This window comes from Mucilaginibacter sp. FW306-07-L, assembly GCF_058782065.1.
The window spans coordinates 1,324,513-1,382,183 of the sequence record NZ_JBYSXI010000001.1 but is presented as its reverse complement, the minus strand read 5'-3'; the positions used below and the strand labels follow the sequence as shown (position 1 = coordinate 1,382,183).

The following is a 57,671-nucleotide window of genomic DNA, read 5'->3' as shown; positions in this document are numbered from 1 at the left end:
GTACGGTTGGCCAGTTCTTTAGGTGCTTTAACGGTATTATCTAAAAAGAACAGCGTAAACAATATCACAATACAAACCGCGAACGAGCCTACACCGGCCAGTATAACCAGCAACATTTTTTTGGATGGCTGCGCTACACCCGGCATTGCGGCTAATACTTGTTTAAGGGTTACCGACATGCTGGCTTCCATGCTTACCTGATTGTATTTGGCAAGCAGGGTAAGGTACTCTTCCTGCGCTATATCAATCGCTTTTTCATAGGAGCCGATAACCGCCTCATGTGGTACCAGGTTGTCAAACCGTTTGTTAAGGCGGCCAAGTTCCTTGTCTATAGAATTTCTGCTGTTTTTAGCAACTACATTGGCTGTTTGCAGCTCCTGCTTTGAGGTAACGAGTTCCTGCTTGGCCGATAGCGGGTTAAGAATATATTTATCTGATGATAAGCGTATTTTTGATGCTATAATATTATTAAGTGAATCAACACGTTGCTTGTAAGCGGGATCGAAATTGCTTTCAATATAGGCGTTGTTGGCGGCGTTAAGCTGTTTATCCAGTTCTGTTATCTGGGAGTTAACCCGCGTCATGGAACTTTCAACGTACTGCCTGTCTGCCGGGTCAAAACTCTGGTCTATCCTGCGGATGGCCGCGCCGGTTGATACCACGTCCTTCTCGTTCTCCTGCCTGCGAGTTTCATAATCAGAAAGTTGGCCGTATAAACTCCGTGCCTGCTCGGTGAGGCTGAATACGCGGTTTTTGATCTTGTATTGTTTAAGCGAATCACTCATCGCGCGCAGCGAGTCCTGTTTATTTTGCAGCAGTTTGCCCAAAAAGGTAGCCGCTTTACGCTGATTTTCTTTGACGATGAAGGTATAATAGTTTATAAACTCCTTACATAAGGTGTTCACTACAAAGGCTGTAAGCTCGGGATTTTCGGCATCAAACTGAATGTTTATAAAATCACTGTTTTCCAGGCGGTAAATAGACAAGGTTTTAAGCAGCGATTGGTCATCATACCGCATAGATTCTATTACCTTATTCAGCCCGTTCTGATCCCGGTCAAACAGCGAAAGCTCCTGCCGGTTTTTGTACAAGCGGCTGTAAACCTCAATGGCGTGTTTGCGGGCATCGGGGTTAAGGTCTTCCAACAACTTACTTGATTTTCGGAAAGGCCTGCCGCTGGTGAGGTCATGCAGCATTAACTGGTATGATACCTGGTCGAGTATGCGGGTGGAGCGCAGCATTTGCACCAGGTTGCTGAATTCCTGGCTTATTTTTGATTCCTGCGGCTGCTCTGTACTCAATACCTGCTGGGTTGGGTCAACAATACCGGTGGCCAATTGCGCGGTTGAGGTAAATACATCAGGCTGATTACGCACCAAAAAATAAGTAATAACAACGGCTATTACAGGTACGGCAATAAGGGTGTACTTATGTTTAAGCAGTAATCTAAAAAATTTACCGAATTCCATGTATTATTTTATGTTTTCCAGCTTTTCGCCCAATATTTCTTCCAGGTCAGCCTTTGAGATAAACACATTAGCCTCCGACTCTATTTTTTGCGTGCGGCGCTCCGTAAGCTGCACCAGGGCGGTGTTAAAGGTTTCATACTTAACCTCACCCTTTTTATAACGATACTCGATATCCTTTATACCGTTCTCTACTTCCTGCCATGCGCGGGTTTGCGTTTTTAACTGGCCAAGGCGCTGTATGTATAAATAATACCTGCGCTTTACCTCGGCGGTGAGGGTTAGTGTATACTCATCACGTTCGCTTTCGGCTAACCGGCGTTCAATTTTAGCGCGCTTAATGTTCATGGGGGTACGTAGTATAGTACCCAGGTTTATAAAAACACCCAATTGCAGGCCCTGAAAAAAACGGGTACCCGGGTTTGCCGGATCAACCACCGTTACATTTTCAGGCTGATAAATGTAGGATAGACTCAAAGCATCAAAAACAGAGACGGAAGCTATAGACACATTGGCTTTAGCGATGTCAACCCGGCTTTGGTAGGTTTTAACACGCGGATAGTTTTGCCTGGCCACATTAACCAGCTTATCAACATATACTTCCGATATATCCTGTACTATGCTTTCCTGCGCCATTACCCGGTAATGCTGTAAAATCAAAAACAGAAAAGCAAATACTGAAAGTACCTTTATTTTCATTAAACGCGTTTTATAAATTAATTGACCGCAATATAACCCAAAGCGGTAAATATCACTGAAAATTGCTGCAAAGTTGCGGCAGCAAGCTGTTTTTCCAGATACCTATATACGTATAATTTGAAATTAAGTTTGCTATTTAAACCACCCCTAACGCATAAAGCCCATACCTTATTAAGGCACAGGCTTTATAACACACAGAACTCAGATTAATATTTAGGCCGATACGGTTAAGGTATTGCCGTTAATATCAATTTTATATTGCTTTAAAGCGGTAGTAGCCGGCCCAACCAATACAGCGCCGGCATTACTGAACTGGCTGCCATGGTTAGGGCAAATAAACCTACCTTGGGAGTTATTATAATTTATTGACGTACCCTGATGCGTACAAGCTACCTGCACGGCGGTGAATGAGCTTTCGTTATTGCCGGCTGCGGTTCTTACCAATATTACGCCGTTTGATACCTTTGACTGCCCTACCGAAGTAAGCTCACTGTTCAGGTTAACGCTGAATAAGTTGCCGTCATCATCGCCGTCATCCGGTTTATCCGGTGTCGGATCGGTACTTTTTGAGCTGCCACAGGCGGCTACACCACAACCTACACAAACCGCGGCAAAGCCGATGCCCAGTTTCGATAAAAATTCTTTTCTTTCCATTGCGTTAATAATTTGATTGTTTTTTGTTTTTATTTTTTGGTCCGAGATCGAACATGCGTGATATGGTAAAGCCTATGCGGTATTGCCCCTTGCCCCAGCTCGATTCGGTATCGCTCAGATAGTTCATTTCTGATATGGCCTTGGCATTAGAAAAGTTGAGCGTAAATACGTGGCCGCCGGTTTCAACCTCAAGCCCTACACCCAGCGGGTCATAAAATTTGGGATTGGTGCTGTTATTCCGAAACGAAGAAAATGGATGCGCGTAATCAACTACTATACCTAAGCGCTTGGTAAACTTATACCTTGCCGCGGCGCTGATGGCCAGGTAATCCTTTTCGTTACCGTTGATGAATGGGAACGGCAGGTTGTTACGCACAAATGTGGGCGATACCAATAACGAAAAACTTGATGAAAATTTACGGGCAATGATAGCCTGCGCCATATAATTAAGGCGATTTGTATAATCATCAAAAACATCCGTACTAACACTGTAAGGCTTTAGCCCTGTCTTACCCGCTATAGCAAGCGAAAAAGGCATACTATCATCAGCCTTTTGATGCAAAACGGCATATTTAAAACCGGCCTCAATTAATTGCTCAAACTTGCTGCGGCCAAACTGCAGGTCGAGGTTATCGGTAAGGCCGTACTCAAACCCGATAAATATATCGCTCGAGTTATCTAAGCCATATAGTGTTGAGCCGCCGCCCTCGCTGCCCGCTATATCACCAAAACGGTGGGTAACCAAAAAATTGAGGTTATGCTTTTTTACCGTTTCGGTAGTTTGCGTAAAAATAAGCCGGGTAGCCTTAAAGGTGGCAATAACGTCTTCATGCTTATCATCAGCCGTTAATGATGACATTACCGCATCGGCCGACGAGGTATCCGTTTGCGCCTTGAGTGTGTGGCCTGCCAGGAGCATAGCCAGTACGATACATACTTTTTTCATGATTATTTTGTGGGGGTTTTGTTGTAAGCCGTATAATTGGCCGATACCGTTATTTTCAGGGTTTCGGCTATCTTCTGGAAAACCAGTTTGGGTATGTCTATCTTATGGTCGGCGCATTTTACCATAAACTCCGAGGTAATGGTTACTCTACCGTTATTCACTATTATTTTGCCTTTAATAGCGCGCTGCTGTTTTACGCCATGCACATCCAGTACGCCGGTAGCGGTTACCGGGTAAGTGCCGTTTACGGTTACATCGGGTTTTTCGGCAACGGTTCCTTTAAATGCGGCCTGCGGATATTTATCGCTCTCCATATAATTCTCATTAAAATGCTCCTGCATTAATGATTTCTGAAACTTGAAAGACCGTATGGGCACGTTAAACGCCAGCTCGCCACTGGCGGCATTGTATACTGATTTACCTTCAGTTGACGCGCCTTCAATGTTCTCCATAGGTGCCTCTGAGTACAGGGTTACCGAGGCATTTTTGCTAACATAAAGCGCAGAGGGGGCCTGCTGACCAAGCAATCCGCTTGTCAGGGCAATTAAAATCAATAAATGTTTCATGTTTTTTTAGTTTTTCATGGGCTTAAATTCCATGTTACTCCGGCGGCTATACCTAAACTTTGCAGGCGTACTTCGCTATACCCTATATCTGTAAGGGGCAGCTTCATAAATGGCTGTATCGCTACACCTACCCTTTGGTTAAGTTGCCGCTGATAAGTAGCCTGCAGGTTTAGTACACCTAATATATGTTTGTTTTGATTTGATACATTGTACGAGGCCGGCCCTTGCACATAACCGCTGCTATTATCAGCATAAGTAAAGCTGTACTTCTCATTCAGCATAAACCATGATGACAGGCCTGCACCCAGGCTAAAACTGTTTTGTTTTTTATTATAAAACTTATAATCAACATTCAGCGGAATATCCAAAACCCTGCAATCAGCCATAACATTGGTTGGGTTAACCGCGAACTGGTAAACCGTATGGTATTGGCTAAACCTTACATTATACGGTTTGTATGAATATGCCGCACCCGTACTTATTGTAAGTTTGCTGTTGAGTTTCAAGCTGAGCAATACACCCGCATTAACCCCTGTACTACCCTTGCTGAATGCGCCCACGCCATTAACATCGGGCGCTGCAAACACATTAAGTGCAAACACCGGCCCCCTGCCGAATGCTCTTTCCTTTACCGGGACAATCGTTTTACCTTTATCAACATTTATAGCGGTATCAACATATTGGCTGGCTATTTCTTTGGTCTGTATTAAATTATTGGTATCAAGCGGAGGAACATCTTCTACTTGAACAATAATCACATCCTCAACCGGTTTATTAATATCCCTGGCTATAAGTTTCTTTTTATCAGCATCAAATAATAAAGGAGAAGCTGCCGGTTCAGAACTATGTTTTCGGTATATGGTTCCGGCTGTAGTACCCCCACGTACAGGCAACCCGGCTAAGCTGTCTCCTTTATCTACAACCAATGGCACTTCGTCTCTCGCGCTCATCTCCCGTTTCGGCTGTGTATTTTTAGCCATGGCTGTAGTTTGTTGTTGTTTTTTGTTAACACGCGGCATCAGCCACCACATACCCAACGCTATCAGTAACATGGCCGCAATAGTGCCCGCAATACGCATCCACATCACAATTGGCTTGCGCTCCATATTCAGCATGTCCTCCATTACGTTCCAATCCTGCTCACGAAAATCTACCTCATCATGGTTGTGCATGGCGTTACTGAATAACTCGTCCAATTTTTTATCCTTATCCTGATCCATCACCTTAAAAAATTGTTGAGCACGTAATTGGTATGTAAATATGTTCCGTTCATGGCTACTATAGGCGCGTATTGTACACCAGCTCCGTAATTTCCGTTATCATTTTTATCTGACTCCTGTATCATCAGCTTTAGCTTTTGCCGGGCCTTATGCAGGTTTGATTTTGATGCCCCTGTACTGATCTCCAGCATACCGGCAATTTCCTCATGGCTATAACCTTCAATAGCGAATAAGTTAAAAACCAGGCGGTACGCACGCGGCAAGCGCTGTATCATCCCCAGCAGGTCATCGTAATGCAGCCGCTTATCAGCCATATCCACATCACTTATGTGCTCTGCCTTATCCAATTCCTCGGCAACAACCATACGTGCCGATGCCCTGTAATGGTCAATAGCCGTATTGGTTACTATCTTACCCAGCCATATTTTAAAAGGCCGGCTTTCATCATAATTCTTTAAATATTTAAATACTTTAAAAAAAGCCTGGTTCATGATACCGGCTGCTTCATCTCTGTCCTTTGCGTAACGCAGGCAAATGGCCATAGCATAGCTGTAATATACTTTGTACAACTCCTTTTGGCACTGCCGGTTATCTTTTACACAACCTTCAATCAGTTCCTGTAAGTTTCTTTCTGCCATAAATTGGGGGGTGGGGCCGATCCTATTTATTCTACTACAAATATTGCATAATTAATCACTTACAGTTAAATGTATACCACACATTTTAATCTGTTTATAAGCAATTACGACCGGTTTGAGGCATGGGTTGCCTCGGCAGATAATTATTTTTAAGAATTTTTAATAAGTGCCGTTATCTCACTAATAATCAGAGTATTCAAGCGGGTATAAAAAAACTATTTCATTGCGTGATACATTGTTTTTATACTCCTCTTTAGCTGAAAGCACTTTCCAAACAGGGTCTGTGCCAAAGGCATCCCAGTGTTTGTCCCTATCCTGGCGGTTGTTAAAGGTGGTCATGTACATCAGGTTGGGCATACGTGCACCTGAAAGCACCTGCGAATAAAATACCGCGTTAAAGCCAAGCCTTTTAAACAGGGCTATTTCATCGCCCTTATTAAACATATCCACCTTGTTCTGGTGATATTTTTCGGTAGCGCTTTCGTAGCTGCGCAGCTCATATACACGCTCGCTCTTAGGCGATTTTAATGATGGCACTTCGGGTTTAGGCATGCCTTCAAACGCTTTCAGCAATATATTTTCGATACGGTTATAGGGCGAGCCGTTGTAGGGCGCGTTAAGGTAGGCGGCACCATCAGTCATATATTTTTGATCGGTGGCTAAACGCAAGTCTATTTCTTCCAGCTTGTTCAGTCCTTTTAAGGGGATAAATACATATACCCGCTTGTCGGCCGTATCCTGCGCTTGGGTGGCAAATACGCCTACCTTTTTAATGCCGTAACGGTGCAACGCCGGTACATACGCCTTTTCCAGATACCGGTTAAGCTGCTCAAACTGAGCTGCCGTTTTATAGTGATACACCTTTAACTGGTAGTAGCTAACATCCTTAGCTGATGTATTAAAAGCGGTTAACAAACAAACTATCGCCACAAAAGCGGCCTTATAATATTTAGCGGTATACATCAGTTACTATTTATCAAGCATATTAAACATTTGCCACTTTGAATGGCCTAACCTCAATCTTATCCCAAACCCCACCGGTTACGTAAGGGTCGTTTTGTTTCCATTGCTCCAGTTCTTCGTCGCTCTCAAACTGCACAATCATGGTAGAGCCGATCATGTCGCCATTATCATTCAGCATGGCACCGCCCACCACAAAGTTACCGGTTGCTTTAAGCTGTTTTACCCGTTCCACATGCAAAGGGCGAACATCCAAACGGCGTTGTATGGCACCGGCATCCGTATAATCAAACGCGGTAAGTACGTACTGTTTCATCAGGTATATTTTTTTGCAAGTTATGTATGTTTGGGCTGATGTGCAAGTGCTATACTGCAAGCCTCCAGGTTGTTTATACCCCCCTGTTTTAATACCTTTGGCTATGCGTAAATTAAAGCTTGATGAGCTGAACCGGGCAACGGTTGATGAATTTAAGGAACAGGATAAACTGCCAGTCGCCGTAGTGTTGGATAATGTGCGCAGTATGCATAACATCGGCTCTATATTTCGCACCTCAGATGGCTTCGCGGTAGAAAAAATAGCCCTTTGCGGCATAACCGCCTGCCCGCCCCACCGGGAGATTGAAAAAACCGCCCTGGGTGCCACAACTTCAATGAATTGGGAGTATTATAAAACTCCCTTGGAAGCGGTGGAGCAACTCCGCGGTGAGGGTTACAAAATTGTAGCTATTGAACAGGCCGAAAACAGCCTGATGCTGGATACCTATGAACCACAACAGGGCGAAAAGTACGCGCTTATTTTTGGTAATGAGGTTAATGGCGTAAGCGATGAGGTGATGCAGCAGATTGACGCTTGTATTGAGATACCGCAGTTTGGCACCAAGCATTCATTCAACATCGTGGTATCAGCAGGTATTGTTTTGTGGGATTTTTTCAGCAAGCTCAACAAAGTATGATCAGCGCATTAGCTAAAAAACTACAGATGAAAGCCGGGCAGCACTGGTTAATACTCAACGCGCCCGGGGGTTATTTTTCGCTGCTTGAACCGCATGATGAGATAACCGTAAGCACAGCTATCGAGGGCAAGTTTGATGGTATACAGTTTTTTACGACCAATGCTGCCGAACTTCAAAGCATCCTCCAATCCTTAAAGAGCGTATTACAGCCTGAAACCGTGCTTTGGGTGATCTACCCTAAAAAGAACAGCGGCATTGTTACCGATCTGGAAATGATGGGAAGTTGGGATATCATGACGCAGCATGGCCTGCGACCGGTAACATCGGCAGCCATAGATAAAACGTGGACTGCCCTGCGCTTTAAGCCGGAGCAACTGGTAAAAAAATCAGACTCAAGGATAGAAGCCATCCCGCAAAACGATTACGGCCAATACATTAACACTGAACAAAAAACAGTTTCCCTCCCATCTGATGTACTACAGGCATTAAGCGATCACCCCGCGGCTATAACGTACTTTGAAAAACTGGCTTACAGCCACAAAAAGGAATATGTGGTTTGGATATTAAGTGCCAGGCAAGATAGCACCCGACAAAACCGCATAATAAAAATGGTGCAGATGCTGCTTAGCAACAAAAAGAACCCGGGAGATAAATAACTCAACAGCAAAGGGTTTCATTAGCATGCAATTTTACATTACAAAAATACTAAGTGTATAAAATACACTATTAAATATTGTAATTTTGCATCATAATATTTAATGCTGATGAACGAAATTGCAATTACTGCCCTATCCGGTCAAAAAACCGTATCGCGCCTGGCGCACAGGATAGCCGTAAGCTCGTTATTTTTTACGCAGGGCCTATGCTTTGCAAGCTGGGCATCGCGCATACCCACTTTTCAGCAAAAGTTTAACTTAAGCGAGGCCGAAGTAGGTGGACTTTTATTAGCACTACCGGCGGGCTTAATGGTGGCCCTTCCCTTTTCGGGTTGGTTTACCGCTAAGTTTGGTAGCCGGGTGGTAGTATTGGCTGCTACCGTGGTTTACGCCCTTACGCTGGTTGTTATTGGCCTGTCGCCATCTGTTTATGCCCTGCTTGCCGGGTTGTTTGTGTTTGGGTTTAGCGGTAACATGGTTAACATATCTGTAAATACTCAGGCCGTACAGGTTGAGGTTTTATACAGTAAACCGATCATGGCCTCGTTCCACGGATTGTGGAGTTTGGCAGGTTTTACAGGCGCATCCATCGGTACCCTGATGATCGGTTTTGAGCTGATCCCCTTTTGGCATTACGTGATCATTACCATAGCCGTGCTTATTATTACCACAATCGTTTCCGGCTACGTAATTAAAGACAAAGGTACCATATCGGCCGATCAGCCTGTGTTTGCCAAACCTGATAAGGCGCTGATGCTGTTAGGCGTAATCGCTTTTTCGGGTCTCATGTGCGAAGGCGCGATGGTGGACTGGGGCGGCATCTACTTTAAAGAAATTGTACACGCTAAAAAAGCCTGGATTGGCGCGGGTTATACGGCCTATATGTGTACCATGGCCGGTGGCCGCTTTGTAGCCGACTGGCTAACCGCCCGCTTCGGAATGAAAAAAATGCTGCAAATGAGTGGTGCTTTAATAGCCGCCGGATTATTGCTATCGGTTATATTTCCTTATCTGTATACAGCAATAGCCGGGTTTTTTATCGTAGGGTTCGGGGTTTCATCCATCATTCCATTGGTATATGGCGAGGCAGGTAAATCAACCACCATGTCTGCCGGGGTGGCGTTGGCAGCGGTATCAACTGTGGGATTTCTTGGCTTTTTGTTAGGGCCGCCTATCATTGGCTTCGCTGCGGCGGCAACTAACCTGCGTGTATCTTATACCATTATCGCCGTGATGGGATTAACGGTTACGCTGCTTTCGTCAAAGTTGAAGCAGTAAAAGCGCTTCTTAATAAAACCATGTCATTTCGAACGAGGTACGAGGAGAAATCTGTAGACTGACTATGAACGCGTGCGGATTTCTCGCTATCGCTTCGAAATGACAGGTAGGAAAACAGTCCCTCTCTTCGAGTTAAAAATTATGTCATTTCGAACGAGGTACGAGGAGAAATCTGCCGCCTGACTATGAACGTGTGCGGATTTCTCGCTATCGCTTCGAAATGACAGGTAGGAAAACAACACCTCTCTTCGACTTAAAAATTGTGTCATTTCGAACGAGGTACGAGGAGAAATCTGTCGCCTGACTATGAACGTGTGTAGATTTCTCGCTATCGCTTCGAAATGACAGGGTGGGAAAATTATCATGAATCTACTTCTTTAACTTCTTCTTTTTAACCGGTGCATTTTGCAAAACATAACGTATGCCTGCTATATCCTGTTCGCTTAGGTTTGTTTTGGGTATCAAATTGGCCACGGTTGTACTCTGATACAATAAAAACCAGTTACTAAGTTCCTTGATCTTATAATAATTTTCCCAGGGCATTTCCGAATGACCAACAGCGGTATCAATAATTAACCTATCAGCTAAAAATTCATAGTCAATTGACTTGCTCAGCATCACATGGCTTTTAAATGTTTTATTAGCGGATCTGTAAATGAACAAAGGCATCAAAATCACTAATAATCCAAATCCTAAACCAAAACTAATTGAGCTCCCACTAGCATCTTCTCCATTCAATAGTTGTACAATAGCCGCAACAAACATCACTAATCCACAAATTGTTACCCATACAAAAACAGGTTTGGTATATAGTAGCGTGTATTGAAGTTTTCTGTATTCCGGAAGAGTTATTTGTGTAGATATTTTCATTTTTGTGATAAGTGTTTTTTAGGCTGCGATTATAAAACAAAAAAGCCGGACGTACAAACCGCCCGGCTAATCTTGATATTTTTTAAGAGGCATTCACTGATCACCATCCACTAATGACTAATGACCAAACAACCAATGCCTAATAAGCCTGCTCAAACTCGTTAACACCGTCCTTGCTTTCTAAAATTGAGTGCCCCATCAGGAACTCGTCAACCTTGCGGGCTGCTTCACGGCCTTCGGATATTGCCCATACTACCAGCGATTGGCCACGGCGCATATCGCCCGCGGCAAATACCTTGCTTACGTTGGTACGGTAAACACCTTCGGCGGCCTTAACGTTCTTGCGCTCGTCAAGCTCAACGCCCAAAGTTTCAAGGGCACCTTCAAACTGCGGATGCACAAATCCCATGGCTAAAAACACACGCTGACAAGGCAGCTCACGCTCGGTACCTGCAACTTCGGTAAATTTAACCGGGCGGCCTAAAAAGTCAACTTCCCATTCCAGGTCAACTACTTTAACGGCACGCAGGTTGCCGTTCTCATCACCTAAAAATTCTTTGGTGTTTACGCTCCAATAACGGTCGGCACCTTCCTCGTGCGAGCTGGTTACTTTAAGCACTGCCGGGCCGGGGAAACTTGGCCATGGCGTACTGCTTGGGCGTGAATCAGCAGGTTTAAACATTACCTCAAACTGCTTAACCGAACGCGCACCCTGGCGGTTTGATGTACCCACACAGTCTGACCCGGTATCACCGCCACCAATAACAATTACGTCTTTATCAGTCGCTAAAATATCTTCGGCAGTAAACGGACTATCGCCTACACGTTTGTTTTGCTGTTTCAAAAAGTCCATGGCGAAGTGAATGCCTTTCAGCTCACGACCGGGAATTTTCAAATCGCGCGGAATGGTTGAACCACCGGCTAACACTACCGCGTCAAAACTACGGGTGATCTCGTCAGCAGCGATATCCTTACCTACTTCGGTATTATATTTAAATACCACGCCATCCTCTTCCATCACCTTTACACGGCGGTCAATCACCCATTTCTCTAACTTGAAATCGGGAATGCCGTAGCGTAGCAAGCCACCGGCACGGTCGTCGCGCTCAAAAACGGTTACGCTGTGGCCGGCCTTTGCCAGTTGGGCTGCAGCAGCCAGACCCGCAGGACCAGAACCTACAACCGCCACAGTTTTTCCGGTTTTAATAAGCGGAGCCGTGGGCTTAACCAAATTTTTGGAGTAAGCTATTTCGATGATGTGTTTTTCGATCTCCTCAATAGCTACGGCCGGTTTGTTGATACCCAACACGCAGGCCGACTCGCACGGAGCCGGGCAAATGCGCCCTGTAAACTCCGGGAAGTTATTGGTTGATGATAGTATATTATACGCCTCGTTCCAGTTTTTACGATACACGGCATCATTAAATTCAGGTATGATATTACCCAGCGGGCAGCCTGAATGGCAAAACGGTATACCGCAATTCATGCAGCGTGCCGATTGCTGGTTCAGCTTTTCGTCGCTATACAATCCTACAAACTCGTTATAATTTTTAACACGTTCGGCAACGGGTGTTTTAGCGGGAAGCTCTCTGTTAAATTCCTGAAATCCTGTTGGTTTTCCCATCTTATAATTATGCTGTAGTTTGATATTGTGATTGTTCGATAACTTTTTTGTACTCTTTAGGGTAAACCTTAACAAACTGGGTTGATACCTCGTTCCAGTTGTCCAGTAATCCTTGTGCCAGCTTACTGCCGGTTAGCTGTATGTGCTTGCGCAACAGCGTCAGTATTTCTTCTTCGTCGGTAACTGATAGCGGGTCAAGATCAACCATTTCGGTATTACACTTTTCGGCAAAGTCATTATCCGGATTGTAAACCCAGGCTAAACCGCCGCTCATGCCTGCCGCGAAGTTGCGGCCTGTGCTGCCTAAAATCAGCGCACGGCCACCGGTCATGTACTCGCAACCGTGATCGCCTGTACCCTCAACTACCGTGGTAGCACCTGAGTTACGTACCGCAAAACGTTCACCTGCCATACCGCCTACAAACAACTCGCCCGCGGTTGCGCCATATAAGGCCACGTTGCCTATAATGATATTCTCCGATGGTTTAAAGGTAGCGTTAGCAGCAGGGTAGATAGCTAACTGTGCGCCTGATAGGCCTTTACCTACATAGTCATTCGCCTCGCCTTCCAACTCGAAGGATATACCTTTTGCAGCAAACGCGCCAAAGCTTTGCCCTGCCGAACCTTTGAACTTAAAGTTGATGGTATTGGCAGGTAAACCGGCTGAACCGTATTTCTTGGATATTTCGTTCGACAGCATGGTACCGATGGTACGGTCAACGTTAACCACGTTGAATGATGCGTAAACCGGGGTTTTATCTTCCAGTGCCGGTTTAGCGGCTTCAAGTAATTTCCAGTCGATGATGTTGCTCATGCCGTGATCCTGGCTTTCGCTGTTGTATAAAGTTGCGCCCTTAGCGTTGGTAACCGGGTGCAGGATGCCTGACAGATCAACCGTACGGGCTTTCCAGCTCTTAACGTTATCTTTTACTTTCAGGAATTGTACACGGCCGACCATCTCGTTCACCGTGCGGAAACCTAACTCGGCCATTACCTCGCGGAACTCCTGTACCAGGAATTTGAACAGGTTAACCACATGCTCCGGATCGCCTGAGAACAGCTTGCGCAGTTCAGGGTCTTGCGTGGCTACGCCTACCGGGCAGGTATTCAGGTGGCATTTACGCATCATGATACAGCCGCCGGCAACCAGGGCAGCGGTGGCTACGCCCCACTCCTCGGCACCCAAAAGGGTAGCGATAGCAATATCACGACCGGTTTTTAACTGGCCATCAGCCTGTAACACTACGCGGCTGCGCAGTTTGTTGCGTACCAGTGTTTGGTGTGCTTCGCTCAGGCCAAGCTCCCACGGTAAGCCCGCATGCTTGATTGAGCTTATTGGCGATGCACCGGTACCGCCATCATAACCGGCTATCAATATAACATCGGCATGGGCTTTGGCCACACCAGCGGCAATAGTACCCACACCTGCCTTTGATACCAGCTTAACGTTGATACGTGCGGCACGGTTAGCATTCTTTAGGTCGAAGATGAGCTGCGCCAGATCTTCGATGGAATAAATATCGTGGTGCGGCGGCGGAGAGATCAAACCTACACCCGGTGTTGAGTGGCGGGTTTTAGCTATCCAGTCGTCAACCTTGTGGCCGGGCAATTGTCCGCCCTCACCTGGTTTAGCGCCCTGCGCCATTTTTATCTGTAACTCATCAGCATTGGTAAGGTAGTTTGATGTTACCCCAAAACGTGCCGATGCAATTTGTTTGATCGCGGAACGCATAGAATCGCCATTCGGCAATTTCTCAAAACGCATTTCGTCCTCACCGCCCTCGCCGGTATTACTTTTACCGCCAATGCGGTTCATGGCGATAGCCAGCGTGCTGTGTGCCTCGTGCGAGATGGAACCGAACGACATAGCTCCGGTAGCAAAACGCTTCATGATGCTTTCAGCCGATTCAACCTCATCAATGCTGATCGGTTCGCGGTGATGGGCAAAATCAAACAAACCACGGATAGTGTAATGCTTTTCGCCCTGCTCGTTGATCAGCCTGGAGTAGTTCTTATATACGTCATAGTTGTTAGTACGGGTAGCATGCTGCAACAAGTGAACGGTTTGCGGGTTAAACAAGTGCGCCTCGCCCCTGCGTTTCCATTGGTAAATACCGCCTTCTGGCAATAAATGCGCTTCGTCCTCTTTGTTAATATTAAAACCGGCGCGATGCTTGGTAAGCGATTCGCGGGCAATTTCATCCAACCCTAAACCACCAATGCGGCTTACTGCACCTACAAAATAGCGGTCAACCACATCCTGGTTTATACCCAGTATTTCAAACACTTGTGAACCATGGTATGATTGCAGTGTGGAGATACCCATCTTAGAGAATATTTTCAGCAAGCCATCATTAACCGACTTCACATAGTTTTTTTGCAGTTGACGGAGGTCATAGCTGGTTTCCAGGTGGCCATCCGCGTGCATGGTTTCAATAGTTGCCAAGGCCAGGTAAGGGTTAATGGCGGTAGCGCCAAATGCCAGCAAGCAGGCAAAATGGTGTACTTCCCAAACGTCACCGCTCTCTACCACGATACCTACCGCGCCACGACGGCCTTTTTTTATCAGGTGGTGATGCACGGCTGATACAGCCAGCAGTGACGGGATCGGCGCATGTTCTGAATCCACGGCACGGTCTGACAGTATCAATACCTCAAAGCCATCATCCACGGCATCCTCCGCATAGCGGCATAATCTGGCTATACCTTTTTCCAGCGAACCCGGCAGGCCATCAGCCTTAAAGTAGGTTTGCAGTGTTTTAGCATGGAAAAGGCCGGTATCAATACTACGCAGTTTTTCGAGCTGGCTGTTTTTTAATATCGGATGTTTAAGCATTACGCAATGGCAATGCATTTTATCCTCATCCAGCAGGTTACCGTTGTTACCTATAAAGGTAGCCAGGCTCATTACCAAACGCTCACGTATCGGATCGATAGGCGGGTTGGTTACCTGGGCAAAAAATTGTTTGAAGTAACTTGACAGGTGCTGAGGCTTGTCTGACAAGATAGCCAGCGGCACATCCGTACCCATTGAACCGATAGGCTCCTTACCATCAAGCGCCATTGATTTGATGATCAGGTCAGTATCCTCACGGCTGTAACCGAATACCTTTTGGTAACGGTAAACCGAATCGGCACTTAATGAGGCGAATGCCAAACGAGGCTCGGCAAGCTCATTCAGGCGGATCTTATAATTTTCAAGCCAACGGCCATAAGGCTGGCGCGAGGCTATTTCATGCTTAATTTCTTCGTCGGTGATGATCTTACCTTTTTCGGTATCAACCAAAAACATTTTACCCGGCTGTAAGCGGCCTTTTTTAACGATGGTACTTTCATCAATGATCAACACACCTGCTTCTGATCCCGCTACTACGCGGCCATCACTGGTGATCGCATAGCGCAGCGGGCGCAGGCCATTACGGTCTAACACGGCACCTACCAGTTTACCATCCGTAAAGCTGATAGCGGCCGGGCCATCCCAAGGCTCCATCAGGGTAGCATGGTATTCGTAGAAAGCCCTCTTGATCGGGTCCATCTGCTCGTTGCCATCCCATGCTTCTGGTATCAGCATCATCATTACGTGTGGTAATGAGCGGCCGGTGTGTACCAATATCTCTATGATGTTGTCCAGGCAAGCCGAATCCGACTGGTTATTATCAATAACCGGCAGCAGCATCTCCATCTCCTCATTAGTAAAGTATGATGATGCCAGGGACTGTAAGCCCGAGTAGAACCAGTTAAGGTTACCGGTTAAGGTATTGATTTCACCGTTATGCGCTATCAGGCGGAACGGCTGTGCCAGTTTCCATGACGGGAAGGTATTGGTTGAGAAACGTGAGTGGATCAAGGCAAAGCCAGATGCCACACGCGGATCAGAAAGATCAGAGAAATATTTACGCAGTTGGTAAGTAGTTAACTGCCCTTTATAAATGATGGTTTTGGCAGAAAACGATGTAAAGTAAAAACTATCCGCCGCTTTAGGGAACTGCTCGGTAATTGATTTATTGATGTAACGACGCAGTACGTATAGCTTGCGCTCAAAATCGTCAATATTTAATATATGATGCGGCTTGGCTACAAATATCTGCTCGGCATCCGGTTCGGCGCTGCGGGCGGTTTCGCCAATAACGGTGTTATCGGTAGCCAGCTTACGATAACCCAGCTTATGCAGGCCCAGTTTTTCAACCGCCTTATCAATAATGGTACGGCAGGCCTTTTTAAGCACAGAATCTTTTGGGAAAAATATCATACCTACGCCGTACTCGCCCGGTTCGGGCAGGCTGATCTCGAGGTTTGAGCACTCTTCCATCAATAATTCATGCGGCAATTGTATCAATATACCGGCGCCGTCTCCCGAGTCGGGGTCGCAACCGCAGGCACCGCGGTGCTCCATATTTTCCAGCATGGTAAGCGCGTCGCTTACAATCCGGTGCTCCTTATGGCCGTTAATATTAGTTATAAATCCGGTTCCGCACGAGTCGTGTTCAAATTCAGGCCGGTAAAGGCCCTGGTGGCTATCAGTTTGATTCATAATAAAAATAAAACCGTTTCAATTAGGGTGTAATTACGAAGATAATTAAATTGATAAATACAAAAAATAAGCGCATTACTTTTGCGACATTCTTAATGTATGTAAGATATAATGATGTTAATTTAATAATTTTTTAATAAAAACTATTATTCATTACATATTTTAGCGAATATAGAATCATTCTAAAATCAGAATTTAATTTTGAAAACTAAATAATGATGATATAGTATTCCGGTTTACCCCCAATGCGTGTAGCATTATACGGGTAAGTAACCATTCACTAAATCTTTATTGGGTCAGTTAAAATTTAATAATTGCTAATTTTGCAAAAAAATCAAACAAATGCAAGAAAAGAATAAAGCAGTGTTCCTTGACCGCGACGGTGTGCTTAACCGTGAGATGGGCGATTATGTATGCCGTTTAGAAGATTTCCAGGTGTTGGATAACTTTGAGGCACTGAAAACCCTGCAGGATAAAGGCTACCTGCTTATTGTAGCTACTAATCAGGGTGGCCTGGCCAAAGGCTGGTATACTGAGGACGAACTGGGCAAAATGCACCAGCACCTGAGCAACGTGTATAGCGAACACGGCGTAAAATTTACCGACTTTTACTATTGCCCGCACCACCCCAACTTTACCGGCGATTGCGATTGCCGCAAACCTAAACCCGGAATGTTGCTGAGAGGCATCGAAAAATACAACATCGATCCATCAAAATCCTACTTTATTGGCGACCGCGAACGCGATGTAGAGGCCGGTACGCTGGCAGGTGTTACGGGCATATTGATTGATAGTGACCAGCCCATCAGCACGGTATTGGATTTAATAGATTAATGTAACAGTAAGTACATGCTGATAACCAGCTATTTAAAACATGCCGATACTATACTATTTGCCATAGCGGGTTATTTTGCGGTTTACTTTTTTACAAAATATTGCGGGGTCGGCATATCGCCCGACTCCATTATGTATGCCAGTACTGCCGAAAGTATTTACAAGCATGGCAACCTCATTACTTTTAACGGCTCTCCCCTCACCTTTTTCCCGGTTTTTTACCCGGCGGTATTGAGCATCAGTTTTTTGTTCGGGGTTGATGCTGTAAAGGCCGGGCCGGTAATTAACGGGTTGCTGTTTGCCGGGGTGATACTATTGAGTGGTTATTACATCAGCCGGTTTAAAACACCATCATTAATTTATAAATGGTTGGTGCTGGCAGCTATATTGCTTAGCCCTGCCCTGCTGGAGATTTACAGTTACTTATGGTCAGAAACCCTGTTCATATTCCTGACCATCCTTTTTATAACTGCCTTTAAACATTATTTAAATAAGCCCGGCTTAAAACGTTTGTTATTGGCCGCCCTGGTTGCAGGCTTATGTTGTATTACCCGTTATGCCGGTATCACCGTAGTTGCAACCGGGTGTTTAATGCTGTTGGTTAATGGGCGCTCAGGATTAAAAAAAAACCTGATCAGTACGGTGATCTTTGGCAGCGTAAGTATATTGCCTTTAGCCGTTAACCTGCTCATCAATTATCTGTCGTCAGGCCTATCAACCGGAACGCGCGAACCCTCGATTACCTCTTTCAGCGAAAACCTGCACTATTTTGGTGTAGTAGTTTGCAATTGGCTTGGCCTTACGGATGCCGCCTACCCTTATGGCGCGGCATTAAGCGCGTTTATATTAATAGCGTTGATAACATGCCTTGCACTGCACATACTCCGCAACAATACAAACAGTTACGAAACACTGTTTATGGCCTTCGGGGTTATTTACGGTGTATTTATATTATTGATCGCTACTTTTTCGCGGTTTGAGCAATTGAGCTCGAGGTTGCTTTCGCCTATGTATATTCCGCTGCTTATTGCCTGTACCAGTTGGGTGCCGGGTGCCATAGCGAAAGGAAACGCTAAAAACAGCAAGTGGATAACTGCCGCTTTAACTGTTGCCATGGCTTGCTTTATTTACAACCTTACGCTTATTGACCTGAAACGCTATGACGATGAGTTTGAATACGGCGTACCCGGATATAGTGACGACGATTGGAATAAATCGGCCTTTATAAATTTTTTAAAGCAGCACAAGCAAATTTACCAACCGGGTATCCCCATTTACTCGGATGCTGACGAGGCCGTTTACTTTTTTACCGGCGGCCATGCCAAATTAGTTCCTCACCGGTTTTTCAAGTCGGATGTTACCCTCTTCAACCGGCATAATCGACTGTATTTAGTATGGTTCAATGCCATGGCCAACCCGGAACTTATTGGTTTGCCGGATATGGAAAAACATTTTCGCCTCAAAAAACTTTATGGTTTTGATGAGGGGGCTGTTTACCTGTTAACTAAACCCTGAATTAAATTATATACTTGATTATTAATTTAGTAGCTATCTTTACCGATATTTTATTACCCATGAAAAAAACCTTTTACCTTTTTGCATTAATAGGGCTTGCTGTGCTCTCTTGTAAGAAAGATGGCAAAAGCCCGTCAAAACCTGATCCGGAACAAACGGATACAACAGGTAAAACTTACACCATTAATTTTAATGTAGGCTTAGATGCCTCAGTCAACGCTACAGGCGTAAAAACAGGCCATAAACCGGTTATAAATGCAGCTACATCACTTAAAGATGTGGCTACTTATCTGAGCTATAACGTATATAACTCAAATGGCCAGTTTATAAAAAATTTCGATCAAACCAATACTGATGCTGATTTTGGTAAGATAACTGACACCTTTGATGCCGGAAACTATTCGGTGGTTATTTACGCAACCTATGGTAAACCTGAACTTAAAACCGACGGAGTTATGATTGAGGGCCGGGATATGTTTTGTAAAAAATTCAACCTCTCGGTATCATCCACAAACCCTGTTATAACGCAGGAAGTGGTGCTTGAACGCATTGTAGGCCAGCTACAAACCAAAATACTTGACCCTATACCTGTTGAAGCCAAATACCTTACTGTGACGGTTATTGGCGAGTATATGTTTTCAGTAAAGGATGCTAAGGGCATAGATAAGCGATATAGTACTAAACGCACTTATACAATTCCTGATTCTGTTAAAGGCAAATCCAATTATACTGTAGCAACCCAGGTACTACGAACCGAAGGAGCCGTAAACGTTCAGATTGCTTGCACCTCTGCTACCGGAAAAATCCTTGCAGATGTCATAGTTAAAAGTGTGTATTGTTATCCTAACAAACGCACCATATTATCGGGTAAATTATTTGATGGCCCTACCAGTATTTTTAATGTAGACTTTGATGCGGCTTGGGATCCAAACATAGATGATATCATTTTCTAAAATCAATTATTACCTACTATCAGCATAATTACATGAAAAACATATTAGTTATTATAATTGCCTGTGTGGTTTTAAGCGCATGCAAAAAAAGCAGTCAGCCGGGTGAATCTCCTGCCGGTAAAACATACAAAATAGATTTGTCAGTTAACGACTTTACCCAGGAGTATACCGACATAAAAACCCAAAGCCTTAAGGTTAATGCTATTACCAACCCATACAAATCTATTTTGGTAGACATTTATAACTCAAAAGGATATTACCGCACCTTTCGCACCTCTGAACTGGTACCAAATTTCGGAAAAATGGAAGCAAAGCTTCCTACAGGGCAATACACCTTGTATTACACAGGTAAATTAGTGGATACCACTGCAAATCAGAATGAAATTAGTGATACATTTTACAAAAAAACATTATTAACCGTTGCCAACAGTGATGTTACGCAAACTGTTACGCTTGACAGGATAACCGCTAAACTGATGATTGTTATTAAAGATGCCATACCATCAAAGGCAAAAGAAATTGATATACTTATAGATACGGTTTACAACAATTTTGACCGTGAAACAGGGAAAGGATTAGCAAGTGAACGTCACACTGGTTATTATTTTTATAAGGATGTAAAAAATAGCACAGGGATTAAGGATTTAACCTTTTCAAAGTATATGTTTACTTCAGGCTACCCGGTTGCAATAACCATCTATTGCGTTGATCGTGATCATAAAATCTTTACAACCAAGGTCATCAGAAATGTATTGCTTAAGCCTAATAAAATAACCCGCTTATCCGGTTTCCTGTTTAACGGCAACGGCACCAGCAATGCCAGCACAGAGGTTAAAGTCGACACAGCCTGGAGCACGAGCATAGTCAATCAAACATTCTAAATCATCAACCATGAAAAATATTTATTTGGTTTTCGCACTACTTAGCCTATTGCTCGCATCATGCAAAAAGGATGGCAAGAGTCCGTCGAAACGTGATCCGGAAAATAACGAAAAAAAATACCATGTAAGCTTTGATGTTGGCATTGATGTTAGCAGTACCGGAGAATTAAGCGTTACACCTTCGGGTAAATTGCGCAACAACGAAGCGATTGACCTGGCTAAAGCCGTCTCCTTTTTAAGTTATTACATTTACAACAGCAGCAACCAACTGGTAAGTGAGGTAACACAAAACAGCACAAACCCCAATTTTGGCTTAATAAACCACGAATTAAGCAATGGCACTTACACCCTAATTGTATTTGCCACAAAGGGTGCACCCACCTTTTTTGATGCCACAAAGGTTAAAGCAGTGGGGCAACAATTATTTTATGCCAAATATACCTTTACTATTTCTGATACCGGGGTTACCCGTAACCTGGATTTAAAACGCGTAAACGGGCAATTACAGGTAAAAGTGCTTGATAAAATTACGCCGGATATAAGAGTCATAAAATTTGATATACAGAATGATCGTGAATTGCTCTTATCTACCGGTTTACCAAATACGCAATCATCATACACACATAATTACATTAAAGGCGTAACCAACTATACCAATTTTACCTTTGGCACTTACATTACCAATACTGCAGACCCTGTTAGCGTAACCATCACTACGTTAAACGAAGCTAATACGCCTGTTAAAATTATTACCGTTGATAATGTTATTATAAAACCTAACACCCGCACCATCCTTTCGGGCAAATTATCTGAACCTTTAGGCACAGGCAATTTTGGAGTTGGCTACGCGCCTTATGCCGATACCACTCAAATTGATTTTTAACCATTGAACCTGCAATCATGAAAAAAATATTTTTTAGCTTAACCCTGGCCTGTATAATTATATCGGCCTGTAAAAAGGATAATAAACCTACGCCACAAAGTACCGACGGTAAAAAACACCAGGTAGCGTTTAACGTTAGCGGCTTTACGCAGCGGTACCAAAATATTAAAACAAACGCGTTAAACGATTCGCTTACTTATCCAACCTACGGCAGGTATCCACTCATTAAATACGTATCTCTATACGTATGCAATGATGCCGGATACCTAATCACGGGTAAAGAAGTAAATACCTCTACAGGCAACGTATCGCTCGAATTAAATGAAGGCCATTATACAGCCTACTTTTTTAGTTATTTGAATGATGACACAAGAGGTTTTAACCCATATAATGATCCAAGACAAACGTATGATGCCGTTTCCGGTGAAATTTTTGCAGACGGGCCTGGTGTAGGAAACTTTTATTATGGGAATGATACCGGGATACAACCATTCACACGCGAATCATTTTTCAAGAAAGTTGACTTTACAGTTTCAACTACCAGTACAACACCTATTACAGTACAATTAACAAGTATAGTTGCCAAAGTTATAGTTGAAGTTAAGGACGCTATACCTGATAACATCGATTTAATTTATATTGGTGTGGATTCACTTTCTGAAGAGTTTATTTTTAAAGGTACTGAGTGGCGTGAAAAAACCCGCTTGAGTTGCAAATATGATATACCCAGTACATTGTATTCCCAAAAAGGCCGCAAGTTTGTATCGTATTTTTTAGTTGAGCCTAATACTTTAAGGGATGTAAATATAAGCTACCGGCTTAAAGGAACAAACGGAAGCAAGGTAAAAACCATACCGAATGTACCTTTGAACCCTAACAGCATAACCGTGCTTTCCGGTAAATTATTTAACAACCTTGGGTTAAAGGTTGATACCACCTGGAGTTCAAACGTGATCAATCAATCATTTTAATTCATCAACTATGAAAAAGGTTTATTTAGCTTTTTCCTTGCTCATCCTGCTTTTCGCGTCATGCAAAAAAGATGGCAAGAGCCCGTCAAAACCCGATTCGGAAACTGATGGTAAAACTTTCAAGGTAAGTTTTAACGTTGGTATAGATGCGAAAAGCAAAACAATCAGTACAAAATCAACAGGCGGGCAAAAAACCAATGCCGGCGTTAATATTGCTGATGCGGCCTCGTTTTTAGCCTATTTTGTGTATGATTCACAGAATAATTTAGTTAGCCACTTTGTGCAGGACATCTATTCAGCAAACTTTGGCTCAATAAACGATGTGTTAAAGCCCGGCACCTATAACGTTATTTTGTTAGCTACCGAGGGAATGCCTACACTTTATAATAATAAAATTTTTTGGCGCTTGGCCTCGACAATTTTTACAAGAAATTCACGCTTACGGTGAGCAATTCGGCTGTTACACAAAATATAAATCTCGAACGCCGTAACGGACAGTTGGAAATTAAGATCCTGGATGCTATACCTCAAGGCACTACAACCATTAATTACGAAGTAGATACGGATAGGGCATTATTAATAGCCACCGGCTTGCCTGATAATAGTAATAACTTAATATATCTTCGTAGTTATGCTAAAAACATTCCGGCATCTTCTATCGGCACTACTAATTATCCTTTCATACTCTCTTTAACCAACGTTGATCAAAACCTGAAGGTAACCATAAGCTCGTCTACCGGTAAAAAGGTCATAATTGATAGTGTAAAAGTTTTACCAAATACCCGCACTATATTATCAGGCAAATTATTCGATGTTAATTCAACAGGTTTCAGCGCATCATACGATCACTCGTTTGAAGGAGATACCACAATAATTGATTTTTAAGCTTACACCATGAAAAATATATTTACACTTTTACTTATTGCTTGCATATTAATTACAGCATGCAAAAAAGATAATGCTCCGGCTAAATCGCAGGATGATGGAAAAAAGTACGAAGTAAAATTTAATGCTACTGCATTTTCGCAGGAATTTACGGATTATAACAACAACGCGCTGCAAAAGGGCTTAAAAGTAAACGCGAATAAAATTGATACAAATTATTATGCTATAGACCTTTATATACTGGATAGTAAAGATAATATAGTATACAGTAAAGGAACAACTGATAATGTAGGCGGCAATCTTGGTCAGTTCTCTTTCGCACTACCAGCCGGAACCTATAGAGCCATATTTACCGGCATGTACGAATATTATTACAAGACGGGCGACCGTTATAGTAGTTCTCTTCGTGTTGTTTTTAATAAGGAAACTGATTACTACTATGTTACTGCCGAATATAACGACTTGGGTAGCAACTCAGAAGGTATTATTGAAGAAATTTTTTTTAAAGAAATACCATTAATTGTACCTCAAGCCAACCAAACACAAAACGTGTCTTTAAAAAGATTAACCAGCAGATTGCGGGTTAACATAAAAGATTTTATACCGGCACAAGCAACCAGCCTGGCAGTTTTTTATGACACTGTTTACAACAGATATTCCATTGGGCCAACTACCTATCTTGACCCAAAACAGGGTGGATCATATATAAGACCTTAGTAACGTAGGGCAAGTAGGCAATGCAACTTATGATTTTGATATGCTTGTGCCCCCAAACAGCAACCATACAGTTACTATAAGGGCATATAACAAACAGCAATTACTTGCCCAAAAAGTAATTACTAATGTTACTCTTAATCCAAATCAAATTACCCTGCTTAGAGGCAACTTGTTTGGCGGAACCAGCTCCGGCAACAACTCGGGTACCCATGTTAAGGCTGATACCACCTGGAACTCAACCGTGATCAATAAATCATTTTAATTTATCAACTATGAAAAAGGTTTATTTAATTTTTTCCTTGCTCATCCTGCTTTTCGCGTCATGCAAAAAAGACGGCAAGAGCCCCTCAAAGCCTGATCCGCAACAACCGGACACTACAGGTAAAATTTATACCGTCAATTTTAATGTAGGAGCTAACATGCAACCGGCAAACAACGCTGGTTTAAAAACACTTGCCGTTGGCGATCTCAAAGATGTAGCCACCCGCCTGCAATATTACGTGTATGATAGTACAGGCAAGCAAATTACAACGCTTATTCAAAACAGTTATGAACAAAGCTTTGGTAAAATTACCGACACCTTTTCGGCTGGTGAGTATACCATAGTAATTTGGGCAGCGTATGGTACACCTAAAACAACTGAATTTAGAATGACTGCTGAGGGCCGCGATGTGTTCTATAAAAAATTCACGCTAACGGTTACGCCGTCATCGTCGGCAATTACGCAGGATGTAAACCTGGAACGTGTTGTAGGCCAACTACAATTAACTATATTAGATTCCATTCCCCCAGATGCGAAGTATTTATCCGTAATTGTGTCCAACGATTATCAATTTTCTATAAAAGGCGGGGTACCTGTTTCAGATAACTCCTATCCTGCTACCAGATACATAGATTTTCTACCCGCTGATATTGGCAAGGTAAATTATTTTACGCGAACCCAGGTGATGAACACCATTGCACCCTTTAGTGTAAAAATTAAATGCACATCAAAAACTGGCGACATTTTGTTAGACGTGACGGTTAAAGACGTTATCTGTAAACCTAATACCCGCACAGTTTTGTCAGGTGAATTATTCAAAAGCCCGAAATCTAATTTTCAGGTCTCATACAATACCGATTGGGATCCGGATACGGATGTTATTGATTTTTAAATAAAACAACCACCAGACATTGCAACTCAATTATCATGAAAAAGAATATCATCATCATACTATTATTGGCCTGCGCATTTTTATCATGCAAAAAAAGCGGTAAAACTGAACAGCCATCATCACAAAAAGAGTATACTGTATCATTCAGCTTAAAGGGATTTACACAAGTTTTTGAGCCGATACAAAAAACGAATGCGCTAACCGGTGCAGCTACTGACACTATTGCGCGTACAGCAAGGCTATTAATTTATGACGCGCAAGGAAAGTTTTATAGAAAAGCAATAGCTTCTCAAAATAAGCTAACACTGGTACTACCAGTTGGTAGTTACACTGCTGTTATAGCAGGTTGCGATACCAACTACTTCAACAACATGATAATATCAGAGACCAATCTGAGCACTTCATCATTAGCTTATTATGAAACATATTCCGCAGTAAACATTCGAAATTTCCAGGAAACTTTTTATAAAAAAACAACCTTCAGCGTTAACAATAGTGATATTGTGCAAACAGTTACACTTGATAGGGTAACCACTCAGCTACAGGTTAATATATTGGATGCCATTCCTGCGAAAACAAAGCGTATCTCTGTAACCATTGATTCTGTACCTCATAGATTTTCACCCAGTATAGGTAAACCCATATTAACCGAGCCTAAATTTTTTCAAGGCATAAGCTATTCTATAAAAGCCGCAGACATTGATAAAACCAATCTTAAATTATCTATGAACTTTTTACCCGACCCTAATGACGAAGCAAACGTTACTGTTTCGGCTATAGATGGTAATAATAAAATATTCGCCTCAAAAATTATAAGTAAGATAAAATTTAAAGTAAATAAAATTACCGTAATAAATGGCAACCTGTTTGGCGGAACCGGCACAACTACCGGAAATATGAATGTTAAGGCCGATTCAACTTGGAGCAGCGAAGTAATCTATAAATCATTTTAAATAGTCGTCTCGCAAAAAATACCTAAAGTCCTTTCACACCCGGAAGGGCTTTTTCATTTTCATAAAAATTCACATATAATTTTGATTTCATGATCTACTGTATATATTTGCAGCACTTCAAAATCTATAGTAATACTATATATTAAAAAATGAACGGCTACAAACTACATCATCTGCATCTGCACCATCGCCACCATGGCGATATTAGATAATGTATGTTTCTACGTGAAATAACAGCACCCCCGTTTATTTATTTACTCTTAATTTTATTTTGTGAAAACACTAAAAATAGCGATCCAAAAATCGGGTCGGCTAAATGAAAAGTCTGTTGAGCTGCTTAAAAACTGTGGCCTCAACTTTGAGAATTATAAAAGTTCATTAATATCACCGGTATCAAATTTCCCTTTAGAGATACTCTTTTTACGTGATGACGATATCCCCGAATACGTACAGGATGGCATTGCCGATTTGGGTATTGTAGGCGAAAACGTGATCGAAGAAACCGAGGTTGAGGTAGCATACCTGCAACGCCTGGGCTTTGGCAAATGCTCACTTAAAATAGCCATCCCAAATAACAGCGATATCGGCAGCCTGGCAGCCTTAAACGGCAAGGCCATTGCTACCACCTACCCTGTTATTTTAAACAAATATCTGCAAAACAACAATATCGAGGCAGATATACGTACCATCTCCGGTTCGGTTGAAATTTCTCCAGGCTTAGGTTTGAGTGATGCCATCTGCGACCTTGTATCAACCGGCGGCACCTTAAAAAGCAACGGCCTTAAAGCTTTTGCCGATGTAATGAGCAGCGAGGCGGTATTAATCGGTCGTAAAGGTGAAGAGAACAGCGACCTGATACAGGAGCTGATCCAGCGTGTACAATCAGTACTGCGCGCCAAGGAAACCAAGTATGTGGTGCTGAACGCCCCAAAAGCAAACCTGGATGCCATTACGGCGTTATTACCCGGTGTAAAAAGCCCGTCGGTAGTAGCGCTTGCCGAAAGCGACTGGGTGGCCGTACACACCGTAATACCCGAACGCGATTTTTGGGATCGTATAAGCCAGCTTAAACAGGCCGGTGCCCAGGGCATAGTGGTATTGCCGATAGAGAAGATAATAATTTGAGCCCCCTGCCCCCCTAAAGGGGGAGTAAAACAGGATGCGGCGTATTTAATATTTTAGGACGTAATGCCCCTTCAGGGGGTTTGGGGGAATGAAAACTTACAACTATTCAGATTTAAGCAAACAGGATATAGCCCAACTGGTACAACGCAATGTTGACCCGGCTAACGAGATCCGCGCGGTTGTTGAGGAGGTTATTGCCAATGTTCAGCAGCATGGCGACCGTGCCCTGCTTGACTACGCCAACCGCTTTGACAAGGTAGAACTTGATAAACTATACCTTGATAAGCAGGAACTGGAGGAAATAGCCGCCACAGTATCGCCAGAACAAAAAGCAGCACTGGAGATGGCTTATCAAAATATCTACAAATTTCACCAAACACAGTTAAAAACTGAGGACAAGGTGGAAACCATGCCCGGCGTTACCTGTTGGCGCGAATTGAGGCCGATTGAGAAAGTGGGTTTATATATTCCCGGTGGATCTGCCGTATTGCCGAGTACTTTTTTGATGCTGGGCATACCCGCTAAAATTGCCGGCTGCCATGAGATCATTGTATGCTCGCCGCCGCAAAAAAATGGTAAAGTGAACGCCTTTATTGCTCATGTGGCATTGATGCTGGGTATCGACAGGATTTTCCTGGCAGGTGGCTCGCAGGCTATCGCGGCTATGGCTTACGGTACAGAAAGCATAACAAAGGTTGATAAGATTTTTGGCCCGGGGAACCAGTTCGTTACCAAGGCTAAAACCATCATACAATCAACTACCACAACAGCTATAGATATGCCCGCCGGGCCATCGGAGGTTTTGGTGATCGCTGATAAAACGGCCAACCCGAAATTCATCGCGGCCGATCTTTTGGCGCAGGCCGAGCATGGTATCGATAGCCAGGCCATATTGGTTTGTACCTCTCATGAAATAGCCGCGGAAGCATCTAACGAAGTGGAAAAACAAATGGGCATTTTACCCAGAGGTGTTATAGCCCGCGAGGCTATTAACCAATCCTATATCGTAGTTACCCGTACCCTTGGCGAAGCCATGAACTTCAGCAACCAATACGCGCCGGAACACTTGATTTTAGCAACTGAAAAATGGCAAGAAATTACCGGCAGCATTATAAACGCGGGCTCTGTGTTTTTAGGCAACTTAACACCCGAAAGCGCGGGTGATTATGCATCGGGCACTAACCATACGCTGCCCACAAGTAGCTATGCCAAAGCTTATTCGGGGGTTTCAGTTGATTCTTTTGTTAAGAAGATCACCTTTCAGCATATCACTGCTAATGGTTTGCAAACCATTGGTCCGGCAGTACAAACGCTGGCTGAGTTAGAAGGCCTGCATGCACACGCGAATGCGGTGAGTGTAAGATATGCAGATAAACAATAATATAATAAACCATACGTCGTTGCGGTACTTAACCCAACCAACCTTCTCAAAGGGGGGGCTGTAAAATATAATATGAAGTCCTCCCTTTGGGGAGGATTTAGGAGGGGTTACTTCGCAATGACGGGACAAAACAATAATAACCATGTTCGACATAAATAAAATACTTCGTCCTAACATAAAAAAGCTGGTACCTTATTCGTCCGCACGTGATGAGTTTAAGGGTGAAGCCAGCGTATACCTGGACGCTAATGAGAATGCTTTTGGCTCTCCGCTGGATACTGCCTATAACCGTTATCCCGATCCGTTACAATACAAGGTTAAAAAGCGCCTGAGCGAGATCAAAGGCGTGCCGCCACGCAATATATTTTTGGGTAACGGCAGCGATGAGGCTATTGATGTGCTGTTCCGCAGCTTTTGTAATCCGGGGGTTGATAACGTGATCCTGGTACCACCTACTTATGGCATGTACGAGGTATCAGCCAACATTAATGATGTGCAAACCCGCAAGGTGTTGCTCACCGAAGATTATCAGCTAAACCTGGAAGGTATTGCCGAAGCAATTGACGAGCATACCAAAATGATCTTTATCTGCTCACCCAACAATCCTACCGGCAACTCCATTAACCGCGAGGATGTGGAAACGTTACTGACCAATTTTAATGGCTTGGTGGTTGTTGATGAGGCGTACATCAATTTTAGTCGCCAAAAAACATTTATACAGGAATTGACAGAATACGCCAACCTGGTGGTGCTGCAAACGCTATCAAAAGCATGGGGCTTGGCAGGGCTGCGTGTGGGTATGGCCTTTGCCAGCGAGGAGATAATCGAGGTAATGAATAAGGTTAAGCCACCTTACAACGTTAACGAGGCATCGCAACAGTTGGCATTAGAAGCATTAAATAATATTGACACCGTAAACAACTGGATTAAAGAAACTTTAACACAACGGGATAAACTTGTACTTCAATTAAAATCATTTGATTTTGTATTGGATATCTATCCGTCTGATGCTAATTTTATTCTGGTTAAAACCACCGGTGCAGGGGATATCTATAACTACCTGGTGCAGCAGGGCATCGTCATCCGCGACCGCTCAAAAGTGGAACTTTGCGAGGGCTGCCTGCGCATAACCATCGGTACACCTGCCGAAAATGAAACATTGATCAACGCTTTACAAAACTATAAATGAGCCTTAAAAAAGTACTTTTTATTGACCGCGACGGCACCCTGATCAAAGAACCTGCCGATGAACAGATCGACTCGTTTGCCAAACTGGAGTTTTTTCCGGGCGCGCTGCAATGGCTGCCTAAAATAGCCGGACTGGGTTTTGAGCTGGTTATGGTAACCAACCAGGATGGTTTGGGTACATCATCACACCCTGAAGCCAACTTTTACCCGGTGCATGATTTTATTTTAAAAACGTTTGAGAACGAAGGAGTAACCTTTGATGCCATATTTATTGACCGCACCTTTGCCCGCGATAATGCACCAACCCGCAAACCGGGCACGGCTTTATTAACCCAATATCTTAATACAGCGGAATACGATCTAAAAGGCTCTTTTGTAATCGGTGATCGTAAGAACGATGTGTTATTGGCTAAAAACCTGGGCGCTAAAGCCATCTGGTTAAATAACGATACCAATTTAGGTGGGGCTGAGTTTGATACCGATAAATGGCCTGAAAGTATAAAAGAAAGCATCGCCATAGAAACTACCGACTGGAAAGAAATATACGAGTACCTGAAACTGGGCCAGCGCGTGGTTGAACACCGCCGCACTACCAAGGAAACCGATATCTATATCAAACTTAATCTTGACGGCACCGGCGAAGGCAAGATTTCAACCGGTCTGCATTTTTTTGACCACATGCTGGATCAGATAGCCCGCCATGGCAGTGTTGACCTGGAAGTAGTTGCCAAAGGCGACCTGCATATTGACGAGCATCACACTATTGAGGATACCGGTATTGCCCTCGGCGAGGTTTTTGCTAAAGCATTAGGCAATAAAAAAGGGATTGAGCGTTATGGTTTTTGCCTCCCGATGGATGACTGCCTGGCGCAGGCGGCCATTGATTTTGGCGGCCGCAACTGGATTGTTTGGGATGCCGATTTTAAACGCGAAAAGGTGGGCGATGTACCTACCGAAATGTTTTACCATTTCTTTAAATCATTCAGTGATGCCGCTAAATGCAATCTGAACATAAAAGCCGAGGGTATTAACGAGCATCACAAAATTGAAGCTATATTTAAAGCGTTTGCCAAAGCCATTAAAATGGCCGTAAAGCGCGATGTAGATAAGATGGTTTTACCAAGCACTAAGGGAGTATTGTAAAAGAAGCAGGATATTTAGATTCAGGAATTAAGACTTATTAATCTAAACCTGAGAAATCTTAATTCCTGACTCTTAACTCTTGAATCTATTAAAAAACTAAGATGATCGGAATTATCAGATACGGGGCCGGCAATATATTTTCGCTTACTGCGGCTTTAGATAGGCTGGGCATTGCCTACGGAATGATACATAATGAAGCTGATTTTGAACAGTACGATCGTTACATTATTCCGGGTGTAGGCCATGCAGGTGCCGCTATGCAAAAATTACAAAACACCGGCCTGGTACCTAAAATATGCTCGCTCACCAAACCGGTTTTAGGCATTTGCGTAGGTATGCAGTTGTTAACCGAGCATTCTGAAGAGGGTGATGCTAACCTGTTAAACCTCGTACCGGTTAAAACTATGCGCTTTGCTGACAGCGCCGAATACAAGGTTCCGCACACCGGCTGGAACCGCGTTTACCCCGAAAGGGAGAATAAACTTTTTGCAAATATTCCGCAAGGTTCGCACTTTTACTTTGTACATTCATATTTTATTGAATACAATGGTGCATACACTTTGTCGTCAACCACTTATAATAACAAATTTTCGGCATCAATTTGGCTTGACAATTTTTACGGAGTACAGTTTCACCCCGAAAAATCAGGCACGTATGGTGAAACCCTCTTAACTAACTTTTCAAAAATTTAAAGGCATGTATATTATTCCCGCTATTGATATTCTGGACAAAAAAGTAGTGCGCCTTCGCGAAGGTGATTACAAACAGGTTACAGAGTATGATGTATCCTTAGAAGAGATGATCGAGCGCTACCAGTCAAACGGCACCAACTTTATACACGTGATAGACCTCAACGGCGCTAAAAACGATTTCTCTAACCAGGAATACCTTTTCAACGTGATCCGCAAAACGGACATGAAAATACAATATGGCGGCGGCGTACGAAGCATTGAAAAGGTAAAAGAATTAATTGATGCCGGTGTGCACCGCGTTATTGTAGGTACACAAGCGCTTACTAATCCTACATTCCTGGTTGATTTGAGCAAATCTATCTGCGGCGATTACAAATGCTCGGACCAGGTGGTTATCGCCATCGACGTACTGGATGAAGTGATCAAATACTCCGGCTGGATGGAAAGCTCACCCATCAAACTAATGGATTACGTAGATAAGTGCCTGGCGCTGGGCTTCTTCCGCTTTTTATGTACAGATATCAATAAGGACGGAAAACTGGGCGGTGCCGGTATTGAACTGTATGAAAAACTGCTGGATCACTCACCCTTCATCAAACTGATCGCTTCCGGCGGTGTAAGCTCCATGCAGGATATCGAAAAGCTGAGCCATATCAAGGTAGAATCATGCGTGGTTGGCAAAGCCATTTACGAAGGGCATATCTCCATAGAGGATGTAAAGAACTGGAATTTGGACGCGTTAATATCTATCTAATATAAAAACCCACCGTCATTGCGAGGAACGAAGCAATCTCATAACTATGCTTAAAGAGATTGCTTCGTTCCTCGCAATGACGCTTTAATAAGATGCTGTCAAAACGAATTATCCCCTGCCTTGACGTTAAGGACGGGCGCACGGTCAAAGGTGTAAACTTTGTTGACCTGCGTGATGCCGGCGACCCCGTGGAGCTGGCCTGGAACTACTCTAACCAGGGTGCTGATGAACTGGTATTCCTCGATATAACGGCTACGGTTGAACGCCGTAAAACCATGGTTGAGCTGGTAAAATCGGTAGCCCGGCAAATTAATATACCCTTTACTATCGGCGGCGGCATCAATGAGATAGCCGATGCCGATGCCCTGCTGAACGCGGGTGCCGACAAGATTTCCATCAACTCGGCAGCGGTACGTAACCCGTCGCTGATAGACGAACTGGCTAAAGCCTTCGGGGTACAGTTTGTGGTGATCGCGGTTGACACGCGCAGCATCGGCGATAAAAATATTGTACACCTGAACGGTGGCCGCTTACCTACGGAACGCGAAACGCTGGAGTGGATATTAGAAGCCGAAAGCCGCGGTGCTGGTGAGATATTGCTTACCTCAATGGATCATGACGGTACCAAAGCCGGGTTTGATAACGGCTTGCTTAAAACCGTTAACGATGCCGTGCATATCCCCGTAATAGCATCGGGCGGCGCGGGCTCGGTACAGCATTTTGTGGATGTATTTGAAAAGACCAACGTAGATGCCGCCCTGGCCGCATCCGTTTTCCACTACGGCGAAATATTGATACCTGACCTTAAAAAAACTTTACAACAAAACAGCATTGAAGTGCGGACGGTTTAACAGCCATAAACAGCTCACCATCCCCTACCTAAAAAGCATATATAATGAATATTGATTTCGATAAAAGCGACGGCCTGGTGCCGGTTATTATACAGGACGAGCAAACCCTTGAGGTACTGATGCTCGGCTACATGGACAAAGAGGCCTACGACAAAACCATTCAGGAAAATGTAGTAACCTTTTTCTCCCGCTCAAAAAACCGTCTTTGGAAAAAGGGCGAAACAAGCGGAAACTATTTGCATGTAAAAAGCATTGATATTGATTGCGATAACGATACCCTACTGATAAAGGTTAAGGCCGATGGTCCTACCTGCCACACCGGGGCACGTAGCTGTTTCCAAACAGAATACAATCACAACTTTATCAATGAGTTGGAGCGTATTATTGATGATCGTTATACCAATCCAAAAGAAGGTTCATACGTAAATAAGCTACAAAGAAAAGGTTTAAATAAAATAAGTCAAAAGGTTGGTGAAGAAGCGGTTGAAACGGTAATAGCAGCGCTTAATGAAACCGAGCATGACCTGATCAATGAATCATCAGACCTGGTTTTTCACCTGTTAGTACTGCTGCGCGAAAAAGGCATCAGCCTGCAAACTATTGCTAAAAATTTAGAGGAGAGGCATAAATAGACCATAGTCGATAGTCCATGGTCGATAGAATAGGCATTTAAATCATTAACCAAAGTTAATTTAATGATATTATGGACTATGGTCTATCGACCGTTGACTTTCTAAAACCATGGACTATTGACTATCAACTATTGACTAACGCATGATCGAAGCACAAAAAATAGCGGAACTTACAGGGCATGGCAACCCTATATTTACGGCAGAGCTGTCGCAAAAGCCGGGGATATTGTTTACCGGCGGTAATGATAAGGGTGTAGTTGAATGGAGCCTGAAGGATAATACCTTTATTAAGGTGATGTTCCCGGTGCCTGCTTCGGTTTATGCCATACATTGTCCGGAAGGTTACCCCTATATGTTTGTGGGTTTGCGCACGGGTGATGTGGTTGTGTTCGATTTTATACAGCAGAAGATCATCAAACTGCTAAAGCATCATACCAAGCCGGTGTTCGATGTTAAGGCAATTATCTCCAAGAAAGAACTGTTAGTGGCAAGCGAAGATGGCTCTGTAACGGTTTGGAGTTTGGATTCGCTCGGGCACCTGCACACCATACAGATATCTACCGATACTATACGCTGCATCGCCATATCCCCTCAAAAAAAACATATAGCTTTTGGCTGCCGCGATAACAGCGTAAAGATATATGACATGGAGGATTACGGCTTTATTACCTCTTTACATGAGCATACCATGGCCGTTTTTTCAGCCCAATATTCACCCGACGGCACCTACCTGCTTACCGGCTCGCGCGATGCGCAATTAAAGGTTTGGGATACCAACAGCTATAGCCTGCTGCAAAATATACCGGCACATTTATTCGCTATTAATAACATTGCCTTTCACCCAACACGCCCCTACTTTGCCACGGCCAGTATGGATAAGAGCATCAAAATATGGGATGCGCAAAACTTTAAGCTCCGCAAAATTATCAGCCGCGAAAAAGGCCTGCCCTCGCATGTGCTATCCATAAACAAACTGGTATGGAACGGCGATAACCTGATCTCGGTAAGTGATGATAAAGCGGTGCTAATATGGCAGATAACCTTCGCCTAAAAATATCTTTTGATTACCGCTAACTGGTGTGTGTATTTACCCTGTTCTTCAGAGTAAATGCCTTTTTCGTCAATCTGTTCAATTTTCACCCTTCCGGATGCATGGATAATTTGTCCGTCTCCCAATAAGATGCCTACGTGAGTAATACGGCCCTCGGCATTGGCAAAAAATGCCAGGTCGCCCTCTTTTGCATCCTCAATATTGGCAACCAATTCGCCCTGTACCGCTTGCTGCGAAGCATCACGGTCTATTTTGATACCGTGCAGTTTGAATACGGCCTGCGTTAACCCCGAGCAGTCGATACCGAAATGCGTTCGGCCTCCCCATAAATAAGGCGCATTTAAAAACTGCATGGCGGTTTCAATAAGCGAATCTTCCAGCTCATCATCCATTTCGGGCACGGCATAATGATCATCCCCCACACGGCATTCATCACCCTCTAAAAATGGCAGTGAACAGCCAAAGGGTAAATACAATAACGCCATCTCCGGCTTTTTAAACGCCCAGGTAACCGCCGAAGTTGTAGTAGCCGGCGGTGTTTGTTGTATCTGGTTATAGTCAGCCTCATTCAAGCTGGTAAACAACAGCTTGCCTATCCAGCCGGTATAATTTTCGTACGCGGTGGTGATCTTTATCCAATGCTCCTGCCGTTCCAATATCTCAAATGCCTCACCAAATAAAACCTGTGTTTTTATCTCGCTACGCTCAGATGGTTCAGCCTTTAGCGGCGCTATGGCCATGTTGCAAATACCGTATTCCATTTAAAAAATATTTGCGCCAAATGTAAACATTCAATAACAAATAATATATTTGTAAGTACTTACGTAACTAAATACGTAAGTACTTACATAAATTACCATGTCGATAATTGATGACTTGCAAGAACTTGCTGTTGGCGCACGCATGAAGCGTTTGTATGATGTATTTGCTCAGAGTGTTGAGCAGATTTATAAAGATGAAGGATTAACATTTGAACCTAAATACTTTGCCTTGTACTACTTGATCAGTCGCCGCGAAGAAATTGGTATTACAGAAATTTCTGAAGAACTGGCACTGAGCCATCCGGGCGTGATCCATTTGGCCAAAGAGCTTGAAGCCTTGGGTTACATTGAATCGGTAAAATCAAAAACCGACAGCCGTAAGCGTAACCTGCGTTTATCTGAAAAAGGAAAGAGTTCGTTGGTGAAATTTGAAAATGTATGGGCGAAAATAATCAGTTTGAATAAATCATTATTTGGCAGTCAAAAACACAACTTATTGCAAGCACTTATTGAAACAGAAGCTCAGTTGGCCGAGAAAAACTACTACCAGCGTTTTAAGGAGATGTTTAGCTACTCGGGCACTACTGATGTAAAGGTGCTGGATTACACGCCCGAACTTGCGCCGCATTTTAAATCGCTTAACGTGGAGTGGATCAATACCTATTTCACCGTTGAGGCGCATGACCTGGAGCAGTTAGATCATCCGGAACATATTTTAAATAACGGCGGCCGCATCATTTTTGCCGAGGTTGATGGCGATATAGCAGGCACCTGCGCCCTGATAAAAACAGGTTACCTGGAGTACGAAATTGCCAAAATGGGTGTAAGCCCTAAATACCAGGGCCGCAAAATAGGCCAAACCCTCATGACCTCGATTGTAGATACAGCTCGTAGCCTGGGTGCTAAACGCCTGTGGCTGGGCTCAAATAGCAAGCTTGCCCCTGCCCTTGCGGTGTACCGCAAATTTGGTTTTAAGGATATCCCGGTAGGTGATTCGCCGTATAAACGGGCTGATGTGAAGATGGAGATGGATTTATAGATTTTCCTGTCCTAAATTTCTTTTGAGCGATCAAAAGAACAAGACTTAGCGTCAGCGATCTCATGAGAACCAATAAAAAACAAACAAGCGAATAAATCGCCGGCTACGTCCTGCCCGGTGAAAGGTTATGCTTTTACAAGGCTTGTACTAATCCGGGCATTACTGATGCCGGTAGGATTGGGTATTTTCGGTTTGTGCTATAAGTTTTTTTGACCGCTTACTTTCCATCGCGTCATTGCGAGGTACGAAGCAATCTCTTAGGACATTCCGGTGTGATCAGCTTAAAGTGATTGCTTCGTACCTCGCAATGACGTAGTTTGTTTATTTTTCCCTTTTGTCATTTCGACGGAGGAGAAATCTGCCCGCGTTCATTGCAAAACGATAGATTTCTCCTTCGTCGAAATGACAAGCTTTCTTATTTCATGCCTCCCTCTTGGGGATGATTAGGACGGCAACAAAAAAGGAGCACCAAAAATGCTCCTTTTCAATATTCTATAAAGATTTAATTACTCGCCCATGTGCAGCCAATCTTTCTTGGCAAGCAGTTCTTCTTCTGTTTCGCGGATGTCTTCATCGTCCACACAACAATCTACCGGGCAAACCGCGGCACATTGTGGTTCGTCATGAAAACCAACACATTCTGTACACTTATCGGGTACGATGTAATATATATCATCAGATAATGCAGCCTGAGATTCTTCGGCATTAAGGGTGTTGCCATCGCCAAAGTCGATAAGCCCTTTTAAACCTGTACCATCAGAAAAACGCCAGGCGGCACCAGCATCATAAATGGCATTGTTCGGGCATTCTGGTTCGCAGGCCCCGCAATTAATGCATTCGTCGGTGATTTTGATCGCCATATTTTATTATTCTATATTCTAAATTAACTTTGCAAGCCGCAAATATAACAAAAAAAGGGTTTAAGGGTTTACACCGATACTACATTTAATATGTCAAATTACAATCCTCATACATATATACAAGCGTTTAACGCCCTTGGCGACTACCTGCGCCAGCCCGACGAAGCGCTATCGCAACTCATCCAAACAGAAAAACTGCGAAACGCCTGGTTTACGCCCGAAAATACCCAGTCGGCCATTGATGCCATTGCGGCTAACCTCACTGCAAGCAATCTGCAACAGTGGCTGGATGAATATCCGCAAAGCGAAAACAAACAGCCAAAAAATGTTGGCTTGATACTGGCCGGTAACATACCATTAGTTGGTTTTCATGATGTATTGAGCGTTATATTGTCGGGCAACAAGGCTTTAATCAAAGCTTCATCACAGGATGCCAGGCTGATCAGTTTTTTACTGAATAAACTGGTAGAGATCAATAACTCCTTACAGGGCAGCTTTACGTTTGTTGAACGTTTACAAAACTTTGATGCCGTTATTGCTACAGGTAGCGATAACACCTCGCGCTACTTTGAATACTATTTTGGCAAAGTGCCGCACATCATCCGCAAAAACCGTAACAGTATAGCGCTGCTTACCGGTAACGAAACGCGGGAAGAACTGCATGCACTCGGCCATGATATATTCGATTATTATGGGCTGGGCTGCCGTAATGTATCAAAACTACTGGTACCGGCGGGTTATGATTTTATTCCTTTTTTTGAATCTATAGAACCGTATAACGAGGTAAGTAATCATCATAAATACCATAATAATTATGATTACAATAAATCAATATACCTGGTAAACCGCGATAAACATTATGATAACGGCTTTTTGCTGGTAAAACAGGACGAAAGGCTGGCCTCGCCCTTGGCAGTATTATTTTATCAGGAGTATGAAACCTTTGAAGCCGCCGAAGCGCTGATCAATAGTCAAAGCGATAAGATACAATGTGTAGTAGCCGGCACACAGCTAAAGGTAAACAACCAGGTGGTAAGCTTTGGCCAAAGCCAGCAGCCCAGCCTTGCCGATTATGCCGATGGAATTGATACCATGAAATTTTTGGCTGGTCTTTAAAATAACGATAACTTTGGAGTAGACGATAGTCGATAGACCATAGTCCATAGCAGGACTATTGATATTAAATAATCACTATGGACTATTGACCATTGACCATTGACTAAATGTATATTATAAAAGTAAAGGGCGTTGCCAAAATTCCGGATTATGTGCAGTTGCGCGATGAACAGTTTACGCTGCTGGCATATTTCAGGGTTGACAGGCCTGAGAAATCGCTTGATAAAGTGGGGCTTGCCGATAAGGCTGAGCAAATTATGAACATTATTAAAGACCTGCCTTTCGGGCAGATTTTAAAATTAGAGCTGTAGACCACCATGATTGGAAATTCTATTATAAAACTAACCGGCGTTGATATATTTCAGCAAAAGCACCTGGTACTATCAAACGTAAACCTGCATATTGACAAAAATGATTTTGTTTGGCTGATTGGCCAAACCGGATCGGGCAAGAGCAGTTTGCTGAAAATTTTGTACGGCGACCTGAGCATCGCCGCTGGCAATGGTTATGCCTGCGGTGATGACCTGGGTAAACTGGCCGACCGCGATATACCCTTTTTGCGCCGTAAGCTGGGCATAGTTTTTCAGGATTTTCAGTTATTAACCGACCGTACCATTGAGCAGAACCTGCATTTTGTACTGAACGCCACCGGCTGGAAGGATAAAAAACTGGTTACCGAACGCACCCTTGACGTGTTGGAAAAAGTAGGCTTGCGCTCTAAACTAAAAAAAATGCCGCATGAGCTTTCAGGTGGCGAGCAGCAGCGTGTAGTTATTGCCCGTGCTTTGCTTAACGATCCCGAGATCATCCTGGCTGATGAGCCGACCGGTAACCTTGACCCTGATACATCCGAAGAAATTGTAATGCTACTGAAGCAGATCAGTCAGCAAATGGGTACTGCAGTGGTAGTAGCCACACATGATTACCATATTATCCGCACGTTCCCTTCGCGCATCATTAAATGCGAGAATGGTAAAGTATTAGAGGATGTGCAGATAGCGTAATTTTTTAGTAGCAGTATCTTATCAGTAGCAGTGGCGGTAGCGGTTGCAGTAGAAAAAACTGTAACTTATACAACAACTGCTACTTTTCTATAACTGCCACTGCTACCGTCACTGCCACCTCTGTCAAAGTCTGTCATCACTTCTTAAAAAAACGCTACTCTACTGTCAGCTTGGCTGTTTTACAGCTATGGCAAGGCATTTGTTTGGCACTAATAGCTATGAAATTTAATGATATGTTGAAGAAAAAAAAGAAAGAACATACCGACATGCAAGAGAATAATGAAGCGGTGAACGAGAACAACGCTGCCGAACAAGATAATTTACAACAACCGGCCGAAGAAACCACGCAAGAGCCTACTGCCGAAGCTAAACTGAAAGAAGAATTAGCATTGGCTAACGATAAATATCTGCGTCTTTATGCTGAGTTTGATAACTTTAGAAGACGTACTACCAAAGAGCGTGTGGAATCACTGCAAACCGCCGGTAAAGAGATCATCGTATCGTTATTACCGGTGCTTGATGATTTTGAGCGTGCCTTTAAATCAATGGATAAAGCTACTGATGTAGTTGCCGTTAAAGCTGGCGTTGAGCTTATACATAATAAACTGAATAATATATTATTGCAAAAAGGCTTAAAGCCAATGGAGGCTATTGGCCAGCCGTTTGATGCCGAACTGCACGAGGCGATCACCAATATACCTGCCCCTACCGATGATTTAAAGGGCAAGGTGATTGATGAGATGGAAAAAGGCTACTACCTTGGCGATAAGGTAGCCCGCTTTGCAAAGGTTATTGTAGGAAACTAATTTGATTTCGGATGTTCAATGTCGGATTATTCCATGAACATCTGACAGCAAATCCGATACACAAAACACATTCGAAATTCAATTTTCGAAATTCGAAATAAGAAACAATGTCAAAAAGAGATTATTACGACGTACTTGGGGTTTCGCGTAATGCGGAGGCTGACGAAATTAAGAAGGCTTACCGCAAAATGGCCATCAAGTATCACCCGGATAAAAACCAGGGCGATAAGGAGGCTGAGGAAAAATTCAAGGAAGCGGCCGAGGCTTACGAGGTACTAAGCAATCCCGAAAAGCGCCAGCGTTACAACCAGTTTGGCCATGCGGCCAACGCGCAATCAGCAGCGGGCGGTGGCGGTGGTTACGGCGGTGCCGGCGGCATGAATATGGACGACATATTCAGCCAGTTTGGCGATATATTTGGCGGCGGCAGTCCGTTTGGTGATATGTTTGGCGGCGGTGGCCGTCAGGGCGGCGGCGGCAGGCGTGTAGCCCGCGGCAGCAATCTGCGCATCAAGGTAAAACTAACGCTTGAAGAAATTGCCAACGGTGCCGAAAAGAAGATCAAGGTAAACAAACAGGTAGTTTGTAAAACCTGCGATGGCAGCGGCGCAAAGGATAAATCATCCTTTCAAACCTGTAAAACATGTGGCGGCAGCGGCGCGGTACGCAGGGTAACCAACACCATATTAGGCCAGATGCAAACCACCAGCACCTGCCCTACCTGTAATGGCGAAGGCTCTATCATCACCTCAAAATGTAATGTTTGCCATGGCGATGGTGTTGTGCGCGGCGAAGAAACCATTACTATTAACGTACCTGCCGGTGTTAGCGAAGGCATGCAGCTAAGTATGAGCGGCAAAGGTAACGCTGCCCCACGCGGCGGTGTACCCGGCGACCTGATCATCCTGATTGAGGAAGTACCGCACGAAACCTTAAAACGCGATGGCAACAATATTATTTACGACCTGCACATCAGCTTTATTGATGCCGCTATAGGCACCAGTGTTGAGGTTCCTACTATCGATGGTAAAGCCAAGATCAAGATAGATGCAGGTACACAGGGCGGTAAAATACTGCGCTTAAAAGGCAAAGGCGTGCCGGAGGTTAACTCCTATCACCGTGGCGATCAACTGGTGCATATTAACATCTGGACACCAAAAGCCCTGAGCCGCGAAGAGCGCGAAATATTAGAAAAGCTGCAAGGCTCACCCAACTTTAAACCTAACCCCGGCAAAAACGAAAAAAGCTTTTTTGAACGGATGAAGGAATATTTTGAGTAAAAAAGTAAACGCAAAGTAATATACAGCCCGGTTATTCCGGGCTGTTTTGTTTATGTACTATATTTACCGCCTTTAAGCAATAGCATGAAAGTAACGTTAAAATCGGCCCAGTTGGCTTTTATATTAAACATCATTTACATTGTTAGCCGGGGCATATCTGCTTCTGTAAAAATCATTCCACTGATCATTCCACAGGGCTTGCAATACTTTTTAATATTTTTAGCGGAGTTGAGTTACGTTGCCGTTCTTATTTTTCTCATCAGCGCGTTGAGACACTGGCAGGCAAAATCAACTGCTTTGTGGATGATTATCTATCTGGTGTTGGGTGTTATCAGCTTTTTTATACCCATTGCCTACCATACCGGTTTAATTGTGCCCATGGCTTCAACCAACTTTATTCCGGCTATACCGGTATTCGCAACGTTTGCTACGCTGATTGTTTTGATGATGACCTCTTTCCGCATTACCCCAACCGCTTTGGGTACCGCGTTCAGGGCTTTTTTTATTGTGGTGATCGTGTCGGCACTAATCAGCCATTATTTACCAACCCTGTTGCCTGTGGTGCAAACGCCAACTATCAACAAATTATCCGTTGCCGCGGTTGAATTGATTGCCTTGCTACCCGGTTTTGCCATCTTCTTTATCCTGCAAAAAATTTGGCTGCTGCTTAACGAGGGCACCATCGTTAGCAAACAAGGATAACAAAACTATTCGCCTGATTTAAGGTTTTATGGCTAATATGAATAAACGCGTAGCTGTGATGGACCTTGGTACCAACACTTTCCATTTATTGATTATTCAGGGCGGCATTAACGATTATACCGTTTTAGAACACGAACACATTGCTGTAAGGATTGGCGAAGGTGGCATTAACAAAGGCATAATACAGCCCGAAGCCTTTGCACGGGGTTTGGCTACTATGCAACAGTTCGGCCGGTTGATTGACAAGCATCAGGTTGACCGTGTGCGCGCTATCGCTACTTCGGCGCTACGCAATGCCGGTAACGGGCAGGATTTTATCAGCCAGGTAAAAGAACTAACAAATATTGAGATCGAGATCATTAACGGCGATACCGAAGCAGGTTTGATCTATGAGGGCATCAAGGCTTCCGGCTGCTTGTCTGCCAATAATACGCTGATTATGGATATTGGCGGCGGCAGCGTTGAGTTTATTTTGGGTAATAACGAAGGCATCATCTGGAAGCAAAGCTTTGAAATTGGTGCAGCCCGGCTAATGGACAAGTTCCATCAAACCGACCCGATACCACAAGCATCTATTACCGAATTGAACGTTTACCTGGAAGAAAAACTGCAACCCCTGTTTAATGTAGTCGATCAAAATACAGTTGATACGCTGATAGGCTCGTCGGGCGCGTTTGAAACTTTTACTGAGCTGATCGAAAAACCGAAAAACAAGAATTTCAGGTTAAAAAAAATCCGAAATTATTCATTCAGCACAAATGAGTTGATCAGCGTTACAGACGCTGTTATCGCATCATCGCACCAGGACAGGGCATTAAACCCAGGCATTATTCCTGTCAGGGTTGATATGATCGTAGTAGCATCACTCATTACCCGCTTTGTTATGCAGCGTCTTAACATGGCTAACATAGCCATGTCAACCTATTCACTTAAAGAAGGGGTTTTGGCGATGGAATTGGCTGTTTAACGGCTAAAGTGCGATCAGCTTTGTAATGCCAGCAAACCAAAACAACTGGACACCCCTATTATCAGCACCAAAAGCCCGGCGAGTACCCACTCCCACTTACGCGCGAAAGGTGCTACAAGCACACATACAGCCGCGTGTATAACCACCATGGATATTTGTACTAACAGCCCTTCTTCACCAGCAAAACCGCATAAAAGCGTATAGCCAAACATCACCATTAAATTGATACCGGTGATGCCCATGTAAACCGGGCGTTTATTTGGTTGTGGCGTTGGCTCTGTCATTATACAGGTATTTCGTTACGTAACTGGTTCAGGTATTCAATTTTGTCATCACGGTAAAACAGGTTCATGGTTTCAAAGGGGATGATCTTCATATCCTTGTTCACGATATGCACACACGATTTTTTGATGGCGCGTACATCAAAGTTCTGCGCGTCAATAAAATTCATGATGATCACCCTGAACAGGTTATCATAACCCAGGTTGGGCGCGTCAATTTCGGGCAGGCAGCACATAATGGATTTTAGATGCTCCTTTGCCTTATCAACCGAATTACCGGTGCTGAACATATTGAGCAGATGCAGCTTCAATTGCTCGTCCTGCTCATAAACAATGGTATTTTTTGAGTTATCCAGTAAATCATCCGGGTTGATCATCCGCGTAAGCGGGAAAACCTGCTCGCCCAGTTTAAGCGCATAGCCCATCACCAGCGCATCCGGGTTGCAGGGTACGGGAATTAGATCGTTATGATTAAAGATGCTGGTTTGCTTCAATATGGCGCTGCGCACCTCGGTCATGGTATAACGCTCGGTAGCTTCGTCATAATTTTCGAGCCTGCCCGCCTGCTGCGTTGGCTGAAAGGTTACGCCGCGCACACAACGCTGCTTTAACGCGTATTCAATTATCTTGCCTATCTCGTGTGTGTTCACCCCCTTTTGCAGGGTTACCACCAGCGTGGTCGAGAGGTTATATTTATTCAGATGCTCGATAGCCTTTTCCCTTACCCAGCGCAGATCCTCGCCACGCAGTTTTTCCAGGGCTTCCTGCTCAAACGAGTCGAATTGCAGGTAGATCTCAAAATCGGGCATGTAGGTGGCCAGCCGTTCCACAAAAGCTACATCCTTAGCTATGCGGATGCCGTTAGTATTTAGCATCAGGTGCTTAATAGGCTTGGTTTTGGCAATATCCAGTATCTCAAAAAATTGAGGATGTACCGTGGGTTCGCCGCCACTTAATTGGATAACGTCAGGCTGGCCTTCATTACGTACCACCACATCCAGCATCTGCTCAATCTCCTCCAGGGTACGGTGCCGCCCGTAATGCGGCGATGACATGGCATAGCAGGTTGGGCAGGTAAGGTTACAACGGTCTGTAACCTCTATAACCGTAAGGCATGAGTGCTGTTCATGATCGGCACACAGGCCGCAATCATACGGGCAGCCATAGTGCGTAGCCGTGTTAAACCTTAAAGGCATCTCGCTGCGCTTGGCATAATTGCGGCAGTTTTTATAGTATTCAATATCTGTGGCTATCAAAACCTTTTCGCGGCCATGCTTGGGGCATACCTTTAGCATGTATACCTTTTCGTCTTCAAAAACTATTTTGGCATCAACCCGCCGCAGGCAGGTTGAACAAATGCTGAGGGTAAAATCATAATAAATGTACGGACGTTCAGGCATGTGTAATCAGTTTTGAAGGTTTAATGAATACCCTGTAATAATACAATAATCCGCCTAAACAAACCAATTGTATTACCGAAAGGCCAAAACTAAAGAAATAAGCAGGTTTTATAAACTCGATGAAAAACCTGAACAACAGGTAGCTCACCATAAATATTTTGAACTTAGCCCCATCCGTAAAGGTGTATTTTTTGCTTAGGGATAATAATGCAATCCACAGCATCAGCCAAAACAAAATCTCGTATAAATTAGTGGGATGCCGGTACACGCCATCGCCAAAGTTGATCGCCCAGGGCAGGGTGGATGCGATGCCATAGGTACCATCTTCTAACCCGGCGAAGAAACAACCTGTACGGCCGATAATCATGGCGACGATCAGTGGGTAAACCATCAGATCGCCGGAAGAGGCCTTTACTCCTATAGCTTTTTTAACCAGCTCAACGCCTATCAAACCGCCAAGTAAACCGCCAACTATGGTTTTATTGGCCATGATGTAGTACAGGCTTAAATGCTTTAAATATTCGGGATTTTCAAGTATGCCAACCAGGTGAGAGCCTAAGAAAGCACCGGCAGCGGCGCCAACAAAAATAACCAGGCGGTTATAATCAGTTATTTTATCAGTTACATGCTTACGCAGATAGCTGTAATACCGGTAGCCGATGAAATATGAAAGTGTTTCGCAGATGAAGTGTATGGGTAGCGAAAGTTTGCCGATATGTAAGTCTACAGGAAAATGCAAAGCCGGTTTTTACGGCAAAATACAAATTTTCGGCAGGTTTAAACCAATCGTAATAATTGCTGGTAAACCTTTTCGGTAGGCAGGCCTACCACGTTGGTGTATGAGCCATTGATGCGCTCGATGCCGATCAGGCCGATACGCTCTTGTATACCATAAGATCCGGCTTTATCCAGCGGCTGATAGTCGTGTACGTAACTTTGTATCTCTTCATCAGTCAGCTTGCGAAAGAACACCTCGCTTACATCAAAAAATTTATTGTACTCCCCCTTATAAAACAGGCACACGCCCGTTACCACCCGGTGTACCCTGCCCGACAGCTTTTTTAGCATCGCTACTGCTTGCTCCGGTGATTCGGGTTTGCCTATGATCTCGCCGTCAAGCGTTACAATGGTATCGGCAGTAAGTACTACCTCATCGGTAACATCCTCATCAAAGGCCTCGGCTTTTTGGGTGGCTATGTACACGGCAACTTCCTCAGGTGTTAAGCCTTCAGGAAAGCTCTCGTCCACCTCTTTCAACACCACACGAAAATCAACATCCATCAGTTGCAACAACTGCTGCCTGCGCGGCGATTTTGAAGCCAGAATTACGGGAGGAAATTTGCTCATACTTTTAGTCGATGGACGATGGACCATGGTCCATGGTTTAAACAAATCAAAATTCTTACTATGGTCTATGGACTACAGACTATGTTCAATCAACCAATGACTACTGACCATTGACTGCTGACTAACTTACCAGCTATACGCTTCAGCGTTCATCCATTTGCCTTGTACTTTAAGTACTTTTTCGATCACGTCACGGGCGCAGCCTTTGCCGCCGGGTACCGGCGAAACGTAATCGCAAACGGCTTTTATTTCTTCCACAGCATCAGCAGGACAAATGCGTAAACCGGCTAATTGTATAACCGTCAAATCAGGAATATCATCGCCAACATAAATTACGTTGGTCGCTTTTATTCTTTTTTCTTCGAGGTAAAGCTTAAAGCGTTCGTCCTTATTACGGGCACCAATGTAAACATCGGTAATACCCAGGCTATTTAAACGATGAATAATACTTTTTGAACGACTGCCTGATATAGCACAAACATTATAACCCAGTTTAACGGCTAACTGCAAGGCATAGCCATCCTTAATATTAAAGGCACGGGTTTGCTCACCGTTATCGGCAACAAATACGGAGCCGTCGGTTAACACACCGTCAACATCAAAAATAAAGGTGGTAATATCTTTAAGCCTGGTTAAAAAACTCTCCATGACGTGTGCTTATTGGTTATCGCGCCATTCGTACACCCAGGCCGACTGGATCTGCTCCAGGTGACCTTCGTTAGCTTCTTCGCGGGTACCGGCAAAGTTTGGTAGGGTTAATACCCACTCCAGCAAATCGGTAAAACGTATGCGGTAAATTTTCGCCTCGGTGAAATCATCGCCAAACTTTTCGTAAAGTCCCATGGCTATGTCTTCATATTCGTTCCAGTGAATAGGCAACGCAAATTTATCTTGTGTCATATCGGTATAGTGGGTACTATTAGTGTCCTAAAAATTGTGATTGATCGGGCAGGGTAACTTCAATATCGCCATCAATAATAACGCATTGGCAGCCCAGGCGTGAGTTGATGCGTGGGTTAACCGCGCGATCAATAAAGTCCTCTTCCTTGTCTGATATTTCCTGCACGTTATCCATGCCTTTGTTTACGTATATGTGGCAGGTACTGCATCCGCAAACGCCGCCGCAGTTATGCTGAAGCTCAATTCCGTTCTCCAAACAAACATCCAGTACCGATTCGCCTTCGGCTATCGGGAGTTCGATGGTTTGGCGATCCTTCTCCTCAAAGTTTATCTTTACTTTAAAAACATTCATTTGGGCAAAAGTAACAAAATAACCTTTGCAGTTATTCTGATTTATCCATTTTGATAATGGCTTGACTTAGCAGCTTGTAAATAACCTGCAAGTCAGCCGCATTATTCAACAATTCGATGTGCGCCTGCATGGTTTTTTCATCATTACGTACGGCCGGCCCGGTTTGTACTTTGGCCGGCGATGCATGCTGTACCTTTTGCGCAGTTTCATCAATTAATGGCCTGATGATATTAAAATCCAACTGATTTTGGTTGAGCAACTGTTCGGCAACGTGGTACAGGTAATTAGGAAAATTGCACGCGAACACGGCTGCCAGGTGCAATATCTTACGTTGATCGGTGCTTACTTTGTATACCTTGTTGCTGATGGTTTGGGCAAGCTGCTGTAGTTGTTTGGTTATCTCATCATCCGCCCCCTCAATGCATAGCGGCACGTTTAAAAAATTGAGTTCGCGAATTTTGCTGAAGGTTTGCAGCGGGTAAAACACGCCGCAGTTATTGGTAAATATCTCCAGTGCCGAAATGCTGGTAGCACCGGATGTATGCACCATGAGCTTATTATACGGGGCCAATTGTTTAGCCACATCCATAATGGCGTCATCCTTTACGGCGATGATAAACAGATCTGTTTCGGTGTTGATGGCGGCCATATCATCAATAGCCTCCGCCCCAACATGGTAGGCCAGCATGGCGGCATTTTGCATGTTCGGACTATAAACCTGCACCATACGATGCCCTGCATTTTTAAAGGCCGCGGCCATGTGTGTAGCCACATTTCCCGACCCGATGATGGTGATACGCATGGCGCAAAGCTAAGGGTTTATCCCGATTTCTTCAGCCCATTGCAATTGACCGGGTAAATTCAAACTACTGAACTCAATATGTATAACCCGGCGATTGTTGTTGTTTACCGTTCGGTTTGAGGCATGCAAGAGCAATGGCTGCATAATCATTATGCCGCCCGCCGGTACTTCGCAAATATGTTCGCGCTCGTTTTTCCAATCAATATTTTCGGGGCGATAGATGCCTTTATTATGTGAGGCGGCGATCACTTTAAGCGCGCCATTATCTGCATCGGTATCATCCAGATGGATGCGTATGGTGTAAATATTTTGCATTGTTTCAACAGGTGGTTGCACGGCATATTGACCCTGCTTTACTGTCCAGTTGGTATAGCCGTCGGTTGGATGTTTTTCTTTAACCGCGATGGTCAGATCCTGATGATAGGCCACAAACCAGTTGGAGTTGCCGGGCTTATCAAAATAGATGCTTTTAACAATGAAGTAATCGCCGCCGAACAGCGTGCGAACAACTGCTTTCAGCTTGTCATTCATCACCAAAGGCAACACATCAGGCACTTCGTTAAAAAAGCGACGGATAGCAAACAGATCAGCCGTTTTACGAAAGTTAACGCCCGAGTTGTCGGCACCGGCAATACACTGCTCGATCGCCTTTATCTCATCGGCTGAAAAAACCAAAGGCAGCATGGTAAAACCATCCTGCCTTAAATTATGCTTGTGCTGGTCAGCGTCAAAAAACATCAGGTTGTTTTGAGCTCCTTGTTTCTGCGGAAGATGGACATCAGGAAGCCAATTACCATGATGATTACACCCGACCACAAAAAGTTGATGTACGGAAATTGGATCGCCTTCAATACAATGAATTTCTTTTTGCTTTCAGGTTGTTGATATACGGTGATCTCAAACTTTTGCTTTTCAGGCAGTATCTTGGTGATGCGCAGTTTCAGGCCTGCGTCTTCCAGCTTTTTTGGGAAGTCGAACGCGCTGCCGTTTTTGATCATGTAGATCGGTTCGGCACTTAGTGTGCGGCCGTGAGTAATTACTTCCAGTTGCGCGCCTACAGCCACATCTTTATCGGTAATAGGTATATTTTGCAGTTTGGCTTGCTTATTTACTCCTTTAAATACAATCAGTCCGTCGCGGTAGCGAATGGTATCTCCCACACCTACTTCATGCGGCATTGGGGCATCGTAATTTTTATCCTCATCGGCTGCTTCGTCATGCCCTGCTTTTTCATCTTCTTTCTTGTCGGCCAATACGTTGGTCATGGTAACGTGGGTGTACAAATCGTACAGCGGGTAATGTTTGGTATCCGGTGTTGACGACATGCCATCCTGAGATTGGATCACGTTAGGGCGAAGAACGAACTTCTCGGTCAGCTTACCGGCAGCATCCTTACGCTCATACAAAATATTGAACAGGTGCTCCGCGCCTTCCAGCGTATCTCCCAAAAAGGTTACCGAGTAACCATTCATTTCAATGGGCTCGTTTTTGTAAAGCAATACGTTTTCGCGCGGGTTTTCTTCTTTGGCAAACTCGGCGCTGTATTGTTCGCCGGTATTGTTCTCAGATACCACTTTACTGGTACCTGCCGATATTACCGCGCCAACCAGCATCAACCCGAAACCAATATGCGCTACTGCCGAACCGGCCAGTTTGATTTTTCCTTTAAACGAGTCGGCCAATACTTTACCGTTGGCTACTATACCATATATAGAGGTAAGCATTACCAATATGTAAACCAAATGAAGTTTATAAGCACCGGTAATATACGCCAGTAAAGCGGTTACCGCACCGGCAAATACCAGGTAAACTACAGTAGTAATGAAAAAGCGGCTCGAGTCCGTCTTTTTATATTTCAGGAACTGGGTAAAGCCGGTAAGCAGCATAATAACTACCGCGAACGACGCCTGAATAATATTATACTCTTTTACTTCTGATGGCCCCATATTGGTGCCGAACATGGCATTCCAAACAGGTTTTGAAGTAAAGATGATTAACTGGAAACAAGACAATGCCAAAAACACCGCGCCTACAAACATCCAGAACTCGCGCGAGTAAGTATCCTCATCCTTTTTGGTGATCGGCAGTTCTTTCCATCGTATTACTAAAAAGTAAACTGATAATATCAGGAAGATCAGGATGCCCAGCACCAGGTGCCAAAACATACCCAGGTCGGTAAATGAGTGTACGGATGATTCGCCCAGTATACCGCTGCGTGCCAGGAAAGATGAATACCAAACCAGCACAAAACTGATCATCACTAAAAAGGTAGCGGTAAAATAAGAATGGCCGGTATTTTTAAATACGATCATGACGTGCAGCGCGGCCACCAGCGTTAACCAAGGGAAAACCGAAGCGTTCTCCACCGGATCCCATGCCCAAAAGCCTCCAAAGTTAAGCGACTCATACGCCCAAAACGCGCCCATGATGATACCCGTACCTAATATCATAGCGGAAAACAGACCATACGATAAGGCCGGTTTAACCCAATCCTTATAACGTTTTTGCCATAAACCGGCTATGGCGTAAGCAAAGGGTACCACTACCGATGCAAAGCCCAAAAACAGCGTTGGCGGGTGTATCACCATCCAATAGTTTTGCAGCGTAGGGTTCATACCACGGCCATCTTTAATGAAGGACAGGTAATCCGGGTTCTGGAATATCGGCCCTTCCATGGCATTGCGCAACAACAGGAAAGGCGAACTGCCGATGCGTGCACCGAACAGATCAATACCCAGCACCATGGTACCCAGTATAGCTTGCGAAAGGGCAATTACCGTCATCACCGGTTTTTCCCACGTGCCGGCCTTGCGGATCAGGATGTTACCTAATATGGCCTGCCAAAACATCCACAGCAAAAAGCCACCCTCCTGCCCGTTCCAAAAACCGGATATAATATAATATACCGGCAACGAACGTGAGGTGTATGACCATGCGTAGTGATATTCAAAATAATGATTATACAGAATTATAAATAGGCAGGCACCCATGCCTATAATAGCCAGCGAGTTTAGCCAAAAGCCAATGCGCGCCATTTTATGCCATGAGGTATCCTTGTTTAAACTTTCCTCGCGGGTTGCAAAAAAGTAACTGATAAATGATATGAGCGCGCCGCCAAATGCAAGTGCAACAAATAAACGTCCTAAATCGCCAACAAATAAATGTTCATTCTTAAAAGCAATATCCATTAAACTATAAGGTCAAAAAAAATTAGAGGGTAGCGGTTTTAGGTGTAGCCTCGGCCACATTCAGTTTATTATCATTATATTTTGATGGGCACTTCATGAGTATTTTTGACGCGTGAAACTCACCCTGCTGCATTTTACCGGTAAGCACCAATTGCTCTGAGCGCTCAAAATCCTGCGGTTTGGTGCCGGTAAATATTACCTTGCATTCCTTACCGTCTTTATCTTTCATATAAAACGAAAAGTAATTGGCATCCTTGGTAGCATCGTAATACAATGCCTTACCTTTATTTAACTGGCCAACCACATGCAATTCGGCCTGGGTTTCACGGGCTTCAGTAAAGGTACCGTATGTGCTTGAATTTGAATAAGTACTTATAACAACCGCTATCGCGATGGCTATAATGATTATTCCGAAAATTGAACTTTTTTTCATTTGCGGTTTACACTTTGTAATTCGAGGTTACAAAAATACGAAACGGGTAGCTAATAATGTTTATTGTGAGGGATATATGCTATTTAGAATCATTATCAATAAATACACCGCCTGTTGGTTGTGCAAAACCCCAGTACAAGCTCCTTTCAGCTTTCGGCTTAAAACCCTAATTTCGCCCTGATAAATAAAGAGGGATAGCATTGAATTTTTTAGAGGGATTAAACAGGGAGCAGCGTGCCGCAGTTGAACAAACCGAGGGCCCGGTGATGATAATTGCAGGTGCCGGCTCAGGCAAAACCAGGGTAATTACCTTCAGGGTAGCGCACCTGATAAATAAAGGTGTTGATGGTTTTAATATATTGGTGTTAACATTTACCAACAAGGCCGCTAAAGAGATGCGAGAGCGTATCAACAAACTGGTTGGGCCCGACGCTAAAAACATCTGGATGGGTACCTTCCACTCGGTGTTTGCCAAAATTTTACGTGTTGAGGCGGATAAAATTGGCTACCCTAATAACTTCACCATTTACGATACCGATGATAGCAAGAGCGTATTGCGGGCCATTTTAAAAGAAATGAACCTGGATGATAAGCTGTACAATGCCAACTTTGTATACAACCGCATATCAGCAGCAAAAAACAACCTGGTATCGTGGGGAGATTACCAGCAGAACGCACAGATCCAGGCTGATGACTTTAGCAGCGGCCGCGGCCACCTGGGCAAGGTGTATGAAAATTATGCTAAACGATGTTTCCGTGCCGGAGCAATGGATTTTGATGATTTACTTTTCAAGACCAATGAATTGCTGCGCGACCACCCGGACGTGCTGAACAAGTATCAGCATAAATTTAAGTACCTGATGGTGGATGAGTATCAGGATACCAACTTTTCGCAATACCTGATCGTGAAAAAACTGGCCGCCGTTAACGAGAACCTGTGTGTGGTAGGTGATGACGCGCAGAGTATCTACGCTTTTCGTGGTGCCAACATCCAAAACATCCTCAACTTTGAAAAGGATTACCCGGACCTGAAAGTATTTAAGTTGGAGCAAAATTACCGATCTACACAAAATATAGTAAATGTTGCCAACAGCATAATTGCCAACAACAAGGAGCAATTAAAGAAAAACGTATTCTCCGAGAAAGAAACAGGCGACAAAATTAAGGTGATACGCGCGTTCAGCGATAATGAGGAAGGTAAGATCATAGCTGAAGAAATTATGCAGCACCGTAGCACCAACGGCCTTAAATGGAATGACTTTGCCATACTTTACCGCACCAACGCCCAGTCGCGCTCGATGGAGGAAGGTTTACGCAAGCTCAACATTCCGTATAAGATATATGGCGGACTGTCATTCTATCAGCGTAAGGAGATCAAAGATCTGATCGCTTATTTCAGGCTTACCTTTAACCCGAACGATGAGGAGGCGCTGAAAAGGGTGATCAACTACCCTAAGCGCGGCATTGGCGATACCACGGTTGATAAGATCATCCTGGCGGCCGATCAAAACCAGATCACGCCGTGGGAAGTCATCCTCGCTCCTGGCAAGTACATCGACAAAAGCCCGGCATCGCTGCCCAACTTTGCTACCATGATACAAAGCTTCCAGGTGATCGCCAAAAATCAACTGGCTTATGATGCCGCCCTGCACATCGCCCAGCATTCGGGCGTTTTGAAGGATTTGTATGAGGATAAATCCGTTGAGGGGCTTAACCGTTACGAAAATATCCAGGAGTTGCTGAATGGTATCAAGGAGTTTCAGGAACGGGAGGATATTGAAGAGCGCGGGCTTGATGTGTTTATGCAGGATGTAGCCCTGCTTACCAATGATGATAATGATAAGAATAAGGATGCTGATACGGTATCGCTCATGACCATACACTCCTCCAAGGGGCTTGAGTTTCGTAACGTGCATGTGGTAGGTTTAGAAGAAAACCTGTTCCCATCGCAAATGTCGCTTAACTCACGCAGTGATCTGGAAGAGGAACGCCGCCTGTTTTATGTGGCCATTACCCGTGCCGAGCATAAACTAACCATAAGCTACGCTACATCCCGTTTTAAATTCGGCACGCTGATCAATTGCGAGCCGAGCCGTTTTCTGGATGAAATAGACGCGAAATTTTTGGAGTTGGATTTCACGGCCAAACCCGCGCCATCATCAGGCTCGTTTAATAACGAGCGTTCGGCCTGGAGCCGCGGCGAAAGTTATTCCAAACCAAAAGCGGCAGCATCCGCCCCGGTTAAAACCACATCGGTACTGGCTAAGGCGCATGTACCCTCGCCTGACTTTAAACCCTCGGACACATCAAACCTGCAGGTTGGCATGCAAGTAGAGCACGAGCGGTTTGGCTTTGGAAAAGTGATTAGTTTAGACGGCAATAAGCCCGACATTAAGGCCACAATATTTTTTAAAGAGGTAGGGCAAAAACAACTTTTATTAAAATTCGCAAAACTATACGTTTTAAGTTAAAGGAAATATTATCTCAGAATTACCTTTTTTGTGGAAAATTCTCTACAATTGGGGAATATAGTTTAAAAACATAATTGCATTTGAGTTAAGCCAAGCTATTTTTGTGTACTGGCATTGTGTTTGAAATACAATTATAAATAACCCTTTCCCCTGTTAACTATTGAGATATATTTAGGTATGAGCGAGAAAAAGAAAACAAACAAGTCAATCGGTAAAAATATCCGAATATTACGTCATCAGCGTGGCTGGAGCCAGGAAGACGTAGCCAACCGCTTAGGTATATCTATTCCCGCTTTTTCAAAAATTGAAACCGGCGTTACGGATATTAACCTTTCGCGCCTTGAACAAATTGCTAACATTTTTGAGGTTGCCGTTGTATATTTGCTCGCCAGTGATATTGAGGAGGCTGAGCCGGAACCATCAAACCTGAGCGTAGCCCAGAAAAAACTACTTGAACGCGAAACAGAGATAGCAACTTTACAGCGTAAGGTTATATTACTTTATGAAGAACTGCGCGCAAAAGCCTGATATTGTTCATAAATCCCTACAAAATGCCCTGTTTTTAAAATAAGCAGGGCATTTTGTTTTAATAAACAATTAAAATATATTCCGTTTTAAGCAATTTTAAACTTAAACAAACATTTAAAATTGTAAAATTTGTAATCGTTAGCTAATTAATGGTTTTGGTTTGAATGTTGTTAATTGACAATAAAAGCATTTACTATGTCAAACTATCTTATATCCATAGCTAATAACGAAACTGTTGCGAACGGTGTGATACATGACCCTGCCAGCAAGTTAAAGGTAAGAGTATTTGATGTACTGAAATCAAAGTTCAAACCCAGCAAGGGTGAGATGCGTTTTTTTGTTACCATAAATGATGAAGTGCTTGCCTTTGAAACCAGGGGTTACAAAAAACACCGCGAACTGCTTATCCTGCAAATGATTTCATGGTACTGTAGCTATTTGGGTTGGTTTGAAGCTCGTATTTACCCTAACTGGCCGTAATTAATCAAGCCCATCCTTTGACGGATTGTGCAGCATATCGCTCATCTCGATAATCTTGGTATCAATATCAGTAACGCATTTGTCCATCATCCTGATACATTCATTCTGATCTACTAAATTCTCCCGCTCCAGGTTTAACAAACCTTTTAATGTGGCTATAGGCCCGCGTATCTGGTGTGACAGGTACGACGAATATTCAGACAACTTACGGTTCTTAACCTGCAAATCTTTAGTACGCTCGTCTATTATTTCTTCCAGGTGATGGTTGATCCTGTCGAGATTATCCTTTTGTTTTGATACTTCTAAATTCAGGTCAGTTAACTGGGCGTTGGTTTTTGTTTTTCGCTTTACATTGCCTATCAGCAAGCCAATTACGGCCAGCAGCAATACCGCCACAATGGTAACTCCAAAAAAACGCTGCTTATCATAAGCCCGGCTTTGCAGTAACAAGGCGGTTTTACGCTCATTTTCGGCTTGCTCGAACTGCTTTTGTATCAGAGTTATCTTGGTTGATTCATTTGATTTATGCAGCGTGCTATCTTGCCTGTAAATATCCTGAAGATATATTAACGCCTTCTCATAGTTCTTCCGCTTAAACTCAAGCTGGTAATTGGTATATTCATAATCATAGATCAGCTTTTGGTCTTTAATGATATTGGAATAAGTTTTACCTTCCTCAACTATTTTTACAGCCTCATTAAATTTATCCTTGGCTATGTACAATGATGCCAGCGTCAGGTTTATACTGGCAACGGTTTGATTCAGATCATGCCGCTTGGCCGCCTGGTTAGCCTGCAACAGCAGCATTTCCGACTTTTCATAATCGTTCAGGTAAAAATAAATAACCCCTTTGTTTTGGATGCACTTAATAATGTTTACCGAATCCTTGAGTTCCGAAAAGATCAAACTGCTTCGGTTATAATAATCAAGTGCCTGATTAAAGCTTTTTTGCCGGTATTTAATGTTACCGATGTTAAGGTATAAGGATGCGATCAATTCCTGATCATTAAGCCGCTTGGCAATAACCAATGATTTGTTGAGATAGCTTAATGACTGGTCGTAATCGTTATCGCGAAACAGGTTACCAATGTTGTTGTAAACCTTGGCCTCGCTTTGCAGGTCATTGATCTTTTTAAAAAAATCAAGTGCTTTTAAATAATTATCGATGGATTTTTCGGCTTCGTTCAGGTAGTAATAGCCTATGCCTAATACACGATAAGACTCGCCCACCCCACGTGTATAATTGAGCTTTTTTGAGAGATCGAGCGCGCGGTTTGCATTAGCGAGCGTTTGTTCCGGGTCGGTTAATCGGCTGTCATACCCTTGTTTG

At 43.8% G+C, this 57,671-nt stretch carries 61 protein-coding genes (2 of these 61 only partly in view); 35 read left to right on the top strand and 26 right to left on the bottom strand.

The genetic code is table 11. The features are described from left to right. The 9 genes from AC3WJC_RS06260 to AC3WJC_RS06220 all read right to left on the bottom strand — a co-directional run. A protein-coding gene (locus AC3WJC_RS06260) for an exopolysaccharide transport family protein (protein WP_492398214.1) crosses the window boundary here: on the bottom strand, positions 1–1,469 show its 5' portion. Its footprint begins 688 nt before the window's first position; only the first 1,469 of its 2,157 coding nucleotides appear in the window; the start codon lies at positions 1,467–1,469; its stop codon lies off the left edge, out of view. A gap of 3 nt (positions 1,470–1,472) precedes the next feature. Further along, positions 1,473–2,165: a TolC family protein gene (locus tag AC3WJC_RS06255; protein ID WP_492398213.1), complete on the bottom strand. Its 693-nt coding sequence runs from the start codon at positions 2,163–2,165 to the stop codon at positions 1,473–1,475. Between the two features lie 213 nt (positions 2,166–2,378). Beyond that, positions 2,379–2,819: a QcrA and Rieske domain-containing protein gene (locus tag AC3WJC_RS06250; protein WP_492398212.1), complete on the bottom strand. Its 441-nt coding sequence runs from the start codon at positions 2,817–2,819 to the stop codon at positions 2,379–2,381. A gap of 4 nt (positions 2,820–2,823) precedes the next feature. Continuing rightward, complete coding sequence (locus tag AC3WJC_RS06245; protein ID WP_492398211.1) at positions 2,824–3,765, bottom strand: DUF5777 family beta-barrel protein; 942 nt, start codon at positions 3,763–3,765, stop codon at positions 2,824–2,826. Between the two features lie 2 nt (positions 3,766–3,767). Next, on the bottom strand, positions 3,768–4,331 hold the full coding sequence (locus AC3WJC_RS06240; protein WP_492398210.1) for a YceI family protein: 564 nt from the start codon (positions 4,329–4,331) through the stop codon (positions 3,768–3,770). A gap of 14 nt (positions 4,332–4,345) precedes the next feature. Further along, positions 4,346–5,551, bottom strand: coding sequence for an outer membrane beta-barrel protein (locus AC3WJC_RS06235; protein WP_492398209.1), 1,206 nt, complete (start codon positions 5,549–5,551; stop codon positions 4,346–4,348). After that, positions 5,551–6,189, bottom strand: coding sequence for an RNA polymerase sigma factor (locus AC3WJC_RS06230; protein WP_492398208.1), 639 nt, complete (start codon positions 6,187–6,189; stop codon positions 5,551–5,553). The genes AC3WJC_RS06235 and AC3WJC_RS06230 overlap by 1 nt, the downstream gene beginning before the upstream one ends. Positions 6,190–6,369: 180 nt before the next feature. After that, the gene (locus AC3WJC_RS06225) at positions 6,370–7,152 is read right to left on the bottom strand and encodes an NIPSNAP family protein (protein WP_492398207.1); all 783 of its coding nucleotides are present in this window, start codon (positions 7,150–7,152) and stop codon (positions 6,370–6,372) included. Between the two features lie 22 nt (positions 7,153–7,174). Continuing rightward, positions 7,175–7,465 (bottom strand): YciI family protein, encoded by a 291-nt coding sequence (locus AC3WJC_RS06220; RefSeq protein ID WP_492398206.1) that lies wholly within the window; start codon positions 7,463–7,465, stop codon positions 7,175–7,177. Between the two features lie 103 nt (positions 7,466–7,568). Between AC3WJC_RS06220 and AC3WJC_RS06215 the strand changes: the two genes are divergently transcribed. From AC3WJC_RS06215 to AC3WJC_RS06205, 3 genes are all read left to right on the top strand, one after another. Further along, positions 7,569–8,102 (top strand): RNA methyltransferase, encoded by a 534-nt coding sequence (locus AC3WJC_RS06215; RefSeq protein WP_492398205.1) that lies wholly within the window; start codon positions 7,569–7,571, stop codon positions 8,100–8,102. Further along, complete coding sequence (locus AC3WJC_RS06210; RefSeq protein ID WP_492398204.1) at positions 8,099–8,758, top strand: YdeI/OmpD-associated family protein; 660 nt, start codon at positions 8,099–8,101, stop codon at positions 8,756–8,758. The genes AC3WJC_RS06215 and AC3WJC_RS06210 overlap by 4 nt, the downstream gene beginning before the upstream one ends. A gap of 108 nt (positions 8,759–8,866) precedes the next feature. Next, positions 8,867–10,036: an MFS transporter gene (locus tag AC3WJC_RS06205; protein WP_492398203.1), complete on the top strand. Its 1,170-nt coding sequence runs from the start codon at positions 8,867–8,869 to the stop codon at positions 10,034–10,036. Between the two features lie 369 nt (positions 10,037–10,405). Here AC3WJC_RS06205 and AC3WJC_RS06200 read toward each other — a convergent pair whose 3' ends face one another. From AC3WJC_RS06200 to gltB, 3 genes are all read right to left on the bottom strand, one after another. After that, a complete protein-coding gene (locus AC3WJC_RS06200) occupies positions 10,406–10,906 on the bottom strand; it encodes a YcxB family protein (protein WP_492398202.1) in 501 nt (166 codons plus the stop codon). A gap of 139 nt (positions 10,907–11,045) precedes the next feature. Continuing rightward, entirely contained in the window at positions 11,046–12,530 is a 1,485-nt protein-coding gene (locus AC3WJC_RS06195; protein ID WP_492398201.1) for a glutamate synthase subunit beta, read from the bottom strand. A 7-nt stretch (positions 12,531–12,537) separates the two neighbouring features. Next, a complete protein-coding gene (gene gltB, locus AC3WJC_RS06190; protein ID WP_492398200.1) occupies positions 12,538–17,061 on the bottom strand; it encodes a glutamate synthase large subunit in 4,524 nt (1,507 codons plus the stop codon). A 342-nt stretch (positions 17,062–17,403) separates the two neighbouring features. Here gltB and AC3WJC_RS06185 point away from each other — a divergent pair, with 342 nt between their 5' ends. The 21 genes from AC3WJC_RS06185 to AC3WJC_RS06085 all read left to right on the top strand — a co-directional run bounded on the left by AC3WJC_RS06185 (position 17,404) and on the right by AC3WJC_RS06085 (position 35,624). Further along, complete coding sequence (locus AC3WJC_RS06185) at positions 17,404–17,895, top strand: D-glycero-alpha-D-manno-heptose-1,7-bisphosphate 7-phosphatase (RefSeq protein ID WP_492398199.1); 492 nt, start codon at positions 17,404–17,406, stop codon at positions 17,893–17,895. 15 nt (positions 17,896–17,910) lie between these two features. Next, positions 17,911–19,410, top strand: a complete 1,500-nt coding sequence (locus tag AC3WJC_RS06180) for a hypothetical protein (protein ID WP_492398198.1) — start codon at positions 17,911–17,913, stop codon at positions 19,408–19,410. A gap of 59 nt (positions 19,411–19,469) precedes the next feature. Then, positions 19,470–20,363 (top strand): hypothetical protein, encoded by an 894-nt coding sequence (locus tag AC3WJC_RS06175; protein ID WP_492398197.1) that lies wholly within the window; start codon positions 19,470–19,472, stop codon positions 20,361–20,363. Positions 20,364–20,395: 32 nt separating this feature from the next. Then, positions 20,396–21,244, top strand: coding sequence for a DUF6562 domain-containing protein (locus AC3WJC_RS06170; RefSeq protein ID WP_492398196.1), 849 nt, complete (start codon positions 20,396–20,398; stop codon positions 21,242–21,244). Between the two features lie 10 nt (positions 21,245–21,254). Continuing rightward, on the top strand, positions 21,255–22,127 hold the full coding sequence (locus tag AC3WJC_RS06165; protein WP_492398195.1) for a hypothetical protein: 873 nt from the start codon (positions 21,255–21,257) through the stop codon (positions 22,125–22,127). A gap of 17 nt (positions 22,128–22,144) precedes the next feature. Continuing rightward, on the top strand, positions 22,145–23,098 hold the full coding sequence (locus AC3WJC_RS06160; RefSeq protein ID WP_492398194.1) for a hypothetical protein: 954 nt from the start codon (positions 22,145–22,147) through the stop codon (positions 23,096–23,098). Positions 23,099–23,108: 10 nt separating this feature from the next. Then, on the top strand, positions 23,109–23,546 hold the full coding sequence (locus tag AC3WJC_RS06155; protein WP_492398193.1) for a hypothetical protein: 438 nt from the start codon (positions 23,109–23,111) through the stop codon (positions 23,544–23,546). Then, positions 23,543–23,983, top strand: coding sequence for a hypothetical protein (locus AC3WJC_RS06150; RefSeq protein WP_492398192.1), 441 nt, complete (start codon positions 23,543–23,545; stop codon positions 23,981–23,983). The genes AC3WJC_RS06155 and AC3WJC_RS06150 overlap by 4 nt, the downstream gene beginning before the upstream one ends. 9 nt (positions 23,984–23,992) lie before the next feature. After that, positions 23,993–24,700 (top strand): FimB/Mfa2 family fimbrial subunit, encoded by a 708-nt coding sequence (locus AC3WJC_RS06145; protein WP_492398191.1) that lies wholly within the window; start codon positions 23,993–23,995, stop codon positions 24,698–24,700. A gap of 40 nt (positions 24,701–24,740) precedes the next feature. Then, entirely contained in the window at positions 24,741–24,962 is a 222-nt protein-coding gene (locus AC3WJC_RS06140) for a hypothetical protein (protein ID WP_492398190.1), read from the top strand. Between the two features lie 10 nt (positions 24,963–24,972). Beyond that, positions 24,973–25,854: a FimB/Mfa2 family fimbrial subunit gene (locus AC3WJC_RS06135; RefSeq protein WP_492398189.1), complete on the top strand. Its 882-nt coding sequence runs from the start codon at positions 24,973–24,975 to the stop codon at positions 25,852–25,854. A gap of 35 nt (positions 25,855–25,889) precedes the next feature. Next, on the top strand, positions 25,890–26,807 hold the full coding sequence (locus AC3WJC_RS06130; RefSeq protein ID WP_492398188.1) for a FimB/Mfa2 family fimbrial subunit: 918 nt from the start codon (positions 25,890–25,892) through the stop codon (positions 26,805–26,807). 273 nt (positions 26,808–27,080) lie between these two features. Continuing rightward, a complete protein-coding gene (gene hisG / locus AC3WJC_RS06125) occupies positions 27,081–27,932 on the top strand; it encodes an ATP phosphoribosyltransferase (RefSeq protein ID WP_492398187.1) in 852 nt (283 codons plus the stop codon). 88 nt (positions 27,933–28,020) lie between these two features. Beyond that, a complete protein-coding gene (hisD, locus tag AC3WJC_RS06120) occupies positions 28,021–29,313 on the top strand; it encodes a histidinol dehydrogenase (protein ID WP_492398186.1) in 1,293 nt (430 codons plus the stop codon). A gap of 142 nt (positions 29,314–29,455) precedes the next feature. Next, the gene (gene hisC / locus AC3WJC_RS06115) at positions 29,456–30,502 is read left to right on the top strand and encodes a histidinol-phosphate transaminase (protein WP_492398185.1); all 1,047 of its coding nucleotides are present in this window, start codon (positions 29,456–29,458) and stop codon (positions 30,500–30,502) included. Next, complete coding sequence (gene hisB, locus AC3WJC_RS06110; protein WP_492398184.1) at positions 30,499–31,644, top strand: bifunctional histidinol-phosphatase/imidazoleglycerol-phosphate dehydratase HisB; 1,146 nt, start codon at positions 30,499–30,501, stop codon at positions 31,642–31,644. The genes hisC and hisB overlap by 4 nt, the downstream gene beginning before the upstream one ends. 101 nt (positions 31,645–31,745) lie before the next feature. Then, on the top strand, positions 31,746–32,336 hold the full coding sequence (gene hisH / locus AC3WJC_RS06105; protein WP_492398183.1) for an imidazole glycerol phosphate synthase subunit HisH: 591 nt from the start codon (positions 31,746–31,748) through the stop codon (positions 32,334–32,336). Positions 32,337–32,340: 4 nt separating this feature from the next. Next, the gene (locus AC3WJC_RS06100; RefSeq protein ID WP_492398182.1) at positions 32,341–33,090 is read left to right on the top strand and encodes a 1-(5-phosphoribosyl)-5-[(5-phosphoribosylamino)methylideneamino]imidazole-4-carboxamide isomerase; all 750 of its coding nucleotides are present in this window, start codon (positions 32,341–32,343) and stop codon (positions 33,088–33,090) included. Positions 33,091–33,182: 92 nt separating this feature from the next. Continuing rightward, positions 33,183–33,941, top strand: a complete 759-nt coding sequence (gene hisF, locus AC3WJC_RS06095; protein ID WP_492398181.1) for an imidazole glycerol phosphate synthase subunit HisF — start codon at positions 33,183–33,185, stop codon at positions 33,939–33,941. 44 nt (positions 33,942–33,985) lie between these two features. Continuing rightward, complete coding sequence (gene hisIE / locus AC3WJC_RS06090) at positions 33,986–34,573, top strand: bifunctional phosphoribosyl-AMP cyclohydrolase/phosphoribosyl-ATP diphosphatase HisIE (RefSeq protein WP_492398180.1); 588 nt, start codon at positions 33,986–33,988, stop codon at positions 34,571–34,573. 142 nt (positions 34,574–34,715) lie between these two features. Then, positions 34,716–35,624, top strand: coding sequence for a WD40 repeat domain-containing protein (locus tag AC3WJC_RS06085; protein ID WP_492398179.1), 909 nt, complete (start codon positions 34,716–34,718; stop codon positions 35,622–35,624). On the opposite strand, the gene AC3WJC_RS06080 is transcribed toward AC3WJC_RS06085, so the two are convergent. Next, on the bottom strand, positions 35,621–36,385 hold the full coding sequence (locus AC3WJC_RS06080) for a C40 family peptidase (RefSeq protein WP_492398178.1): 765 nt from the start codon (positions 36,383–36,385) through the stop codon (positions 35,621–35,623). The two genes, AC3WJC_RS06085 and AC3WJC_RS06080, sit on opposite strands and share 4 nt — an antisense overlap. Before the next feature lie 97 nt (positions 36,386–36,482). Here AC3WJC_RS06080 and AC3WJC_RS06075 point away from each other — a divergent pair, with 97 nt between their 5' ends. Next, positions 36,483–37,424 carry a bifunctional helix-turn-helix transcriptional regulator/GNAT family N-acetyltransferase gene (locus tag AC3WJC_RS06075; RefSeq protein ID WP_492398177.1) on the top strand — a complete coding sequence of 314 codons (942 nt, stop codon included), beginning with the start codon at positions 36,483–36,485 and terminating at the stop codon, positions 37,422–37,424. A 506-nt stretch (positions 37,425–37,930) separates the two neighbouring features. On the opposite strand, the gene AC3WJC_RS06070 is transcribed toward AC3WJC_RS06075, so the two are convergent. Next, a complete protein-coding gene (locus AC3WJC_RS06070; protein WP_492398176.1) occupies positions 37,931–38,284 on the bottom strand; it encodes a 4Fe-4S dicluster domain-containing protein in 354 nt (117 codons plus the stop codon). A 90-nt stretch (positions 38,285–38,374) separates the two neighbouring features. On the opposite strand from AC3WJC_RS06070, the gene AC3WJC_RS06065 reads away from it, so the two are divergent. The 7 genes from AC3WJC_RS06065 to AC3WJC_RS06035 all read left to right on the top strand — a co-directional run bounded on the left by AC3WJC_RS06065 (position 38,375) and on the right by AC3WJC_RS06035 (position 44,159). Further along, positions 38,375–39,400, top strand: coding sequence for an acyl-CoA reductase (locus AC3WJC_RS06065; RefSeq protein ID WP_492398175.1), 1,026 nt, complete (start codon positions 38,375–38,377; stop codon positions 39,398–39,400). Positions 39,401–39,507: 107 nt separating this feature from the next. Next, positions 39,508–39,711 carry a fructose-6-phosphate aldolase gene (locus AC3WJC_RS06060; RefSeq protein WP_492398174.1) on the top strand — a complete coding sequence of 68 codons (204 nt, stop codon included), beginning with the start codon at positions 39,508–39,510 and terminating at the stop codon, positions 39,709–39,711. Positions 39,712–39,717: 6 nt separating this feature from the next. Further along, entirely contained in the window at positions 39,718–40,404 is a 687-nt protein-coding gene (locus AC3WJC_RS06055; protein WP_492398173.1) for a cell division ATP-binding protein FtsE, read from the top strand. A 218-nt stretch (positions 40,405–40,622) separates the two neighbouring features. Then, on the top strand, positions 40,623–41,210 hold the full coding sequence (locus tag AC3WJC_RS06050; protein ID WP_492398172.1) for a nucleotide exchange factor GrpE: 588 nt from the start codon (positions 40,623–40,625) through the stop codon (positions 41,208–41,210). 107 nt (positions 41,211–41,317) lie between these two features. Continuing rightward, positions 41,318–42,490: a molecular chaperone DnaJ gene (dnaJ, locus tag AC3WJC_RS06045; RefSeq protein ID WP_492398171.1), complete on the top strand. Its 1,173-nt coding sequence runs from the start codon at positions 41,318–41,320 to the stop codon at positions 42,488–42,490. 84 nt (positions 42,491–42,574) lie between these two features. Then, on the top strand, positions 42,575–43,192 hold the full coding sequence (locus AC3WJC_RS06040) for a hypothetical protein (protein ID WP_492398170.1): 618 nt from the start codon (positions 42,575–42,577) through the stop codon (positions 43,190–43,192). Between the two features lie 28 nt (positions 43,193–43,220). Beyond that, complete coding sequence (locus AC3WJC_RS06035; protein WP_492398169.1) at positions 43,221–44,159, top strand: Ppx/GppA phosphatase family protein; 939 nt, start codon at positions 43,221–43,223, stop codon at positions 44,157–44,159. 14 nt (positions 44,160–44,173) lie between these two features. Here the strand turns inward: AC3WJC_RS06035 and AC3WJC_RS06030 are convergent, their stop codons facing one another. The 11 genes from AC3WJC_RS06030 to AC3WJC_RS05980 all read right to left on the bottom strand — a co-directional run bounded on the left by AC3WJC_RS06030 (position 44,174) and on the right by AC3WJC_RS05980 (position 52,862). After that, positions 44,174–44,443, bottom strand: a complete 270-nt coding sequence (locus AC3WJC_RS06030) for a hypothetical protein (RefSeq protein ID WP_492398168.1) — start codon at positions 44,441–44,443, stop codon at positions 44,174–44,176. Further along, positions 44,443–45,840 (bottom strand): radical SAM protein, encoded by a 1,398-nt coding sequence (locus AC3WJC_RS06025; RefSeq protein ID WP_492398167.1) that lies wholly within the window; start codon positions 45,838–45,840, stop codon positions 44,443–44,445. Before AC3WJC_RS06025 ends, AC3WJC_RS06030 begins: the two co-directional genes overlap by 1 nt. Further along, entirely contained in the window at positions 45,833–46,579 is a 747-nt protein-coding gene (locus AC3WJC_RS06020) for a prolipoprotein diacylglyceryl transferase (protein ID WP_492398166.1), read from the bottom strand. Before AC3WJC_RS06020 ends, AC3WJC_RS06025 begins: the two co-directional genes overlap by 8 nt. A gap of 38 nt (positions 46,580–46,617) precedes the next feature. After that, complete coding sequence (locus AC3WJC_RS06015) at positions 46,618–47,187, bottom strand: Maf family protein (protein ID WP_492398165.1); 570 nt, start codon at positions 47,185–47,187, stop codon at positions 46,618–46,620. A gap of 126 nt (positions 47,188–47,313) precedes the next feature. Continuing rightward, positions 47,314–47,835 (bottom strand): KdsC family phosphatase, encoded by a 522-nt coding sequence (locus AC3WJC_RS06010; protein WP_492398164.1) that lies wholly within the window; start codon positions 47,833–47,835, stop codon positions 47,314–47,316. A gap of 9 nt (positions 47,836–47,844) precedes the next feature. Further along, positions 47,845–48,087: a Fe-S cluster assembly protein IscX gene (gene iscX, locus AC3WJC_RS06005; protein ID WP_492398163.1), complete on the bottom strand. Its 243-nt coding sequence runs from the start codon at positions 48,085–48,087 to the stop codon at positions 47,845–47,847. A 19-nt stretch (positions 48,088–48,106) separates the two neighbouring features. Continuing rightward, entirely contained in the window at positions 48,107–48,439 is a 333-nt protein-coding gene (locus AC3WJC_RS06000) for a 2Fe-2S iron-sulfur cluster-binding protein (RefSeq protein WP_492398162.1), read from the bottom strand. 31 nt (positions 48,440–48,470) lie between these two features. Continuing rightward, on the bottom strand, positions 48,471–49,241 hold the full coding sequence (locus AC3WJC_RS05995) for a Rossmann-like and DUF2520 domain-containing protein (protein WP_492398161.1): 771 nt from the start codon (positions 49,239–49,241) through the stop codon (positions 48,471–48,473). Between the two features lie 9 nt (positions 49,242–49,250). Then, positions 49,251–49,979 carry a phytanoyl-CoA dioxygenase family protein gene (locus AC3WJC_RS05990; RefSeq protein WP_492398160.1) on the bottom strand — a complete coding sequence of 243 codons (729 nt, stop codon included), beginning with the start codon at positions 49,977–49,979 and terminating at the stop codon, positions 49,251–49,253. Continuing rightward, on the bottom strand, positions 49,979–52,429 hold the full coding sequence (gene ccsA / locus AC3WJC_RS05985) for a cytochrome c biogenesis protein CcsA (RefSeq protein WP_492398159.1): 2,451 nt from the start codon (positions 52,427–52,429) through the stop codon (positions 49,979–49,981). Before ccsA ends, AC3WJC_RS05990 begins: the two co-directional genes overlap by 1 nt. 22 nt (positions 52,430–52,451) lie before the next feature. Further along, positions 52,452–52,862: a cytochrome c maturation protein CcmE domain-containing protein gene (locus AC3WJC_RS05980; protein ID WP_492398158.1), complete on the bottom strand. Its 411-nt coding sequence runs from the start codon at positions 52,860–52,862 to the stop codon at positions 52,452–52,454. Between the two features lie 200 nt (positions 52,863–53,062). Here AC3WJC_RS05980 and AC3WJC_RS05975 point away from each other — a divergent pair, with 200 nt between their 5' ends. The 3 genes from AC3WJC_RS05975 to AC3WJC_RS05965 all read left to right on the top strand — a co-directional run bounded on the left by AC3WJC_RS05975 (position 53,063) and on the right by AC3WJC_RS05965 (position 56,341). Continuing rightward, positions 53,063–55,333 carry an ATP-dependent helicase gene (locus tag AC3WJC_RS05975; RefSeq protein ID WP_492398157.1) on the top strand — a complete coding sequence of 757 codons (2,271 nt, stop codon included), beginning with the start codon at positions 53,063–53,065 and terminating at the stop codon, positions 55,331–55,333. A gap of 177 nt (positions 55,334–55,510) precedes the next feature. After that, positions 55,511–55,861 carry a helix-turn-helix domain-containing protein gene (locus tag AC3WJC_RS05970; protein WP_492398156.1) on the top strand — a complete coding sequence of 117 codons (351 nt, stop codon included), beginning with the start codon at positions 55,511–55,513 and terminating at the stop codon, positions 55,859–55,861. Between the two features lie 195 nt (positions 55,862–56,056). Beyond that, on the top strand, positions 56,057–56,341 hold the full coding sequence (locus AC3WJC_RS05965; RefSeq protein ID WP_492398155.1) for a hypothetical protein: 285 nt from the start codon (positions 56,057–56,059) through the stop codon (positions 56,339–56,341). Here the strand turns inward: AC3WJC_RS05965 and AC3WJC_RS05960 are convergent, their stop codons facing one another. After that, a protein-coding gene (locus AC3WJC_RS05960) for a tetratricopeptide repeat protein (protein WP_492398154.1) crosses the window boundary here: on the bottom strand, positions 56,342–57,671 show its 3' portion. It continues 110 nt past the right edge of the window; the window shows 1,330 of its 1,440 coding nt (coding positions 111–1,440); its start codon lies off the right edge, out of view — the gene reads right to left on this strand; its stop codon occupies positions 56,342–56,344.

Bases quoted from the DNA above. Each gene is read 5' to 3' on its own strand.
- AC3WJC_RS06255 (WP_492398213.1), bottom strand. From the start codon at position 2,165: ATGAAAATAAAGGTACTTTCAGTATTTGCTTTTCTGTTTTTGATTTTA.
- AC3WJC_RS06250 (WP_492398212.1), bottom strand. From the start codon at position 2,819: ATGGAAAGAAAAGAATTTTTATCGAAACTGGGCATCGGCTTTGCCGCG.
- AC3WJC_RS06245 (WP_492398211.1), bottom strand. From the start codon at position 3,765: ATGAAAAAAGTATGTATCGTACTGGCTATGCTCCTGGCAGGCCACACA.
- AC3WJC_RS06240 (WP_492398210.1), bottom strand. From the start codon at position 4,331: ATGAAACATTTATTGATTTTAATTGCCCTGACAAGCGGATTGCTTGGT.
- AC3WJC_RS06235 (WP_492398209.1), bottom strand. From the start codon at position 5,551: ATGGATCAGGATAAGGATAAAAAATTGGACGAGTTATTCAGTAACGCC.
- AC3WJC_RS06230 (WP_492398208.1), bottom strand. From the start codon at position 6,189: ATGGCAGAAAGAAACTTACAGGAACTGATTGAAGGTTGTGTAAAAGAT.
- AC3WJC_RS06225 (WP_492398207.1), bottom strand. From the start codon at position 7,152: ATGTATACCGCTAAATATTATAAGGCCGCTTTTGTGGCGATAGTTTGT.
- AC3WJC_RS06220 (WP_492398206.1), bottom strand. From the start codon at position 7,465: ATGAAACAGTACGTACTTACCGCGTTTGATTATACGGATGCCGGTGCC.
- AC3WJC_RS06215 (WP_492398205.1), top strand. From the start codon at position 7,569: ATGCGTAAATTAAAGCTTGATGAGCTGAACCGGGCAACGGTTGATGAA.
- AC3WJC_RS06210 (WP_492398204.1), top strand. From the start codon at position 8,099: ATGATCAGCGCATTAGCTAAAAAACTACAGATGAAAGCCGGGCAGCAC.
- AC3WJC_RS06205 (WP_492398203.1), top strand. From the start codon at position 8,867: ATGAACGAAATTGCAATTACTGCCCTATCCGGTCAAAAAACCGTATCG.
- AC3WJC_RS06200 (WP_492398202.1), bottom strand. From the start codon at position 10,906: ATGAAAATATCTACACAAATAACTCTTCCGGAATACAGAAAACTTCAA.
- AC3WJC_RS06195 (WP_492398201.1), bottom strand. From the start codon at position 12,530: ATGGGAAAACCAACAGGATTTCAGGAATTTAACAGAGAGCTTCCCGCT.
- gltB (WP_492398200.1), bottom strand. From the start codon at position 17,061: ATGAATCAAACTGATAGCCACCAGGGCCTTTACCGGCCTGAATTTGAA.
- AC3WJC_RS06185 (WP_492398199.1), top strand. From the start codon at position 17,404: ATGCAAGAAAAGAATAAAGCAGTGTTCCTTGACCGCGACGGTGTGCTT.
- AC3WJC_RS06180 (WP_492398198.1), top strand. From the start codon at position 17,911: ATGCTGATAACCAGCTATTTAAAACATGCCGATACTATACTATTTGCC.
- AC3WJC_RS06175 (WP_492398197.1), top strand. From the start codon at position 19,470: ATGAAAAAAACCTTTTACCTTTTTGCATTAATAGGGCTTGCTGTGCTC.
- AC3WJC_RS06170 (WP_492398196.1), top strand. From the start codon at position 20,396: ATGAAAAACATATTAGTTATTATAATTGCCTGTGTGGTTTTAAGCGCA.
- AC3WJC_RS06165 (WP_492398195.1), top strand. From the start codon at position 21,255: ATGAAAAATATTTATTTGGTTTTCGCACTACTTAGCCTATTGCTCGCA.
- AC3WJC_RS06160 (WP_492398194.1), top strand. From the start codon at position 22,145: ATGAAAAAAATATTTTTTAGCTTAACCCTGGCCTGTATAATTATATCG.
- AC3WJC_RS06155 (WP_492398193.1), top strand. From the start codon at position 23,109: ATGAAAAAGGTTTATTTAGCTTTTTCCTTGCTCATCCTGCTTTTCGCG.
- AC3WJC_RS06145 (WP_492398191.1), top strand. From the start codon at position 23,993: ATGAAAAATATATTTACACTTTTACTTATTGCTTGCATATTAATTACA.
- AC3WJC_RS06140 (WP_492398190.1), top strand. From the start codon at position 24,741: ATGCTTGTGCCCCCAAACAGCAACCATACAGTTACTATAAGGGCATAT.
- AC3WJC_RS06135 (WP_492398189.1), top strand. From the start codon at position 24,973: ATGAAAAAGGTTTATTTAATTTTTTCCTTGCTCATCCTGCTTTTCGCG.
- AC3WJC_RS06130 (WP_492398188.1), top strand. From the start codon at position 25,890: ATGAAAAAGAATATCATCATCATACTATTATTGGCCTGCGCATTTTTA.
- hisD (WP_492398186.1), top strand. From the start codon at position 28,021: ATGAAAACTTACAACTATTCAGATTTAAGCAAACAGGATATAGCCCAA.
- hisC (WP_492398185.1), top strand. From the start codon at position 29,456: ATGTTCGACATAAATAAAATACTTCGTCCTAACATAAAAAAGCTGGTA.
- hisB (WP_492398184.1), top strand. From the start codon at position 30,499: ATGAGCCTTAAAAAAGTACTTTTTATTGACCGCGACGGCACCCTGATC.
- hisH (WP_492398183.1), top strand. From the start codon at position 31,746: ATGATCGGAATTATCAGATACGGGGCCGGCAATATATTTTCGCTTACT.
- AC3WJC_RS06100 (WP_492398182.1), top strand. From the start codon at position 32,341: ATGTATATTATTCCCGCTATTGATATTCTGGACAAAAAAGTAGTGCGC.
- hisF (WP_492398181.1), top strand. From the start codon at position 33,183: ATGCTGTCAAAACGAATTATCCCCTGCCTTGACGTTAAGGACGGGCGC.
- hisIE (WP_492398180.1), top strand. From the start codon at position 33,986: ATGAATATTGATTTCGATAAAAGCGACGGCCTGGTGCCGGTTATTATA.
- AC3WJC_RS06085 (WP_492398179.1), top strand. From the start codon at position 34,716: ATGATCGAAGCACAAAAAATAGCGGAACTTACAGGGCATGGCAACCCT.
- AC3WJC_RS06080 (WP_492398178.1), bottom strand. From the start codon at position 36,385: ATGGAATACGGTATTTGCAACATGGCCATAGCGCCGCTAAAGGCTGAA.
- AC3WJC_RS06075 (WP_492398177.1), top strand. From the start codon at position 36,483: ATGTCGATAATTGATGACTTGCAAGAACTTGCTGTTGGCGCACGCATG.
- AC3WJC_RS06070 (WP_492398176.1), bottom strand. From the start codon at position 38,284: ATGGCGATCAAAATCACCGACGAATGCATTAATTGCGGGGCCTGCGAA.
- AC3WJC_RS06065 (WP_492398175.1), top strand. From the start codon at position 38,375: ATGTCAAATTACAATCCTCATACATATATACAAGCGTTTAACGCCCTT.
- AC3WJC_RS06060 (WP_492398174.1), top strand. From the start codon at position 39,508: ATGTATATTATAAAAGTAAAGGGCGTTGCCAAAATTCCGGATTATGTG.
- AC3WJC_RS06055 (WP_492398173.1), top strand. From the start codon at position 39,718: ATGATTGGAAATTCTATTATAAAACTAACCGGCGTTGATATATTTCAG.
- AC3WJC_RS06050 (WP_492398172.1), top strand. From the start codon at position 40,623: ATGAAATTTAATGATATGTTGAAGAAAAAAAAGAAAGAACATACCGAC.
- dnaJ (WP_492398171.1), top strand. From the start codon at position 41,318: ATGTCAAAAAGAGATTATTACGACGTACTTGGGGTTTCGCGTAATGCG.
- AC3WJC_RS06040 (WP_492398170.1), top strand. From the start codon at position 42,575: ATGAAAGTAACGTTAAAATCGGCCCAGTTGGCTTTTATATTAAACATC.
- AC3WJC_RS06035 (WP_492398169.1), top strand. From the start codon at position 43,221: ATGGCTAATATGAATAAACGCGTAGCTGTGATGGACCTTGGTACCAAC.
- AC3WJC_RS06030 (WP_492398168.1), bottom strand. From the start codon at position 44,443: ATGACAGAGCCAACGCCACAACCAAATAAACGCCCGGTTTACATGGGC.
- AC3WJC_RS06025 (WP_492398167.1), bottom strand. From the start codon at position 45,840: ATGCCTGAACGTCCGTACATTTATTATGATTTTACCCTCAGCATTTGT.
- AC3WJC_RS06015 (WP_492398165.1), bottom strand. From the start codon at position 47,187: ATGAGCAAATTTCCTCCCGTAATTCTGGCTTCAAAATCGCCGCGCAGG.
- AC3WJC_RS06010 (WP_492398164.1), bottom strand. From the start codon at position 47,835: ATGGAGAGTTTTTTAACCAGGCTTAAAGATATTACCACCTTTATTTTT.
- iscX (WP_492398163.1), bottom strand. From the start codon at position 48,087: ATGACACAAGATAAATTTGCGTTGCCTATTCACTGGAACGAATATGAA.
- AC3WJC_RS06000 (WP_492398162.1), bottom strand. From the start codon at position 48,439: ATGAATGTTTTTAAAGTAAAGATAAACTTTGAGGAGAAGGATCGCCAA.
- AC3WJC_RS05995 (WP_492398161.1), bottom strand. From the start codon at position 49,241: ATGCGTATCACCATCATCGGGTCGGGAAATGTGGCTACACACATGGCC.
- AC3WJC_RS05990 (WP_492398160.1), bottom strand. From the start codon at position 49,979: ATGTTTTTTGACGCTGACCAGCACAAGCATAATTTAAGGCAGGATGGT.
- ccsA (WP_492398159.1), bottom strand. From the start codon at position 52,429: ATGGATATTGCTTTTAAGAATGAACATTTATTTGTTGGCGATTTAGGA.
- AC3WJC_RS05980 (WP_492398158.1), bottom strand. From the start codon at position 52,862: ATGAAAAAAAGTTCAATTTTCGGAATAATCATTATAGCCATCGCGATA.
- AC3WJC_RS05970 (WP_492398156.1), top strand. From the start codon at position 55,511: ATGAGCGAGAAAAAGAAAACAAACAAGTCAATCGGTAAAAATATCCGA.
- AC3WJC_RS05965 (WP_492398155.1), top strand. From the start codon at position 56,057: ATGTCAAACTATCTTATATCCATAGCTAATAACGAAACTGTTGCGAAC.